At 35.0% G+C, this 57,671-nt stretch carries 45 protein-coding genes and 1 pseudogene (1 of these 46 running past the window's edge); 25 read left to right on the top strand and 21 right to left on the bottom strand.

Going from position 1 to position 57,671, the window contains the following annotated elements:
* From xylA to IE051_RS17695, 3 genes are all read right to left on the bottom strand, one after another.
* Nucleotides 1–471: the start of a xylose isomerase gene (xylA, locus tag IE051_RS17705; protein WP_189362755.1), read on the bottom strand. It extends 846 nt beyond the left edge of the window; the window shows 471 of its 1,317 coding nt (coding positions 1–471); it begins with the start codon at nt 469–471; its stop codon lies beyond the left edge, outside the window.
* Nucleotides 472–623: 152 nt separating this feature from the next.
* Nucleotides 624–2,108, bottom strand: coding sequence for a xylulokinase (locus IE051_RS17700; protein ID WP_189362754.1), 1,485 nt, complete (start codon nt 2,106–2,108; stop codon nt 624–626).
* Between the two features lie 2 nt (nt 2,109–2,110).
* On the bottom strand, nt 2,111–3,112 hold the full coding sequence (locus tag IE051_RS17695) for a GntR family transcriptional regulator (protein WP_189362753.1): 1,002 nt from the start codon (nt 3,110–3,112) through the stop codon (nt 2,111–2,113).
* Between the two features lie 903 nt (nt 3,113–4,015).
* Between IE051_RS17695 and IE051_RS17690 the strand changes: the two genes are divergently transcribed.
* The 25 genes and pseudogenes from IE051_RS17690 to IE051_RS17575 all read left to right on the top strand — a co-directional run bounded on the left by IE051_RS17690 (nt 4,016) and on the right by IE051_RS17575 (nt 30,298).
* Nucleotides 4,016–5,002, top strand: coding sequence for an oxidoreductase family protein (locus IE051_RS17690; RefSeq protein ID WP_189362752.1), 987 nt, complete (start codon nt 4,016–4,018; stop codon nt 5,000–5,002).
* Nucleotides 4,999–5,892 (top strand): 3'(2'),5'-bisphosphate nucleotidase CysQ family protein, encoded by an 894-nt coding sequence (locus IE051_RS17685; RefSeq protein ID WP_189362751.1) that lies wholly within the window; start codon nt 4,999–5,001, stop codon nt 5,890–5,892. Before IE051_RS17690 ends, IE051_RS17685 begins: the two co-directional genes overlap by 4 nt.
* Nucleotides 5,893–7,524: 1,632 nt before the next feature.
* On the top strand, nt 7,525–8,571 hold the full coding sequence (gene rfbB / locus IE051_RS17680) for a dTDP-glucose 4,6-dehydratase (RefSeq protein ID WP_189362750.1): 1,047 nt from the start codon (nt 7,525–7,527) through the stop codon (nt 8,569–8,571).
* 2 nt (nt 8,572–8,573) lie between these two features.
* A complete protein-coding gene (gene rfbA, locus IE051_RS17675; protein ID WP_189362749.1) occupies nt 8,574–9,464 on the top strand; it encodes a glucose-1-phosphate thymidylyltransferase RfbA in 891 nt (296 codons plus the stop codon).
* Nucleotides 9,454–10,026 (top strand): dTDP-4-dehydrorhamnose 3,5-epimerase, encoded by a 573-nt coding sequence (rfbC, locus tag IE051_RS17670; protein ID WP_189362748.1) that lies wholly within the window; start codon nt 9,454–9,456, stop codon nt 10,024–10,026. The genes rfbA and rfbC overlap by 11 nt, the downstream gene beginning before the upstream one ends.
* A gap of 109 nt (nt 10,027–10,135) precedes the next feature.
* Entirely contained in the window at nt 10,136–11,002 is an 867-nt protein-coding gene (rfbD, locus tag IE051_RS17665; protein ID WP_189362747.1) for a dTDP-4-dehydrorhamnose reductase, read from the top strand.
* Nucleotides 11,003–11,267: 265 nt separating this feature from the next.
* A pseudogene (locus IE051_RS17660) lies at nt 11,268–12,548 on the top strand (nucleotide sugar dehydrogenase).
* 196 nt (nt 12,549–12,744) lie between these two features.
* Nucleotides 12,745–12,963, top strand: a complete 219-nt coding sequence (locus tag IE051_RS17655; protein WP_189362746.1) for a sugar nucleotide-binding protein — start codon at nt 12,745–12,747, stop codon at nt 12,961–12,963.
* A gap of 304 nt (nt 12,964–13,267) precedes the next feature.
* On the top strand, nt 13,268–14,254 hold the full coding sequence (locus IE051_RS17650) for a polysaccharide deacetylase family protein (protein ID WP_189362745.1): 987 nt from the start codon (nt 13,268–13,270) through the stop codon (nt 14,252–14,254).
* A gap of 50 nt (nt 14,255–14,304) precedes the next feature.
* Entirely contained in the window at nt 14,305–14,784 is a 480-nt protein-coding gene (locus IE051_RS18645) for an acyltransferase (RefSeq protein ID WP_229796865.1), read from the top strand.
* Entirely contained in the window at nt 14,781–15,374 is a 594-nt protein-coding gene (locus IE051_RS17640; RefSeq protein ID WP_189362744.1) for an acyltransferase, read from the top strand. Before IE051_RS18645 ends, IE051_RS17640 begins: the two co-directional genes overlap by 4 nt.
* Complete coding sequence (locus IE051_RS17635; protein WP_189362743.1) at nt 15,371–16,816, top strand: lipopolysaccharide biosynthesis protein; 1,446 nt, start codon at nt 15,371–15,373, stop codon at nt 16,814–16,816. Before IE051_RS17640 ends, IE051_RS17635 begins: the two co-directional genes overlap by 4 nt.
* 3 nt (nt 16,817–16,819) lie before the next feature.
* On the top strand, nt 16,820–18,187 hold the full coding sequence (locus tag IE051_RS17630) for a hypothetical protein (RefSeq protein WP_189362742.1): 1,368 nt from the start codon (nt 16,820–16,822) through the stop codon (nt 18,185–18,187).
* Between the two features lie 59 nt (nt 18,188–18,246).
* Nucleotides 18,247–19,335, top strand: coding sequence for a glycosyltransferase (locus IE051_RS17625; RefSeq protein WP_189362741.1), 1,089 nt, complete (start codon nt 18,247–18,249; stop codon nt 19,333–19,335).
* Nucleotides 19,332–19,904, top strand: coding sequence for an acyltransferase (locus IE051_RS17620; protein WP_189362740.1), 573 nt, complete (start codon nt 19,332–19,334; stop codon nt 19,902–19,904). The genes IE051_RS17625 and IE051_RS17620 overlap by 4 nt, the downstream gene beginning before the upstream one ends.
* Before the next feature lie 44 nt (nt 19,905–19,948).
* Nucleotides 19,949–21,094, top strand: a complete 1,146-nt coding sequence (locus IE051_RS17615) for a glycosyltransferase (RefSeq protein WP_189362739.1) — start codon at nt 19,949–19,951, stop codon at nt 21,092–21,094.
* A 125-nt stretch (nt 21,095–21,219) separates the two neighbouring features.
* The gene (locus IE051_RS18695) at nt 21,220–21,348 is read left to right on the top strand and encodes a hypothetical protein (protein ID WP_262891398.1); all 129 of its coding nucleotides are present in this window, start codon (nt 21,220–21,222) and stop codon (nt 21,346–21,348) included.
* 158 nt (nt 21,349–21,506) lie between these two features.
* Complete coding sequence (locus tag IE051_RS17610; protein ID WP_189362738.1) at nt 21,507–22,298, top strand: FkbM family methyltransferase; 792 nt, start codon at nt 21,507–21,509, stop codon at nt 22,296–22,298.
* A gap of 15 nt (nt 22,299–22,313) precedes the next feature.
* A complete protein-coding gene (locus IE051_RS17605) occupies nt 22,314–22,865 on the top strand; it encodes an LbetaH domain-containing protein (protein ID WP_189362737.1) in 552 nt (183 codons plus the stop codon).
* Nucleotides 22,855–23,688 carry a glycosyltransferase family 2 protein gene (locus tag IE051_RS17600; RefSeq protein ID WP_189362736.1) on the top strand — a complete coding sequence of 278 codons (834 nt, stop codon included), beginning with the start codon at nt 22,855–22,857 and terminating at the stop codon, nt 23,686–23,688. The genes IE051_RS17605 and IE051_RS17600 overlap by 11 nt, the downstream gene beginning before the upstream one ends.
* Nucleotides 23,689–23,699: 11 nt before the next feature.
* A complete protein-coding gene (locus IE051_RS17595) occupies nt 23,700–24,440 on the top strand; it encodes a glycosyltransferase family 2 protein (RefSeq protein ID WP_189362735.1) in 741 nt (246 codons plus the stop codon).
* 395 nt (nt 24,441–24,835) lie between these two features.
* The gene (locus IE051_RS17590) at nt 24,836–25,936 is read left to right on the top strand and encodes an MraY family glycosyltransferase (RefSeq protein WP_189362734.1); all 1,101 of its coding nucleotides are present in this window, start codon (nt 24,836–24,838) and stop codon (nt 25,934–25,936) included.
* Between the two features lie 13 nt (nt 25,937–25,949).
* Nucleotides 25,950–26,717, top strand: coding sequence for a polysaccharide biosynthesis/export family protein (locus tag IE051_RS17585; RefSeq protein WP_189362733.1), 768 nt, complete (start codon nt 25,950–25,952; stop codon nt 26,715–26,717).
* A gap of 6 nt (nt 26,718–26,723) precedes the next feature.
* The gene (locus tag IE051_RS17580; protein WP_189362732.1) at nt 26,724–29,096 is read left to right on the top strand and encodes a GumC family protein; all 2,373 of its coding nucleotides are present in this window, start codon (nt 26,724–26,726) and stop codon (nt 29,094–29,096) included.
* Between the two features lie 266 nt (nt 29,097–29,362).
* Nucleotides 29,363–30,298 carry a UDP-glucuronic acid decarboxylase family protein gene (locus IE051_RS17575; protein ID WP_189362731.1) on the top strand — a complete coding sequence of 312 codons (936 nt, stop codon included), beginning with the start codon at nt 29,363–29,365 and terminating at the stop codon, nt 30,296–30,298.
* A 355-nt stretch (nt 30,299–30,653) separates the two neighbouring features.
* On the opposite strand, the gene IE051_RS17570 is transcribed toward IE051_RS17575, so the two are convergent.
* The 18 genes from IE051_RS17570 to IE051_RS17485 form a co-directional block, all read right to left on the bottom strand.
* On the bottom strand, nt 30,654–31,418 hold the full coding sequence (locus tag IE051_RS17570; RefSeq protein ID WP_189362730.1) for an SDR family NAD(P)-dependent oxidoreductase: 765 nt from the start codon (nt 31,416–31,418) through the stop codon (nt 30,654–30,656).
* Nucleotides 31,419–31,543: 125 nt separating this feature from the next.
* A complete protein-coding gene (locus IE051_RS17565; protein ID WP_189362729.1) occupies nt 31,544–32,830 on the bottom strand; it encodes an MFS transporter in 1,287 nt (428 codons plus the stop codon).
* A gap of 108 nt (nt 32,831–32,938) precedes the next feature.
* Nucleotides 32,939–33,655: a FadR/GntR family transcriptional regulator gene (locus tag IE051_RS17560; protein ID WP_189362728.1), complete on the bottom strand. Its 717-nt coding sequence runs from the start codon at nt 33,653–33,655 to the stop codon at nt 32,939–32,941.
* A gap of 156 nt (nt 33,656–33,811) precedes the next feature.
* Entirely contained in the window at nt 33,812–34,738 is a 927-nt protein-coding gene (locus tag IE051_RS17555) for a polysaccharide lyase family 7 protein (RefSeq protein WP_189362727.1), read from the bottom strand.
* A 38-nt stretch (nt 34,739–34,776) separates the two neighbouring features.
* The gene (locus IE051_RS18740) at nt 34,777–36,258 is read right to left on the bottom strand and encodes a PKD domain-containing protein (RefSeq protein ID WP_308427741.1); all 1,482 of its coding nucleotides are present in this window, start codon (nt 36,256–36,258) and stop codon (nt 34,777–34,779) included.
* A 27-nt stretch (nt 36,259–36,285) separates the two neighbouring features.
* On the bottom strand, nt 36,286–37,467 hold the full coding sequence (locus IE051_RS17545; protein ID WP_229796864.1) for a PKD domain-containing protein: 1,182 nt from the start codon (nt 37,465–37,467) through the stop codon (nt 36,286–36,288).
* 13 nt (nt 37,468–37,480) lie between these two features.
* Complete coding sequence (locus tag IE051_RS17540; protein ID WP_189362726.1) at nt 37,481–39,037, bottom strand: RagB/SusD family nutrient uptake outer membrane protein; 1,557 nt, start codon at nt 39,035–39,037, stop codon at nt 37,481–37,483.
* Between the two features lie 6 nt (nt 39,038–39,043).
* Complete coding sequence (locus IE051_RS17535; protein ID WP_189362725.1) at nt 39,044–42,274, bottom strand: SusC/RagA family TonB-linked outer membrane protein; 3,231 nt, start codon at nt 42,272–42,274, stop codon at nt 39,044–39,046.
* Between the two features lie 435 nt (nt 42,275–42,709).
* Nucleotides 42,710–43,084 carry a cupin domain-containing protein gene (locus IE051_RS17530; RefSeq protein WP_189362724.1) on the bottom strand — a complete coding sequence of 125 codons (375 nt, stop codon included), beginning with the start codon at nt 43,082–43,084 and terminating at the stop codon, nt 42,710–42,712.
* Between the two features lie 10 nt (nt 43,085–43,094).
* Nucleotides 43,095–45,368, bottom strand: coding sequence for an alginate lyase family protein (locus IE051_RS17525; RefSeq protein ID WP_189362723.1), 2,274 nt, complete (start codon nt 45,366–45,368; stop codon nt 43,095–43,097).
* A 276-nt stretch (nt 45,369–45,644) separates the two neighbouring features.
* Entirely contained in the window at nt 45,645–46,700 is a 1,056-nt protein-coding gene (locus IE051_RS17520) for a T9SS type A sorting domain-containing protein (protein WP_189362722.1), read from the bottom strand.
* 11 nt (nt 46,701–46,711) lie between these two features.
* The gene (locus IE051_RS17515) at nt 46,712–47,755 is read right to left on the bottom strand and encodes a polysaccharide lyase family 7 protein (protein WP_189362721.1); all 1,044 of its coding nucleotides are present in this window, start codon (nt 47,753–47,755) and stop codon (nt 46,712–46,714) included.
* A gap of 69 nt (nt 47,756–47,824) precedes the next feature.
* The gene (locus IE051_RS17510; RefSeq protein ID WP_189362720.1) at nt 47,825–48,823 is read right to left on the bottom strand and encodes a sugar kinase; all 999 of its coding nucleotides are present in this window, start codon (nt 48,821–48,823) and stop codon (nt 47,825–47,827) included.
* Nucleotides 48,824–48,828: 5 nt separating this feature from the next.
* Nucleotides 48,829–51,135, bottom strand: coding sequence for a chondroitinase-B domain-containing protein (locus tag IE051_RS17505; protein ID WP_189362719.1), 2,307 nt, complete (start codon nt 51,133–51,135; stop codon nt 48,829–48,831).
* A gap of 98 nt (nt 51,136–51,233) precedes the next feature.
* Nucleotides 51,234–52,154 (bottom strand): T9SS type A sorting domain-containing protein, encoded by a 921-nt coding sequence (locus IE051_RS17500; protein ID WP_189362718.1) that lies wholly within the window; start codon nt 52,152–52,154, stop codon nt 51,234–51,236.
* A 530-nt stretch (nt 52,155–52,684) separates the two neighbouring features.
* Nucleotides 52,685–54,061 carry a histidine--tRNA ligase gene (gene hisS, locus IE051_RS17495; protein ID WP_189362717.1) on the bottom strand — a complete coding sequence of 459 codons (1,377 nt, stop codon included), beginning with the start codon at nt 54,059–54,061 and terminating at the stop codon, nt 52,685–52,687.
* A gap of 15 nt (nt 54,062–54,076) precedes the next feature.
* Entirely contained in the window at nt 54,077–54,544 is a 468-nt protein-coding gene (locus tag IE051_RS17490) for a DUF6495 family protein (RefSeq protein ID WP_189362716.1), read from the bottom strand.
* Nucleotides 54,545–54,658: 114 nt separating this feature from the next.
* Nucleotides 54,659–57,671: TonB-dependent receptor (locus tag IE051_RS17485; protein WP_189362715.1), on the bottom strand; the 3,013-nt coding region annotated here is incomplete at its 5' end.

Here is a 57,671-nt window from a genome sequence, read left to right as displayed (position 1 = left end):
AGACGCACCATTCATATAGCGCGGATTTGAAAAACAGTTGGCTGTTCCCCATAATAATTTCGTTCCATTCTCCGCTTGTTTCGCTTTAATATAATCGGTAATCGTAGCTAAACGTTGTTCTGATTCTGCGAAGGTTGCACCCTCTTGAATTAAATCGAAATCATGAAAACAGTAATAATCAAAGCCCATTTTTGAAATGAATTCAAAAGCCGCATCGGCTTTATCTTTAGCTGCTTGAATAGGGTCTGATGCTTGATCCCATGGAAAGTTTTGAGTACCTGGTCCAAACGGATCAGAACCTTGTCCGCAGAAGGTATGCCAATACGCTATTGAAAACTTAAAATGTTCGCGCATGGTTTTTCCCGCCACAACTTGGTCTGGGTTGTAGTATTTAAAGGCTAATGGGTTATCTGATTCTTTGCCTTCAAATTTGATTTTTTCAATGCCTTTAAAATATTCTGTATTTGCCATAATAAAATGTGTTTATTCGTTTTATCGTTTATTTGTTTACTTCTTTTTAATGTTGTTTGCGTTAGGGATTGCCGTGGAAATCCTTTTTGTGGGGTACGACCAAAAAGATTGGAGCATAAAGCCCGACCCTTGTGGTAACGCCCAAATCATTATTACTTAGTTTCTAATATGAGTTCTAATTCTTTTTTCCAATTATTATAGGCGTCCAGATAAGGCTGCTTATCTTTAAAAGGCATGAAGGTCATCACATGATCATTATCCATAATCACTTTCCCAAAACCTTCAAAATCACCTTGATGTAATTTTGCTGCTCTAGCTGCACCAATGGCACCTGTAGTATTATAAATTTCTATCTCTTGTTCTATTAATGTAGCGACTGTATTCGCAAATATTTCGGAACGGAAAAGGTTATCATTCCCGGCACGAATCACACTTGGTTTAATACCGTCAGAAGTCATAATCTCCATCCCGTACACAAAAGAAAAGGCAATACCTTCAAGGGCTGCTCTACATACATGGGCTTTGTTGTGATTGTTTAAATTAACGTTGACCAATCTTGTGCCAATTTCTTTATTGTTTAACATGCGTTCAGCCCCATTACCAAAGGGCAACATACAAACCCCATCAGACCCTATTGGTATTTCTGAAGCTAAGGTATTCATGTCTTCATAAGAACTAACATCTAGGTTATTTAGCAACCAACGGTATTGGATACCTGCTCCATTGATATTCAGTAGTTTGCCAATTCTAGGTTCTGATTTTTCGTAATTTACGTGCGCAAAATTATTAACACGCGTGCTTTCTTTCCCTGAAAGATTATCGGTTACGGCATACATCACCCCTGATGTACCACCTGTTGCTGCCACTTCTCCGGGATTAAAGACATTTAAAGACAAGGCATTATTAGGCTGATCCCCTGCTCTATAGAAAATAGGCGTTCCTGCAGCAATACCGCTGTCTTCTTCACCCTTTTCATCTACTAAAGATTGCACACCAAAAGTATCCACAATCTCGGGAACCAATGCTTGATCTAAACCATAATGTTCTAAAAGAAAATTGGCGACAGTATCATTCTTAAAATCCCAGAATATACCCTCAGACAATCCTGAAATGGTAGTATTCATGGTATTCGTAAATTTATAAGCAATAAAATCACCAGGTAACATAAACTTATGAATTTGTTTATAGAGCTCGGGTTCATTGTCTTTAACCCACTTTAATTTTGAAGCCGTAAAATTTGCTGGAGAGTTTAATAAACTTGAAGCACAGAGGTCTTCCCCTAACTCAGCAAAAGCCTTATGACCAATATCTACAGCTCTACTATCGCACCATATAATACTTTTACGTAGAGGTTCTCCTGCTTTGTCTAAAACGACAAGGCCGTGCATTTGATAAGCAATACCAATACCTTTAATTTGTGTTCTGCTTACATTGTATTCCTTTTTTAAACGCGCAATAGCCGCACAAATATGTGCCCACCAATCGTTTGGGTTTTGTTCTGCCCATCCATTCTTTTGAGCAAACATGCCCATTTCTTCTTTGGGCTCTTGTACAACACCTAAGCTTTTCCCTGATTCTATATCCACCAACGCGGCTTTTATAGAAGAACTTCCAATGTCTAATCCTAAATAATACATACTTATAATGATTCTCTTAATGTTAATTTGGTTGGTACATAATGCTGCATGGGCTTGTCTTCTGTTACAAATGCTGCAGCCTTAGTCCCTAATTCTTGAAAATCTGTTGAAATGACAGAAATTCCTTTGTAGATAAATTTTTTCATGGGCGTTTCATTGTAGGACAGAAATCCCACATCAACACCCGGCTCTAAACCACAATCTCTACATTGCTCCAAAAACACCCCTAACATCCTGTCGCTAGTACTTAAATACCCAACATTCTTTTCAACTTGAAAGGCTTTGGGATCTGTTAAAATCTCATAATCAAATTGAAAGTCCGCACAATATTTTTCAAAATAAACGATGGTTTCTTTGGAGTGAAACGTGTAGGTAGGATAAAGAAATATGAGTTTTTCATACTTTCTAAAAGCCATTTCTGCACCCTTTAAAGCGTCATAAAAAGCCTTGCCAAAATCCTGAAACACAAAGTTGTTTTGGCTATTCGAATAAATGCTCCAATCTACAAGAAGCAATTTATCGTTATCGATATCGGCAATTACAGTAGGCACCTCTTTATGATCAAAGGTCATCACCACATACTTATAGTACTTGCCCTTACTATTGTTTAAGATCGTTTTAAAGTTGTCAATATTATAATGGTGAAACTGCACATCGGTAATAAAATTATCCGGCAAATTATTTACAAAAGAATGGTACACCACTTCTTTATATGCCTTAAACGTATCTAATACCAACAATACTTTCTTGGTATCATTAGCCACATAATAACCTTTATTAGGTACCGACTCTATAACCCCATTATCTTTTAAAACCGAATACGCTTTAAAAACCGTATCACGCGATAACTGATATCCTTTACAGATGGTATTGACAGATGGCAAAGCGTCGCCTTGCTGCAATACATTTTCACTGATGGCATCATTAATGGCATTAACCAATTGCTGATATTTTGGGGTATCACTTTTATGATTAATACCTAATATGACTTGCTTATCATCCATACTGTTCTGTTCCGGTATGCAAACGTATTAAATTTATTTTAAAGTCGACTGTTAAAATTGAATTTTATAATCTAAAAGATTACTTCAGTCGTGCCTCCCTCGTAATGACGTATGGTTTCGTCACTCCCAATACCAAGGAGCAGATACTTAGGTGAAATAAAACAGAAAATATTAATCTTACTTGTTGTTCCGACGAAGTCGGAATCAACGATTTTCAGAAATAAAGCGCCTATATCATGAAATATATTCCGAATTAGGATTGAATTTTATGGACACTTAAAACTTCAAAAGCCTGAAAGTATTGGCGATTGGTGCGTAGCAATTTCCTAATAAATCGTTTTGATTTTTTGTTTCGTTTTGCATCAAGGCAAAATGAAAAAGAAGCTGTTTTATAGCAGGTTGGTTTTTAAGCAGTTTAGCAGAGCACTTTAACATGAGAGGCCTAACCATTAACCAGATGACTTCAGTCGTGCTTTCCTCGTCATGACGTATGGTTTCGTCATTGCGAGGACAGTGAAGCAATCTCATGATACAATCGTCATAGCGAGGCACGACGCTATCTCACGAAAGGAGCTACCATTGATGAGATTACTTCGGTCGTGACTCCCTCGTAATGACGTATGGTTTCGTCATTACGAACGCAGTGAAGCAATCTCATGATACAATCGTCATAGCGAGGCACGACGCTATCTCATGAAACGAGTTACCATTGATGAGATTACTTCGGTCGTGACTCCCTCGTCATGGCGTAAGTATCGTGATGTAGATTACCACTCATCGGCATTACAAATCATTGCTATTATTCATTGAACTGCCATTCTAAATAATAATTAATATGCATTGCCAGTTGTGTATAAGCCCCTTAACTTTACAAACCAGAAAAAACCTGCGCTTAGAATTAAAATGGAAACCGATATTCAAAACATCATTTTAAAAACTACCCATGCCCAAGGGATTGTAAAGACTAAGGTCATACAAAGTCTTTGGAGTGGCTATGGTCAAATCATGAGGATTACCCTCACCGGTGCTCCATATGAAAGCGTTGTTGTGAAATACATTAAGCCACCGCTCGCTGCAAATCATCCCAGAGGTTGGAATACCAACACATCGCATCAACGTAAGTTAAAATCCTATCAAGTAGAACTGGCATTTTATAAAAGCTATAGCGGATTTTGTAACGCATCTTGTTATATACCCAGCTGTATCCATTTTGAAAGCATAGATACTGAAGCCATAATAATTTTAGAAGATTTGGACGCATCTGGCTTTTCTGAGCGAAAAACGAGCGTCACGGCTACAGACCTAAAATTATGCTTGTCTTGGCTCGCTCATTTTCATGCATGCTTTATGGGTAAACCGCCAAAAGATTTGTGGAAAACAGGCACCTATTGGCATTTAGAAACCCGACCTGATGAACTCGAGGCTTTAGAAGACTTACCGCTTAAAGATGCAGCTGCAGCCATTAATCAAAAATTAAACAGCTGCAAATACCAAACCTTTGTACATGGCGACGCCAAGCTCGCCAATTTCTGTTTCTCACCAAACGGCTTAAAAGTTGCCGCTGTAGATTTCCAGTATGTTGGTGGCGGTTGTGGCATGAAAGATGTTGCCTACTTTATAGGTAGTTGCTTGGATGAAGCAGCCTGCGAAACCCTAGAAACGGAGCTCTTAGATTTTTATTTCAACCAATTATCTATTGCCCTATCTAAAAAGAACACAAGCATGAATGCCAAAACCATTGAGCAAGAATGGCGGGCCATGTATCCTGTGGCATGGACTGATTTTCATAGGTTTATTAAGGGTTGGAGTCCGGGGCATTGGAAAATCAACAGTTATAGCGAAACCATAGCACAACACGTACTATTACAACTTAAAAATCATAAGCTTTGATATTAAACACGCATGACCTAGAAACCTTGTGTAGGTTAGCCATAAAAGCGGCTAAATCTGCGGGTGCCTTAATACGTGACTATAGCCAGAAATCCATTCGTGTTCACAATAAAAATGCAGGAAGCACAAAAGCCAGTCAAATAGTCACTGAAGTTGATTTTAAAAGTCAAGAACTCATATTAAATCTACTCCAACCTAGTATTACAAGGTATGATTTGGGATTACTTACAGAGGAACTGCCTGACACCAAAGACCGCCTACATAAAGACTATTTTTGGTGCATTGACCCACTGGATGGGACATTAGCTTTTACCGAATCTACCCCAGGCTATGCCGTTTCTATCGCCCTAGTTACCAAAAACGGCCAACCTCAATTAGGTGTTGTTTATGACCCTGTCACACAAACCCTATATCATGCCATTAAAAACAAAGGCGCGTACAAAAATGACAAAACTTGGCAACTTCCTGAACCTAAGCATGAGCGTCCGTTACAATTCTATTTTAATAGAAGTTTCAAAGCCTTAGACAGTTTTTCAAGTGTTTTAAAAGCACTAAAAAAAATAGCCATAAGTCTGTCTGCTCAGGGTATTAATACCAATACATCATCAGGGGCTGTGATGAACGCTTGTTATGCTCTAGAAAACACCCCCTCTTGCTATTTTGCTTTTCCTAAAAACACAGAAGGCGGCGGCAGCCTTTGGGACTATGCGGCAACGGCTTGTATTTATTTGGAACTTGGCGCATCTGTTTCCGACATTTATGGTGTTCCACTGGATTTGAATAACCAAGAATCTACCTTTATGCATCGTAAAGGCGTTTTATATGCCAGTCAGCATAGTCTTAGCAAAAAGATTCAAAAGCTATATCAGAAACTCAAGGCCCCACTCTAATTCTTTTGATGTAGTAAGCCCTATACTACAGGCCAAATATAGCCTATTTATATATTTTATATTTCACTTAAAGTACACTTAGGTTTGCATGGAGCAGGAAGTATTTTTAATAAATCCTCACAAAAAAGCAGGACAAATTTAGAAATTTGTGTAGGTTTTTCTTATAATTTATTAAATACTTAAAAAATAAAACTGATGTCATATTGCTTGGCTATTCTCTTCGCCATAAGACAAAATATTGCTATTTTTGTTACACCATCTGCTAGCGGGTTATATAGCAGATAGCATAAACCAAATATTTTAAGCCTGCACATTAGTTCCCCTAAGAATTAAAAAAGCTAAAAATAGAAGGTCATTATGAAAAAAAGTAAACTCGTATTATTAATTTTATTTGCCATTGTGATGTCTTGTATGTCATTAACCTTATTGGATACGGTGATGTGCCATTAAGAAGTCATAAAGGTAAAAGTGTGCCATGTATTGTGTGAGTCTCAGAATATACCGTTGACTTACAAGATAATTAATAGTAATCGGCATCAAGTGCACCACCATGCCGTAAGACAAACATGGATTTAAATTTTATGCAAAAAAAATCAAATTGTGTCATGTCAAACAATGGCATTTATGTCAGCCTATAGCATCATGAACACTGTCTACACTCGAAAAGGATTTCCTTTTTCACTTTTGGAGCGCATCCAGCTTCTTCGTATGCAGCTTTTGGTACGAAAAAGCGCGCATTTTCATAGAATGAAAAGTTTTATTGTAAAACCAAGAAGCAAAAAGAAAGTAGTATATTTGCTCAAAATTTTCAAGAATTCTAGTGGATATACGCAAGAATACGCTATTACATCAGTGGTCAAATAAAACGAACAAAAAACAAAGAAGCGTGCTTAATCTGTATCTTGTTCTACCCTGGTATACCGTGCTGAAAAACAGGCTGTTTTCATGGTTTTTCCATTTGATTTATCGGCTTTTGATGGTTCGATCAGTTGTTATTAAATACACTAAAAATCGTTTGGGCATACTACATGCCATATTAAAAGTACAATTGGAGCCTAAAGCACCTTTATTTATAAATATTAGCCCTGCTTTTATGAGCAAAATTAAAGCGGGTCAAAACGAAATAATAACAACAGAATCCAATGTTTATTAGATTCTGACTAGAAATTACTTTAAACAGCGCTTGCGGCTGATTGAAGTGATTTTTTTTTACCCTGTACTGAACCTTTTATGGGACTCAGGCGGCGGAGCCCTGTAAAGGCACCAACTAAATGGGTTAATCATGACAGGCAACTTAGGTTTGTGTATAAATTTTTGATTTTCGAGACAATGCGGTACTAATCTCAATGTTAATGGTAAGTTTGGTTTGGCCTCCCAGATCACCAATCAGCAGCAATACAGGTTAGGTTTGGTATACCTCAATTAATACATTATTTTTTTAGTATGAGCACCCTATTATGTGGCAAGTATTTTAAAAATTATAAGAAAATGATGAGTTCTTAACGAATTTAGAGAGTTTTAAAATATTTTAATAACAGGTTAAAGGAAATACAAAACGAGGGAAACCGCAATCAATACGCAGAATGGCTATAAAATTTGTATTTTACAACGGAAACTAGTTAGTTCAAATTTATGAAAAACATATTAATAACAGGAGGTGCAGGATTTATTGGCTCGCATGTTGTGCGCTTATTTGTCAATACCTATCCCCAATACCAAATTTATAATTTAGACGCCCTAACCTATGCCGGCAATTTAGAGAATCTAAAAGATATCGAGTCTAGGGAAAATTACACCTTTTTACATGGTGATATCACTGATGAATCTTATATAAATACCATATTTAAACAATATCAGTTTGATGGAGTGATTCATTTGGCTGCAGAGTCTCATGTAGACCGATCCATATCTGATCCCTTAGCCTTTGCCAAAACCAATATTTTGGGGACTATGATTTTGCTCAATGCTTTTAGAAGTCTTTGGCATAATCATTATGAAAACAAACGTTTCTATCACATCAGTACAGACGAAGTTTACGGTACACTAGGCGCCACGGGCTTATTTGAAGAAACCACGGCCTATGACCCTAACTCCCCATACTCGGCTTCTAAAGCCAGTTCAGATCATTTTGTAAGAGCCTATGGCGAAACCTACGGTTTACCTTATGTGATAAGCAATTGCTCTAATAATTATGGGCAGCATCAATTTCCTGAGAAACTAATTCCTTTGTTTATCAACAATATTTTAAATAAAAAAGCATTGCCCGTATATGGTGATGGCAATTATACACGAGATTGGTTGTATGTCATTGATCATGCTATAGCCATTGATTTGGTATTTCATAAAGGGCGGCCTTCTGAAACCTACAATATTGGTGGCTTTAATGAATGGAAAAACATCGATTTGGTAAAAGTCCTGTGTCAACAAATGGATGAAAAGTTAGGCCATGCTCCAGGTAGCAGTGCACAATTAATTACCTACGTCAAAGATCGTCCAGGCCATGATTTACGGTATGCTATAGATGCCTCTAAAATAAATACAGAACTGGGATGGCAGCCAAGTGTCACCTTTGAAGAAGGCTTGTCCATTGCTATTGATTGGTATTTAAGCCATACCGAATGGCTCGAAAATGTGACTTCCGGCAGCTACCAAAATTATTATAAATCCCAATATAAATAGAGATGAAAGGTATTGTATTAGCAGGAGGTTCAGGAACGAGGTTGTATCCCATCACAAAAGGGACGTCAAAACAACTCTTGCCTATTTATGATAAGCCCATGATATATTACCCTTTATCAGTATTGATGTTGGCAGGTATTAAGGAGATATTAATCATTTCAACACCTACCGACTTGCCTAATTTTGAACGCTTACTGGGTGATGGTAAAGAATTGGGCATTCAATTAGTTTATAAAGCCCAGCCCTCGCCAGATGGTTTGGCCCAGGCGTTTATTCTCGGTGAAGCATTTATTGGTGATGATGATGTCTGTTTAGTTCTGGGTGACAATATATTTTACGGTCATGGGTTTACAGATTTATTGGCCAAATCCATTCAAAATGTAAAACATGATGGCCATGCTACGGTTTTTGGTTATTACGTGAATGATCCCCAACGCTATGGTGTTGTTAACTTTGATAGCACAGGAAAGGCCTTGGACATTGAAGAAAAACCCTTAAAACCAAAAAGCCATTACGCGGTTGTAGGCCTTTACTTCTACCCTAATTCGGTGGTAGACATTGCCAAAAACATAAAACCTAGCCAACGTGGTGAATTAGAAATTACCACAGTCAATCAACACTATTTAAAAAAAGGGCTTCTCAAAGTAGAACAAATGGGCCGGGGTTATGCTTGGCTCGATACAGGTACTCATGATTCATTAATGGAGGCGTCCAATTATATCAGGACCATCGAAAATAGACAAGGGCTCAAAGTGGCCTGCTTGGAAGTCATCGCTTTCAAAATGGGCTATATTACCAAAGAGCAGCTCATTAGCCTGGCAGAGCCGCTCAAAAAAAATGCTTACGGGCAATATTTATTACAACGTGCAGAAGAAATAGATCATGAATTTTAAACGTTTAGACATACCCGAAGTTATTTTGTGTCAACCGCAAGTTTTTGGCGATGACCGTGGTTATTTTTCTGAAACTTTTAAACAGCAGGCCCTAGATGAGTTTTTAGGTTATAATATAAACTTTTGTCAAGACAATGAATCTAAATCTGGTTCTGGTGTTTTAAGAGGATTGCATTACCAGTTGCCACCATTTGCACAAACCAAATTAGTACGTGTTATTAAAGGCAGGGTCCTAGATGTGGCCGTTGATATACGCAAAGGGTCACCAACATTTGGAAAACATGTGGCAATTGAATTATCTGAAACTAATAAAAAACAATTGCTAGTACCCAGGGGCTTTGCACATGGCTTTGTGGTGCTCAGTGAAGAAGCAATTTTTCTTTACAAAGTCGATAATAGATATAACCCCGAATATGATCGCGGCATCGCCTTTGACGATACAGCACTAGGCATTGATTGGAAAATTGACAAATCCCATGTACAACTATCTCCAAAAGATTTAAAACAACCATTATTTGAACAAGCTGAAGTTTTTGATTTTGGTACAGATCCATATAAATAATATCATCATTGCGAAGGAGGAACGACTGCGGTAAACTCTATCATTTAAAGTACAAAAAATACCCGGTCTCTAAGTTCAACCAAATGACTACAAACCACAATATTAATTCATGACCAACGTACTAATCACAGGTTCCAACGGCCAATTAGGATCAGAACTCAAGGCATTAGCATCCCACTATGCCCAGTACAATTTTATTTTTACCGATGTTTATGATTTAGATATTTGCAACCATGAAGCTGTGGCTGATTTTATTACAGAGAATCAAATACAGGTCATTATAAACTGTGCAGCCTATACCGCTGTAGACAAAGCTGAAACCCAAGAGGACATAGCCAATGCCATTAATCATTTAGCCGTTAAAAATTTTGCTCAACTGGCCAAAGTACATGGCATAACACTAATACATGTATCCACAGACTATGTGTTTGATGGGACAAACCATAAACCTTATATTGAAACCGATACCCCAAACCCACAAAGCGTTTATGGTAGGACCAAGCTGGCAGGAGAACAGGCCATACAACACATAAATCCAGCAAACACCCTAATTATAAGAACCTCATGGGTTTATTCCAGTTTTGGTAACAATTTTGTAAAAACCATGCTGCGCTTAGGTAAAGAACGTGATGCATTAAGTGTTGTGGCCGACCAAGTTGGCACCCCAACCTATGCGGCCGATTTAGCTCAAGCCATTTTAACAATTTTACCGAACATCAATAATGAAGCGGTTAAAATATTGCACTACTCGAACAAAGGTGTGTGTAGTTGGTATGATTTTGCCAAGACTATTTTTGCTTTAGAAAATATGGTAGTAAAGGTAACCCCCATTGAAAGTAGCCAATACCCCACCCCAGCCAAAAGACCCTTTTATTCTGTACTTAATAATAAGGCAATAATTGAGACTTATGGCTTAAAAATACCCTATTGGAGAGATTCTTTATTGGATTGTTTAGTGAAGATAAGAACCTTTTGATTTATAGCACTTGATTTTCAAAACACAGGCGTCTTAATATGAATGTTACAGGTAAATTTAGCATATATAGTAACAGCACCGAGCAACAGTAATACAATATGGAGATGGAGTATTTACTATTAAAAAAAAGGAGAAAATACCGCCGCTGAGACCAATACATCTATGGATACCCCAAATTTGAATTCTCCATTAAAGGAAACGAAAGAAATGTAATTTACACTTCAAAAAACTAATACTATATAAGACTTAATAAAAAACACAAAAAGTGAGTCTAAAAGCAAAAATTGCGGTTATAGACCTAGGATCTATAGGCTTGCCACTAGCACGTTAGTTTGGCACAAAAAATGCCGTAGTTGGTTTTGATATTAATGAAGGTATAATTATTGAATTAATGTCAGGAATGGATAGCACATTAGAAGTTGATGACGCCACGCTACAAAGTGTTTTGGTTTCGAAAAACACGAATGCTAATGGTTTGTATTGCTCCAACAAATTAGAAGACCTTGAGCATTGCAATTATTTTATTATAACGGTTCTCACACCTGTAGATAAAAACAATCGACCCGTTTTAACACCTTTGGTGAAAGCGAGTGAAACGGTAGGCACTGTTTTAAAAGCAGCAGATATCGTAGTAAATGAATCCACGGTGTATCCCGGTGCTACCGAAGAGGAGTGTATTCCTGTATTCGAAAAAATTTCTGGATTTCAATATAACGCTGATTTTTATGCTGGCTATTCTCCTGAACGCATCAACCCTAGAGATAAGGAGCATACCGTAGAAAAAATTTTAAAAGTCACCGCTGGTTCTACGCCTGAAATTGGATTAAAAGTAGACGAACTCCATAAATCTGTTATCACAGCAGGAACTCATTTCGCTCCAAATATTAAAGTTGCCGAAGCATCAAAAGTCATCGAAAACTCACAACGCGATATTAATATTGCTTTTGTAAATGAATTAGCCAAAATATTTAATTTGATGGTCATTGATACCCATGCGGTTTTGAAGGCAGCTGGAACCAAATGGAATTTTTCACCTTTTAAACCAAGTTTGGTAGGAGAACACTGTATTGGTGTGGACCCTTATTACTTAGCGCAAAAAGCTCAAGAAGTTGGTTATCATCCAGAAATAATTTTGGCTGGAAGACGCATGAATGATTCCATGGGTTCATATATTGCATCACAAGTTGTAAAATTAATGTTGGCCAACGATTTTAAAATAAAAGGCGCCAATGTTTTGATGATGGGGATTACATTTAAAGAAAATTGCCCAGATGTACGTAACACGAAAGTTGTAGATGTTGTGCGCGAATTAGAGACCTATGGGATAAGGGTTACTATTTACGATCCTTTAGCATCACCTGAAGGAGTACAACACGAATACAAATTACAAACGGTACGAACCCAACCTAAAGTCCGATTTGATGCCTTAGTTTTGGGTGTCGCTCATCATGAATTTATGTCTATGGATTTAAATACGCTAAAAGTTCCTAATGGCATTGTATACGATGTAAAAGGAGTTTTTGAAAATGCAGAAGATACTTTATAAAACTTATGGCATTTTCTAGCACTTTAGTAATTTGAACTATAACTATACAAACTTAGAAGCTGTAAAAAAATCATGTTCTTTAATAACAACCATGCATGAAATTGATCTCAGAAATAAAGAATTCATGTTTCAAATTCAATTCTAAATATTGTCGCAGTCATTTCACCTTCGCGATGATTTCAAATTTAAAAAAATAATGACAAACCTATTAATTACTGGATTAAAGGACCAATGTGGATCTAAAATCAAGGCATTGGCATCCAACTATGCCCAGTACAACTTTATTTTTATGGAGGTAGACACCTTAGATATTCGCAATCATCAGTCCGAGGCTGATTTCATTGCCCTGAATAATATAAACGTCATTATTAGTTGTCCAGCCCAAACCAATGTAGATAAAGCTGAAACTCATTAAAAACAGCCAATATTCATCCCCTTCCAAATGCCCCTTTTATGCAGTTCTTAATAAAAAGTCAATTGTTACAATTATTGCGGAGCCCACTATTAGAGGGATTACTTATTGAATTGCTTGCTGAATATAAGAACAGTTTGCTTCATAACAAGAAGCTAATATTAATATTATATTTTTGTATAAAATTAAAGTATAAAAAACAGCATTAGTCACTAGAGTTATTGAGAAAGATGACACTTAGGAAAAAGAATTATTAATTATTTTGAGTAAGCGTTATATTCTAAATAGAAAATATAAAAAGTTATAAATGATAAAGAGTATACTTAAAAAAACATTTCTATTTTTTCGAGGAGATATTTTATTAAAAAAAACAAATAAAACTCCTAGAGTTATATTTTGGCATGGCGTAGATAATAATCCAGATCCACTAATTGAGGCTGAAAGTATTGATAAAAAAGCATTTATAAAGCAGTTAAACTATTTGGAAAAAAATTATTCTATTATCGGAATAGATGATTTCCATTTAAGGTATAAGAATAACAAATTCATTGGCGATGAAATTTTGCTTACATTTGATGATGGTTATAGGAATAACTTAACAGTATTAGCTCCCATTTTAAAAGAACGCAATATTCCTTATACGGTGTTTATTTCTACAAAAAACATATCTGAAGGAAAATTATTTCCAACATCAATACTAAGACTAGTAATTTATGGATCTTCAATAACTAACGTATCAATTCCTTTTTTAAATATCAACCTTTCCATTAATAAAAGTGATGACGAAAAGAAAAAGACATATGCCATAATAAATGAGTTTATTAAAGAATCTAGCTTAAAAGATGTTGAAATAATTTGCAGCCAGTTGATTAATAATATTCCTGAAAATGAATGGGATATGCTAGTAAATAAATATAACTCTGTAAAACCGCTTACTTGGGATGAAATCAGAGAAATTCAAAAAACGGGTTGTACCATTGGCTCGCATTGTATAGATCACATATGCTGTCATGACAATCAGAATAAGGAAGAAGTAAAAAATCAAATAGTAGAAAGTAAAAAAACAATTGAAAAGGAATTGCAAATAGATTGTAACTACTTTGCTTTTCCCAATGGTGATTACACGGATTATGCAAAAGAATGTGTTAGAGATGCCGGCTATAAAATGGGGTTTTCTACAAAGCGGGTTAGATTTAATTACCAAGATAATGAGCAATTAGCTATCCCACGTTTTAGTATGCCATTTAATTTTGATACGTTTAAAATTACATTAAATCTTTATCCAAAAAACTAATACTGAATAGTACTGTGTTTAGAAAAGTTTTAAAACTTCCTCGCTATTTATTGATTCAGACCAAATTGTACTTTCTTTGGTTGTTATTCAAAATAGCAAAGAATTGGGTTATCTTAAATAGAATTCACGTAAGTGTAAGACCTAATATATGGAAGCTTACTGGTTGTAATATTGGAAAAAATGTTAGTATTGGTTACGATGTCTATTATGATGTTACAAATGCTTCTTATATCACTATAGAAGAAGGGGCATGGATTACAAGTAGATGCCTAATTCTTTGTCATCAAAGAGATTTATCAAATTATTATGAAGGCTCCGATATTAATAAGATGGATTATATTAAACGTCCGGTACTAATTAAGAAAGGAGCACATATTGGTATGGGAAGCATAATTATGCCAGGGGTAATAATAGGTGAAGGTGCTATTATTGGAGCAGGATCTATTGTAACTAAGGATATTCCAGCTTGGACTATTGCGATTGGAAGCCCTGCTAGAGTTGTAAAAGTAATTAGAGAAAAGGTTACATGAATATATTGAGTCTATATCACAAAAGAATTTCTGTTTTTAATAGGTTAAGAGGTTTATTTTTTCAAATTTTTATTCAAGGAAAAGGGCACAATAATTTACAGTTATCCCGCAATGTAGAAATTTGGGGAACCCTACACCTCGGTAAAAACGTATATCTAGGTAGCAATGTTAAGATTTATAAAAAAAACACGATTTCTGATAATGTACACATAGGCGATAATGTTGAGTTGCGCTGCAATGGTGGAAATAGTATCCTAATTGGAAAAAATTGTACCATTAACCGGGGAAGTTTAATAATGGGCACCGTACAAATTGGCAATAACTGTCTCATTGCGCCATTATGCGTCATTGTAGGGTCAAATCACAATTTTAATGATGTTACAACTTTAATTAATGAACAAGGCATTTCTAGCAAAGGAATAAAAATAGGTGATAATGTATGGCTTGGTGCTCAAGTTACAGTTGTAGATGGAGTATGTATTGGAGATAATACAATTATCGGAGCAGGATCTGTAGTAACAAAAAACATTCCTGCAAACTCAATTGCCGTAGGTAATCCATGTAAAGTGATTAAATCTAGGCACGCATGAGTTTAAGGCTGAAAACTATTCAGGGTGTACTTTGGAATGGTTTAGAAATTTTTGGAGGTAAAATTGTTCAAATTTTAATAACAATAATTCTTGCCAGAATTTTAGCTCCAGAGGATTTTGGTATTATTGGCTTACTAGTTATTTTTACTGAACTCTCAAAGGTGATTTTAGATAGTGGTTTCTCCCAAGCCCTGATAAGAAAACAAGATGCAAATCAAAAAGATTTTACATCTGTTTTTTATTTTAATATCATTGTAGGGGTTATTTTATATATCTTTTTGTATTTCTCAGCTCCTTTTATTAGTGAATTTTATAATTTTCCAGAGCTCAAAAAAATATCTAGAGTCATATTTTTTACAATTTTTATAAATTCATTTGGTATCGTTCAAAATGCAAAAATAGTGCAGGCTGTTAATTTCAAAATTTTGGCGAGCAGAACTATTATTGCAAATATATTCTCTGGAGTCATTGCCATTTATCTTGCCTATATAGGTTTTGGTGTTTGGGCTTTAGTCTGGCAAATGGTTATTGCCTCATTCCTTCGTGTAACATTACTTTGGTATTTTTCCAAATGGTTACCCTCTTTTAATTTTGACTTTGAACCCGTGAAAAAGCTCTTTCCTTTTAGTCGTAATTTATTACTATCAGGTCTTTTTGATGTTATTGCTTCAAATATACAAACACTCCTGATTGGAAAGTTTTATACCAAAACAGATTTAGGCTATTATAGCCAAGCTAAATTATTAGCCGGTATCCCTTCCCAAACTTTAACTCAAGTCATTAGAAATGTAACCTACCCTACCTTATCAATTTTACAAGATCAACAGGCACAGTTAAAAGAAGCCTATAGAAAAGTTATTAAAATTGCTGTTTTTGCCGTTTTTCCCGTGATGCTAGGTTTGATGGCCACAGGAAAGAATTTAATCCCTCTTGTTTTAGGTGAAAAGTGGATACCGGCTATACCCTACTTCATGGTTTTATGTGCAGCTGGCGCAATTTTTCCATTGTATTCAATAAATCAAAATATTTTTTTGGTAAAAGGAAAAAGTAAATTATACTTAAATGTAAGTATATCAAAACGATTAATAACTCTAACAGCAATTTTTATTACACTTCAAATAAGTGTCTTAGCAATGGTATTAGGCCATCTTGTAGCTACTATTATAAACACTTTGATAACAATGCATTTTTCAGGTAAAATTATAAGTTATTCTTTAAAAGAACAGATTAATGATGTGTTAGGTGTCATCTTAATTTCTATGGTTATGGCAGGAGTTATGTTTTATTTAGACGATGTGTTTAGCTCATACTCGAACATAATAATGCTAATAATCCAAACCATTTTAGGAACAATTGTTTTTTTTATAGTGGCATTTTTATTTCGCCTCTCTATGCTATCTGATATTAAGGATATTATGAGAAACCTTTTTAATAATAAGTAAATTATGAATCAAGGTCTAGTCTCTATTTATATACTTTGTCTGACTCTCTATTTTTTAATTGTTGTACAGGATTTTGACACAGCAATAATTTTTGGTGTTGGTTGTTTTTTTATTTTTATATCAGGTATTCTAACATTAAGAAAGACTGATGGCAAAAGAAAATCAGTTGAAATTTATACTGCTGGATTCATTTTGTCCTCCTTTTTTATTTTTTTAAATTATCTCCACTTTTATGATTTTTCAACCTCAAATTTAAGTCTAGGAAAAGATGCCCTCTTATATCATGAACTAGCTTCTGAAATTAGTAATACTCAAAGCTTAGAAAATATAAGTATTAACTTTATAGGATATCCTTTATTATTGGCAATTCTATACTTTTTATTTGGTGAAAATTTCATCTTAGGATTATTACTTAATTTATGGATGTTTTCGTTGTCTTTAATTTATATCCGTAAGCTAGCTATTCTGGTTTTTTATCGAAATTATAAAAAAGAAAAACTTGCAAATTATGCTATGCTACTTTTTTTGCTTGTTCCTTATATTGTTAGAAATAGCACTCTCTTAATAAAGGATTCTCTTATTGTATTTTCGTTCTTATTAATTTTTGTGAAAATCATCCAATTCAAATATTTTGATTTTAATAAATATGATTTTTTGAAAATTATTATAGGGTTTCTATTAATAGGTTTTCTTCGTGCTCCATATCTTTTTTTAATACCTATTATATTTCTTACCATAGTTGGAGTATCCAATTTTAAAAATATAATTCTGATTAGTATTTCTCTTGTTATTACTGGAGCGATATTAATTATTTCATTTCAATATAGTACTCATGAATTAAATACAGAAACTCTAACAGAAAACTATGTTCTTAGAGACGGGAATGCTAAAAATGAAGGCAGTTCAACAGTGTATAGCCTAATTGGTGGAGACTATAAAAACAAAGGAATAACGGAAAAGTTAAAATTATTACCAATTACTACTGCTATGCAAGTGCTACTGCCATTTCCTTTTACAGCTTCGAGCGAAACGGAAACCCCGCCAATATACATTTATTCAGTGAAAATGAATTTCATATGGTATTTTGTTTTTATTCTGATTGTCTTTTATTTCGTTTTTTTAAGAAAAAAACACAAAAATAAATTACTAAATAAAACAATGGTTTTAGGCGCCATATTCTATTTAATACCCGCATTTACAGAAGGAGGTATTACTCCCAGATATGCTACACCGTTTATTCCAATTATGTTGGTGGGAGCATCATACTCCTTATTTATGATAAGATCTTTCAGTTTGTATTCTAAAAAATTATCGTTTCTCATAATACCTCCAGTTCTTACTATTTTACTTTTTTTACTTCTAAAAGGTTGAATGATTTAAAATGTTTATTTTTAAAAATTCAATTGTTACTAATGATTTAAATATTCTCAATGAATATATTATTTATAAATAATGCTGGTTTTTTGCGTGATAATGGTTCAGTTTTTATGACAAGAACTACGGGGGTATTTGCTAATCAGGTAGAAAAACAATTAAACCAAAAAATTAATTTTTTTCAATTTGTAGAAGATGGTCAAGTTTCTTCAGGGATTAATGATTATCAAATTAATAATGATCAAATCAAAACTGTTTTCTTTCGAAAAGGCAATAAAAAGATGTTTTCTTACATCTCAGTATTTTTAAAAATACTTTTTTTTAAGCATGAGGCTAAACTCACGTATATATTCTTCCCGGGAAATGTCTCCACCTTATTTGCTTGGAAATGCTTTTTATTTAATAAACCTTATGGATTATATATAAGAGGCGAGTATAATAAAGCTTTATCTAAACCACTGATAAGAAAAGCAAAGTTTGTTAATACTGTCGGCTTGGTATTTAAAAAAGACATCGATAAAATTAATTCAAATTGTCACCTAATAAAACCTATGGTTTTATATGATTTTACTAAACCACTGTCACATACGTTTCTAAAAAAAAGAAAAGAGATTTTATTTGTTGGTAGAATTGAAACGGATAAAGGAATTTGGGAAATACTTGAAGCAGCAAAAACCTTAATTAAGGTGTTGCCAGATTATCAAATTAGATTAATAGGTTCAGGTAATGATGCCTCTAAAGTAGAGGATTTCATAAAACAAAATAATTTAAATAATGTGATATTACATGGTCCAGTCTATGACCCTATAAAACTAAAGGTTTTTTATTTAAACGCCACCCTATTTTTATTTCCTTCATATCATGAAGGGTTTCCTAGGGTTATTTATGAAGCATTATATTTTAAGCTTCCCGTAATAACGACATTTGTTGGCAACATTTCGGGCATAATGGAAAATAAAATTAATTGTCTTAAAATTGAAACTAAATCTGCCCAATCAATTGTTAAGCAAGTTGAAAGGCTAGCAAACGATAAATCATTACAACAAGAGTTAATAAAAAATGGCGATTTAACATTACATCAAATTTTTAATTCTGATATAAAGTCACATAGTGAATTATTTACATCTCAATTTTTAAGTTTATGAAAAAACTTTGGAACGGTAAATTAACGGGGATCATTGGCGCCCTCTTTATTTTATTTGATATAATCTATAACCGTATTTTTAATTACTTATTTTTCATAATTCATAAAGGAAACCTGAATACAGTTGGTAAAGGCACTTTATTTTATAGAAATTTGATTTATCGTTTCCCGAAGACGATAAATTTAGGAGAAAATTGTATAATCAATCGCAATGTAACTTTCGGTACAGAATTAGAGGATGCCAAACTTAAAATAGGGAACAATGTTTCAATAAGCACTGATGTTTCTATTGACTATACTGGGAATCTAGAAATTTCAAACCATGTTACCATTTCTAAATGTGTTAGCATTTTTACTCATGATCATGGACTAGATCCAAGAAGCATGCCTCAGCGAAAACCTTTAACTATTGGTGAAAATGTATGGATAGGAAGCCATGCTGTGATTCTTCACAATGTAGACTTCATTGGGGATAATTCAATAATTGCCGCTGGATCAATAGTAACTAAAAATATAGAATCGAAAAGCATTGTTGGAGGTAATCCTGCTAAATTTATTAAAGCTATATAAGAATAGATTAATTTACACGGACAAGCCAAAGAAAATTAGTTTCAATGAAAATTTCCCACATCATATCGTCGATTGATAATGCCTCAGGTGGTCCATCAAGAAGTGTTACGCATACTATCCAGGCCATCCTAAAACAAGAGGATACTTTAAAAATTGATTTGAACACCTTAATTAGTGAAAACCCAATAATCAAAAAATTTGATTCTAAAAATGGTCAACTCAATTTTCACAACCAAGAGCTTCTAGGTTTTTCCAAAACATTGCAACAAGAATTAAATAATATCAATACTGATATTTTTCATGGTCATGGATTGTGGCAGTATCCCGTGCATCAAATGGCTCAAATTGCAAGGCAAAGGAATATCCCATATATCATTACCCCAAGAGGTATGCTTGATGTCTGGTCCATTAAGCATAAAGGCTTTAAAAAAAAGTTAGCTTTGAAACTATTTCAAGATAAGGACTTAAGGAAGGCCACTATTATTCATGCAACGTCAAAACAAGAAGCTTTAAACATTAGATCTTTGGGTTATAAAAATCCTGTTGCCATAATTCCAAATGGCATTCCCTTAAAAAAACTCGAGTTTACAAAAAAAACTATTTCTAATGAAAAAAAAATGCTATTTCTATCAAGAATAGTTAAAAACAAAGGCGTAGAAGAATTAATCGAGGCGTGGAGTATGCTCAACGATGAAGTGACAAAGCACTGGACATTAGAAATTGTTGGAAATGGTCAAGATATTTATATTAAAAAATTAAGAAACATTATAAAATTAAAAAAACTACAGCATCAAATTGTTATAAGTGAGCCCATTTTTGGGGCGGAAAAAATGAAAAAATTCCAAGAAGCCAATTTGTTTGTACTCCCTTCATACTCTGAGAATTTTGGTATTGTAGTCGCAGAAGCATTAGCCTGCGGTGCACCTGTTATTACTACCAAAGGAACTCCATGGGAAGAATTAAACTCACATCAAGCTGGTTGGTGGATTGAAATTGGTGTTGAACCATTAAAAAAAACACTAGAAACAGCGATGCAAACCAATGAATCTGAATTGATATCTATGGGGGTAAATGGCAGAAAACTGATTGAAAACAAATATAGTATGGAGACCGTGGCAAAGCAGATGCTAGCATTATATCAGTGGATCCTGGCCAAAAACAATAAACCTGATTTTATTGATATAATATGAACAAAGTAGACCTATCAAATTATCAAAATCCATTAAATTAGCAAGTTTGATTATAGAACATAATATGGACTATTTTTGCGCGTCCTTTACCAAGGCGAACAGGAAATGCTTGGAAACTATATTTATTGCGTCTATTTGACGCTCAAATTCATAATACCGCTGTGGAGTATTCTTCAGTAAACGTCTATATGCCCTGGCATGTAGAAATGCAGGAATATGCCTGTTTGGCTCCAGAGGTAGATACAAACCAATGAATCTGAATTGATTACTATGGGGAAAAATAGTAGAAAACTGATTGAAAATAAATACAGTATGAAAGCTGTTGCAAAAGATATGATTACCTTATATAAACGTATTTTAAAGGAAGGTGAAAAACCAAAATTTGTTTCAATTTAAATATATACCGCTAAAAATGATAAAAACATTTCTACATAATATAATATTAAAACTTACCAAAATATTTTACGGTAGTAGAATTGTAAGTAAACCATATATAAATGATAACACGAGATTGTTTTATGAAATTTCACAGCATTTGAACTTTCTTTTTCAAGGAAAAATTAAATACGAAAATAACCTTCAACAGAAAATTAAAGGCTTTATAAATAGAGGGGATGTTGTCTTTGATATTGGAGGTAATATTGGACAATATGCCTTGATGTTTAGCGAATTAGTTGGAAATAAGGGGAAAGTATTTTCTTTTGAACCCGATTATAAAAATTTTAGTTTTTTACAATTCAATACTAATATTAATAAAAAGAAGAATTTATTTTGTCTAAATAACGGTATAGGTGCTGAAGAAGGTATCTTAGAATTTTACCGAGACAGCGAAACAGGTGGCAGAATGGGGTCTTTTAAAAGAGAGTTTGTTAAAAAAAGATATAAAGGATTTAAAGAACAAGTTGAAATAATTAAATGTGACTCACTGATTAATAAATACGGGATACCAAATTTTGTAAAAATAGATGTTGAGGGTTTTGAATATGAAGTACTAAAAGGTTTAAAAAGTGTATTAAAAGAAACGATATTTTTTATTGAAGTACGTGAAGAAACAAAAGAAAAAGTATTTCAGTATTTCAAACATAAGAATTACACATGCTACTGGATTGACTTTGAAAATAAATTGATAAAAAAAAACCAAGAAATACCAGGTTTTGCTAATTTAATTTTTTTTCCACCAAACAAAACAATAGAGTTTAATTAAATTTATCAAATTGATTTGAACAAAATAGACTTATCAAATTATAAAAATAGAATAAGCCGCGAAAACCAATTGAAACGCCTGGTTTGGAATATAATTTGGGCCATTTTTGCGCGCCCTCTGCCAAGGCGTTTAGGAAATGCTTGGAAATTATTTTTATTACGTTTATTTGGAGCTCAAATGCATAATACGTCTGTAGTATACTCAACAGCAAGGGTTTATATGCCTTGGCACTTAGAAATGCATGAATATTCATGTCTGGCTCCAGAAGTAGACTGCTATAATGTTGATAAAATTACCATAGGCGCACATGCTACCGTATCTCAAAAAACATTTTTATGTGCGGCATCTCATGATATTAGCAAAAAGGACTATCCGCTAATTACAGCGCCTATTGTTATAAAAAACCAAGCATGGATTGGTGCAGGCGCCTTTATTGGCATGGGAGTAACTATAGGAGAAGGTGCCGTGGTTGGCGCGACGACCTCAGTTTACAAAAATGTAGATCCTTGGACGATTGTTGGCGGAAACCCTGCTAAATTTATAAAAAAAAGAAATATTGAATACTAATACTAAAATACCCATAACTGTCATCGTTTCAGTGAAAAACGAGGAATTAAATCTACCCTACTGTTTAGAAAAATTACACCCTTTTTCAGAAGTCATTGTTGTAGATTCTCAAAGTACGGATAGAACACCAACCATTGTAAAGGAATTTGATTTTAAGTTGGTTGACTTTAGGTGGAATGGCCAGTTTCCTAAAAAAAGAAATTGGGCATTACAAAATGTTAATATAAAGCATAACTGGGTTTTATTCTTAGATGCTGATGAATTTGTCACTGAATCGTTTCTAGATGAAATACAAGACACTATTAACAGCACGAAACACTCTGGTTTTTGGATATTTTATAACAATTATTTTTTAGGAAAGGAACAAAAATATGGTCTTAAAATGAGAAAGCTAGCGCTTTTTAAAAAAGATGCAGGGTTGTTTGAAAAAATAGAAGAAGATTCTTGGAGTCATTTAGATATGGAAGTTCATGAACATCCTGAGATTTCCGGTTCTGTTGGAAACATAAAAAACACTATTATTCACAAGGATTTTAAAAGTCTAGAACATTATATATCAAGGCATAATGCGTATTCAACTTGGGAAGCTAAGCGTTATATGTTTAACAAGGTAAATGGCTTTAGCAATTTAACTTTTAGACAAAAGCTTAAATACAATCTTTTGTCTTCGGGAATGTTGCCTTTAATTTATTTTATTGGAACTTTTATTTTTAAACTGGGTATTTTAGATGGCATGTCAGGTTACTATTTTGCTAAATACAAAGCCCATTATTTTTTTCAAATTCAAACCAAAATTAAAGAATTAAACAAAATCAAATTATAATGTCTACTTTGATGAAAATATCTATTATTACGGCGACTTATAATAGTTTAAAAACATTGCCGGATGTGCTTCAATCCATCATGTCACAAAAGTATGACCCTATTGAATGGATAGTAATTGATGGGGGTTCAACAGACGGTACAATTGATTTTATAAAACAGCATCAGGATAAAATTTCTCGCTGGGTTTCAGAAGATGATGCTGGTATTTATGATGCATTAAATAAAGGTATTCGTTATGCAACTGGGGATGTTATTGGTTTTCTGCATTCCGATGACATTTTTGCATCTTATAATGTTTTTAATGCTATGTCCTCAATTTTTAAGAATACAAAGGTTGATGGCGTTTATGGGGATTTACAGTATATCAACCAAAGTAATACCAAAATTATTCGGCATTGGGAAAGTTGTGACTTTCAACCAAAATTATTGAAACAGGGTTGGATGCCACCACATCCGACGTTGTTTCTAAGAAAGTCTGTCTATCAGAAATATGGCCATTTCGATTTATCCTATAGTATTGCCGCTGATTATGATTTCATGCTCAGAATATTAAAAGATGAAACTTTAACTTTTGTTTATTTACCAGAAGTTATAACGAAAATGCGATTTGGAGGAGCAAGTAATAAAAGTATCAAAAACATTATTCAAAAAACAAAAGAAGATTATAGAGCAATCACCTCAAATAAGGTTGGTAATATGTTTTCCATTTTCAGAAAAAACACATCAAAAATTAAACAGTTTTTTAATTAACCAAGTGTTTTCAGAGTTAAATAATCATTTTTAAGCAGGCTTTCCATAGTCTAATTTTAATTTTATGAAGTACTTCTTGGCCTAAATCACCAACTTGCTCAGCATCATGGGGCGCTAAATATTAAACTACAGCATCATTTTGGTAATTCTAACTACCTATCAGATAAGCAATATCGGAAAGAATAAAAACTTAACACCGGCATACATGCACGTTCTTTTGTCCTTTTTCATTTCGGGGCCTAATTGCACATACTCAAAACAAACCTAATATGGCCATAGAAAGCTAATATTGGTCGTGTAACGAATATCCCAATAAAGCTTGATGAAATACCCCTTGAATAAATTCAAAAAATTCTATATTTGCAGCAAAATCGAACAAACTGTTATTACAATTTATGTCAGAAGCCATACTTTCTAATTTACCATTCGTTTCATTATTAATCGTTGTTTGTTCCTTTTCTTTGGTATACTATTTAATTCCCAAGATTATTTTCATGGTAAATCACCATGATTTAAACGAAATTCCAGGGGAACGCAGTGCCCACGTTAAAGCCACACCCACTATGGGTGGATTGGCCTTTTTTGTGGTCTTGATGGTCAATATGTTTTTATTAAAGCATATGGACTTAGAACAGATGGGCCTGAACCTGACGGCGGCGCTAACCCTTATTTTTGTCATTGGTCTCAAGGATGATTTGGCAGTGTCTACCCCGAGGGCGCGGCTATTGATTGAGATTTTAGCACTATTTATCATACTAATGCACCCCACCTACCATAGCACCTCATTTGACGGATTTTTAGGCTTCAAGCAGGTCCCTACATGGCTTTTAGATGGCATCCATATTATTATTGCCCTCACCATCATTAATGCGTATAATCTTATTGATGGGGTGGACGGTTTAGCTTCTGCCTTGGGCATTAGCATGTTTAGCATGTTGGGTTTTGTGTTTTTCTCTATGGGGCTGAACTTTTATTGGCTCCTCTGTTTAGGCCTAATTTTTATGCTCCTCGCTTTTATGCGATATAATTTTTCGCACTGGCAAAAGATTTTTATGGGAGACACGGGGTCCTTAATTATTGGCTTTTGCATTGCCGTTCTGAGTTTAAAATTTTTAACTATAGAAACGACCGCTTTTTCTGAATTTAGGTTTAAAATTGAAAACAGACTATTTATCATTGCGGCTATTGTGGTGGTGCCTCTTTTTGATATGTTACGGGTTATTGGGATACGACTACTTAACCGTCAAAGCCCCTTTATAGCGGATAGAAACCACATTCATCATGTTTTACTCGATTTGGGATGGGCACATTATAAAATAGCCTTACTTTTAGGGGTCTTAAATTATAGCCTAGCCATTGGTATCATTTTCTTATCGGTCCACTTCAATTCTTTTCAAATGACCCTTGCTTTGCTGGTAATATTAGTGTTATTTTTTATGATCTTTCATCGCTTGAAATTGCGAAGCCTTAAAAAGCATGAACTCAAAACCTTATAAATTTTCTATTCACATGAAAACCAAACGCATAGCACTCTTTACCCTAATTGGTGTTTTATTATTGATAAGCAACTGTGCTTCATCAAAAAAAATAGAATACTTCCAGGAGGTGGAAGGGCAGGTAATAAGCGATAGTATCTCCGCCTTTGCTGCGCAAATTAAAACTGGTGATTTATTGTATATTAACGTAACAGCAACCAATGCGGAAGCGGCTATACCCTTCAATTTATATGAAACGCCGATACTTAGTAATGCTGTGGCTAATGCAAGGCCAATAGCTTACCTAGTGGATGATGATGGGCGTATAAATTTTCCTGTTTTAGGAAAATTAGACATCGCGGGCTTAACCACAAAACAATTAACTAAAGTGTTGGAAGACCATCTTATCGAATATATTACTGATCCGACTATAAATATTAGATTTGCGAATTTTAGAGTGTCCGTTTTGGGTGAGGTAAAAACCCCGGGGGCTTACCCCGTGTCTAACGAGCGTCTCTCTGTGATTGAAGCCATTAGTTTAGCCGGTGATTTAACCATTTATGGTAAACGGGAAAGCGTCCTGCTTATAAGAATAGAAAACGGCAAAAAGGAGTTTATCACTTTAGACTTAACGAATAAGAAAGTATTTGATTCCCCTTATTATAATTTAAAGCAGAATGATGTGATCTATGTCCCGCCCAATAAAACGCGTGTTAACTCCTCAGCGATTGGTCCAAATACAGGGGTTATCATATCGTCCATATCGTTACTGATAGCCTTAATGGCCATCATCATAAAATAAATGAAAATGCAGCAAAACGAAAAACCCTCCGATTTTATATTTGTTGAAGAAGAGAGCACCAATATTAGGCACGAGATTGAAAAATACTTACACTACTGGAAATGGTTTGCCTTGGCCTTAGTTATAGCGGTTCTTGGTGCTTATATTAAGTTACGGTATACTCCAAACACCTATGAGGTCTCCACCACCATATTAATTGATGACGACTCCAGTGGGGGATTGTCTTCGCAATTGGCAGTATTAGAAGATTTAGGAGCTCTGAGTGGGAGTACAAAAAACATTGAAAATGAGATGGGCATCCTTAAGTCTCGAAGTTTAATGTCGCGTGTTGTGCGCAAACTAGAACTTAATGTGTCGTATTTTTTAGAAGGACATGTACGCCACGGCGAAGTGTATAAAGAAGAGCTTCCTTTTAAAACCGCTTTTTTCATAAAAGACTCGACCTTTTTTAAACGGGATTCCACTTTTACCCTACAAATACTTTCAGATACTCATTATAAATTAACGGATTTTGAGGGTAAATTCAGTAGCACCCATGCTTTTGGTAAAAATGTGCACACTCAATATGGAGAAATCACCATTACTCCAAAGGATATAACACCCAATGATATAAATGCCACATACTTTGTAAATACAGCGCCTTTAAAAGCGGTTGCTGAAGCCTACAGAAATAACCTTAAGGTCGAGCTATTATCTGACTGGGCCAGTATTTTAGTATTGAAATTAAAGGGCCCTATCAAACTTAAAGCAGAAGCTATTTTAAACGAATTGGTTCGACAATACAATAAGGATGGCGTAGAATATAAAAGTTTAGTAGGTAATAATACGGACGTCTTTATAAACGAACGTTTGGCTCTGATAGAAACGGAATTGGAAAAAGTAGATAAGAGCGCCGAAACGTTTAAAACCAAAAATAAGTTGAGTGATATGCCTGCTGAGGCCAAGTTAATTTTAACAACCAACTCTCAGTTAGAAAAACAAATCATTGATTTAAACACCCAATTAAAATTGGTGGACTACGTCATGGCACATATGGATGTGAGTGCAAACGCCTTAATTCCAGAGAATTTAGGCATTAACTCTGGAGAAGTCAATACCAACAGTACTCGCTATAATGAAATTCTTTTAGAGCGCAGCCGCATTGCCAATAGTTCAGGGAAAAATAACCCCGTTTTAAATAATCTAGACGCGCAATTGGGGCAGATACGTGCGAGTATTGCTCAAGGCTTGACCAATTTAAAATCACGACTAGTTATTGCCCTAGAAGAAGCTCAATCACAGGAGCAAAAAATAAATGCCAGAATTACCTCAGCACCTAAAAAAGAACGGGAATATAGAGACATACAACGCCAACAGCAAATTATAGAAACCCTCTACCTGTTTTTATTGCAAAAACGCGAAGAGAATGCCATTTCTTTAGCGGTCACGGTACCTAATGCAAAGCTTATTGATACGGCCGATGGCAGTGATGTAGCCATAAGCCCATCACGAAAAAGGTTTTATGTCATCGCCATAATTTTGGGGTTTGTCATACCGTTTATGATTCTATATCTGATGTTTTTGCTCGATAATAAGATACATAATCCTAAAGAATTAGAGGCCGTTGTGAAAGCCCCTTTTATAGGTGATATACCTAAAACAATACATGAAAACAGAATACTGGTAAAAGAAGATAGGGGAGCTTTGGCTGAAGCCTTTAGAGTCTTACGTACCACTATGAATTTTATGCTGGGTCATACCATAAATAATCCCTCAAAAACAGTTTATATTACCTCGACGGTTCCTGGGGAAGGCAAAACCTTTGTGGCTATTAATCTGGCCACCGTATTAGCTATGTCTAATAAGAAAGTCCTCCTTATTGGTGCCGATATACGCAAGCCCAAAGTAGCTGAATATTTAAATATGCCTTCTGCAAAAATAGGACTGACAATGTTTTTAAACGATACAAGCATCGAAATTCCTGATATTATTGAGCGTGCTAGTTCAGGGGGGTTTGATGTGATTCAGTCAGGAATAGTCCCTCCAAATCCTTCAGAATTACTCATGAATGGCCGCTTTGATACGATTTTAGACTATGGCAAGGCCCATTACGACTATGTGATTGTAGACACCGCACCGGTGAACATGGTAACGGATACGGTGCAAATAGCCTCCAAAGCAGATATGTTTTTATACATAGTACGCGCCAATTATTTAGATAAGCGCCTGCTAGAGATTCCAAAAAAACTATATAACGAAAATCGTTTACCCAATATGGCTATGGTCATGAATGATACCGATAGCAAAAAAGGTTATGGTTATGGTTATGGTTATGGTTATGGTTATGGTTATGGTGAGCAGCAAGCAAAACGCTCTTGGCTTAACCCATTTAAGCGTTAGTTGATTATTGAATAATCGAAATATAAAAAAATAACATTAAGTTTGTTTTTTTGTACGGTATATAGAAAATGTATTGTGAAATTTGAAGTTGCTTAAGCTAAACGTTTGTTTCCATTTATCTGAATTTCAGTAGCGCGTTCTTAAAATGTAAATGCTGAACAAAAAATTTAGATAAAATGTCGTCATCCTAGATTTTTTGGTTCGCATTTTTATCAATGAAAAAAATAAACAGGCTATTGCCTTATAAATAAAAAAAAAGTTTACAAATGAAAAGAATATTAGTGACTGGAGGCGCAGGTTTTGTAGGCTCCCATTTATGTGAACGCCTACTAAAAGAAGGCAATGAAGTTATTTGTTTAGATAATTTTTTTACGGGGTCTAAAAAAAACATTGTCCACCTAATGGACAATCCCTATTTTGAGTTGGTACGGCATGATGTGACCCACCCCTATTTTGCCGAGGTTGATGAAATTTATAATCTGGCTTGTCCCGCCTCCCCTGTACACTATCAGCACAACCCAATAAAGACCATTAAAACCTCAGTTTTAGGGGCTGTGAATATGCTAGGACTAGCCAAACGTATAGGTGCCAAAATATTACAGGCCAGTACTAGTGAAGTTTATGGTGACCCTAAGGTACACCCGCAAACAGAAGACTACTGGGGGCATGTAAATCCCATTGGTATTCGCTCCTGTTATGATGAAGGCAAGCGCTGTGCGGAGACCTTATTTATGGATTATCATATCTCTAATAATGTGGCCATAAAAATAATCCGCATTTTTAATACCTATGGGCCTAATATGAACCCTAACGATGGTCGCGTGGTCTCCAATTTCATCATGCAAGCCTTACGTGGTGAAGACATTACTATTTTTGGTGATGGCTTACAAACCCGATCGTTTCAATATGTAGATGACTTAGTGGAAGGTATGATTCGCATGATGAACTCTAAACCAGATTTTTTAGGTCCGGTGAACCTCGGGAATCCTAATGAATTTACCATGTTAGAATTGGCTGAATCCATTATTAAATTAACGGGTTCAAGTTCTAAATTAAAATTTATGCCACTTCCTCAGGATGATCCCAAGCAGCGTCAACCCGATATTAGTTTAGCCAAAGCCCAATTGAATGGCTGGCAACCCAACATTCAACTGGAAGCAGGTCTAGTAAAAACCATTGCCTATTTTAAGATGCACTTATAAGCTATTGGCTGATTGGAATAATAGTACTTATTTGTAGGAGATTGCTTCACTGCGTTCTCAATGACGATTAAATTCCTGGGGTGCTTCTCTATATATACAATGACGAACACGTCATGACGAGGGAGGCACGACTGAAGTCATCTGACTAATTGCAGTTACTTTCATGAGATTGCTTCACTGCGTTCGCAATGACGGGTAAATTATAAGGTTGTATATCTGCGTTCGCAATAACAAACATCAAACCGCGATAAAAACAAATAAAAAAAGCCTTTCCAAAATAAATTGGAAAGGCTTTTTTGGTACTTCGCTGTAAACTATAAAAACGTGTTCAACTTACTTAGAAGTCCTTTATTTATTAGATACCTAAACCTTGACCACCTGTTACTTGAATGGTTTCAGCAGTAAGGAAAGACGCATCATCACTTGCTAAAAATGACACTACAGAAGCTACATTTTCAGGTTGTCCTAAACGTCCCAATAGAATATTGTTTTTCCAAGATGCAAAAACTTCAGGTTTTGTTGATTTGATTTGTTTATGGAAATCAGTATCAATAGTTCCTGGAGATACTGCATTTACACGAATACCATATTCAGCTAAATCTTTAGCTAAAGCTCTTGTAATGGCGTGAACGGCAGCTTTTGATGTACCATACACCCCTGCTCCAGGTCCTCCTGCATTCCAACCTGCAATAGAGGTATAGTTAATAATTGATGCATTTTCACCTTTCTTAAGGAATGGTATAGCTGCTCTAGATGCAAAAAATGTAGAATCTAAATTTAATGCCATAACGAATCTGTAAAATTCAGTAGTCATTTCTTCAAATCTAGATCTTCCGCCTAAACCTCCTGCGTTATTTACTAAAAGGTCAATCTTACCATATTTTTCACCAATTTTATTGATGTTAGAAGTTACAGCCTCTTCATTAGTTACATCAAAACCATAATATTCTGCTGTGATACCTTCTGCAGTTAGCTCTGCTACACGCTGTGCACCGGCTTCATCTTCTATACCGTTTAAAACAACAGTATAACCATCTGTTCCTAATCTTTTAGCTACTTGAAAACCAATTCCACCTGTTGCGCCAGTAATAACTGCAACTTTTCCATTTGAATTACTCATATTTGACAATTTTAATTTTAATATTAATACTAATTTTATATTTGTGTTAGATGGGTTTCTTATTTAGAGAGTTTTTATTAATAATCAACCCATCTCATCACTTTTCAGTGAAACACCTTTTAATTTTATTCTACAGATTTAATATTCTTTGCAAAGAAATAAATAGCTCCAACACCTAGAGGTACAAATACCGCAATGGCGATAAATATAGGCGTGTATGAAAATTTCTTAACAATTATTGGCACTAAAAAGTTCATCACGATTACTGAGAACACGCCAATCATACCTCCTAATCCTGCTAATGATCCTACAGATTTTCCACTGAAAAAGTCACTTGGAAGGGTTTGCACATTACTAATAGCAAATTGGAATCCAAAAAGAACGACAAAAACAATAGCAACAAATTTCTCAGCCGTATCCCCCATTAATACCGTAGCAATAAGACCAATTAACATGATAATTCCACCAATAAAAATAGTAGTCTTTCTGCCTTTATTTATAGAGTTTGTCTTTGCAATAATTTTTCCGGACACATAACCTCCTGCAATACTACCTATGGCAGCACCCACATATGGTACCCATAAAAACATACCAACTTCCTTCACGTTGAATCCGTACACATCAAATAAGTATATTGGCATCCAACCTACAAACAACCACCAAATAGGTTCTAAAAAGAATCGTCCGATAACCACAGCCCAAGATTCTTTAAACGATAGAATTTCCTTTAATGTTTTTCCTTTAGTCTCCTCCGTAGCATCTTGATCAGCTTTACTTTGACCTTCAAGGATGTACTTTTGTTCTTCTTCCGTAATCCAAGGGTGCTTCTTTGGTCCTGCTTTGTTAATTAATAACCATGGAATAATCCATAAAACACCAAAGGTACCAATGACCATAAAGGTAACGCGCCATCCAAAAGCCACAAATAAAGCAGCAATAAGTGGAGGTGCGACTACTGAGCCTATAGAGGCTCCAGCATTAAATAAACCTTGTGCAATAGCACGTTCCGTAATAGGAAACCATTCGGCATTACTTTTTACCCCTCCAGGCCAGTTTCCAGCCTCAGAAAGTCCTAATGTACTTCTAAAAAATCCTATAGATAATAAACCTGATACCGTGGAGTGCATAAAAGAAGATATACCCCAAACACCAATACTAATCACATAACCTATTCTTGTCCCTACTTTATCAAAAAGTTTACCAGAAAAAAGTTGTCCTAAAGCATAGGCCACCATAAAAATGTTCAATATTAATGCGTAATCATCTTTAGTTAATTGTAATGAATGCGCAATAGTGCCTTCCTTATCAATACCGCCCCACATAATACCGAGCGCACTTCTATCAATGTAATTTATAACTGTGGCCAAAAATATTAGCCCAATTATTGCCCATCTTAATCCTTTTATTTTCATATTTAGTTTATTTGTTATTAAGTCTCTTTTAAATTTATCTATTCAAACATATTTTAATACTAAAAATATAAATCATCCTGAGATTGCCTTACATATAACAGGTTTGCTCTATTTTAATACGTTATCCTCACTATAACAGTACTGATATAATACACTAAAGTGTTCTTTCATTTTACGTTTGGCCAACTTAGGGTCCCTTTGCTTTATAGCCTCATAAATTTGCAAGTGTTCATCCACTCTTAAATGATCTAAAGCTGAATTACAGACATGATATTCCTCAAAATCTATAATGATTTGTGGCGTTATAGTTAACATGAAACGATTCACCGTACTATTACCACTGGCTTTAGCAATGGCTAAATGAAATAACAAGTCTTCCTGAACAGCATCTTGCCCAGAAGATACTTTCTTTTCATAAGCATCTGATGCTTCTTTTATCAATATTAAATCCTCTTCAGTACGTCTTAAAGCAGCTAATCTTACGGTTTTTAATTCTAATAATATTCTAGTCTCAACTAGAGATTTAAATTCAGGAGATTCCAACCTTAAAATATCGTTAATCATGCCATTCATGGCGATGACCCCAATATTAGCAACAAAGGTTCCACTTTGTGGTATGGATTTTAATATACCATAAAATTCTAGTTTCTGAATGGCGTCTCTAACATTACTTCTGGTGACACCAAATTTCTCAGACAACATGCGCTCAGAAGGTAACTTATCACCTGGTTCTAGATTTTTAAAATTAATCAGTTCCTTAATTTTTTTTATAATAGAATTCTGCAATTCTTGATTATCACTTACTATTAAGGTTCCTAATTTCATAAACTTATCTATCGCTTTATTACTAAAAAAATTTAAAAATTTATACTTGTGCTTTACACATTTTAACTCTTAAGCTAAGTTTGGTTTGTTTATTCGTTTTTAATTCATACGGTCATAAAACAACACCTAAACACAACTTTCACATTGGCGTTATACCTAGTGACTCACCTCTAATTTATAATACCTTATTTTAGAGTAAGCCCCTTCATCTCTTGACTGAAAATAATTTCCCGCTTTAAAATAGTTTTCAAACACACCCCATTTCTTCATATGAATACTCTCATAAACCTTGTATTCATTTCCGTTCAAAATAATAACCATTTTACCATCTGACACTTGTACCTCTAGTGTAAACTTTCTAAACCCAACCTCTTGCGTGAAGTTAAAGCCCTCGTCATCGTCCCAAGCATCTTCGTGCAGCAGCTCTTCATAACTCGCACTTGGATTTTTTAACACCTTAGTTTTAACGCGCACTTTCCCTTTATCCCAATAAATCTTTAAAATGGGTGGTGCATTATTATCATCTTCACCTATAAGATCACGCTGTTCATTGGTTAACCGTCCATGAATTTGCATGATAATCGTTCTATGATATTTGCCTTCAGAATCTCTAGTCGTTTCATCCATTGCAAGCGTTCCCTTCAAGTTTCCACCTTGCTTAAAGGTCCAATTCACATTATTTTCTCCGGGAACCATTTGCTCTCGCAACTCAGATCTTGAATATTTAGTATTCCTAGTTGTTGAGCTTGTTGGCATAGCATGAAACACTATAGCTCCCCGAGTTGAATCGATATACATATAAGGTTTAGCTACGTCATTACTAGCAAAATCTAATATCTCTGGTGGACTAATTTCATAAGGCTTTCCCTTCTCATTAGTTACCGGTAATGTCACTTTCCAGTGGCTTAGATCAATATCAGGCAGCTTATATTTCTTCTTTTTTTTCTTCTTATTTTTCTTCTTTTTAGTCTCAACTTTGGCATCCGAATCCGTAACGCTGCTGTTCTGACCTTGAACAGTAGCGTTAACAGATAGAATGGCTATTAAAACTAGACTTAATATTTCTTTACGGAAGTATTCCATGTTTACTTTAATTACTAATTAACCCTGAGGTTATTATGTTAAAATCCAGGTGTAATTATATCAATATTATCAATAAATACCTCATTACTACTATCCACTGCCTTTAGTGCTCTCACATAAATAATAGCGATATTGGCTGTAGCCTCAAAGGTTACTTTAGTTGTAGTAAAGGTATCATTAGAGCTTGACGATTTTGAAGCATTAAAATCATTTGTAATGTCAAAATATGCATCCGCGTGATCAAGAATACCTTCTTCAGTAGTTATTGCCTTATTTAAAATAAATATTTCTGTATTTATACCTTCAACCTCTGAACGTGTATCAATAGTAAACGTATACTCCACTCCGGGCTCTACAGCAACTTGCTGATACAGACGACGACAACTGTTACTCAGTTTTACGCCTCTTCCACCACCAGCATTTGGTCCAAATTTATTACCATCACTTGTAGACCCTGGTTGCTCATTAGTACAATAGGTCGCATCGATATAAGCATTTAATTCTGGATTATTCCAAATAGCTCTATACGGGCTATCAATTTCTCCTAAGTTATCATCAATTACCGTACTGTTTGGCGTCATATCAAAGGCATCAGCGTTATCACCGGTAGTTTTTGTATGATCGTTACATGTACTATTTTGAACTATAACTTTAAATGTAGGCTCAACCCCACCAACTGGCACAGGCTTCGTCACACTTTTAGAAACTCCCGCATCATTTGTGGTCGTTAAAGTAACATTATAGGTACCTATAGCCGCATAGGTATGCGACGGACTAACTTCGGTAGACGTATTACCATCCCCAAAATCCCAACTATGTGATACTGCCAATATAGAAGCATCCGTAAAATTCGCTGTTAAACCATCTGTATCGAAGGTAAAATCAGGCACGGTAGACAAGATTAATCCTTCAATATTTTTAGAAACAGAAACAGGAACCCCTAAGTAATTAATGGCTGTTAAAGTGGCCACTACGGTTTCTGCTGTTTTGTATATATGTGTAGGGCTATAACTAGGATCCTCAACCGTATTCTCCTCGGCATTCCAGGCTAAAACTTCACCATCACCAAAATCCCAAACTAAGGAACTAATACCTGAACTTAAATTTTCAAAAGCCACTTCGGTATCAATAGACGTAAAGTTAAAATCTACAAGTATAGGTGATACTTCTGTTGAATCTTTGGCAGTTAAACCATCAGAACTTACGGTTTCCAGTTTTACTTTATACAAGCCTCCCGCAGCATACTTATAATTAGGGTTTGCTTCTGTTGATGTATTTCCATCTCCAAAATCCCATAAGTAAGACACAGCATCTGTAGAATAACTTCTAAACACAATTTCTAAATTATCATCAGCACTTGTACTGGTAGTAAATAATGTATTAGGTTGTATATTATTTATATTTCCGGTTGGCGGTACAAACGGTTCATAACCGTCATCATAGCATGCTACTAACCCTGAAAACAAGAATAACAGCGCGAAGGTACCTGGATGCAATTTTTTTATTAATTTATAAATCATAATATTAAAATTTAAAATTTCTTTTTATTATTTAACCACGATATCAAATGCGTCTAATCTACTTTCAACACCAGAATTAGTCAATAAAATGATAACTGTTTCTTCTTCTCCAGCTTCAAACGTTAATGCGTGCTTTTTGAAAACATTATCGACACGTCCTATGTTATCATCTGTTCTAGAGGCTATAATATTCTCCTCTAATTTGGCTTCCTCCTTACTATTTGCATTGATATTTATGATAGAAACTGTTAGGTCACCATAGCTATCCTCTTCAAACGCACTAAAATAAGACAACACATAAGTAGCTCCTGGAGTTACTTCAATTTCTTGATAACCCGTTCTACTTCCATCTGCAGGAAATTTAGCCGCCTGTCTACCATCAGGTAAATTAGGTGCATTCTCAGGATCATTATCTGTATTAATTTGGAATACAGATCCCCAACGACTGCTACTAGGTGCTCTCCAAGAATCTCTACCATCACCAGTACCATCAAACAAACTATTATCTTCAAAGCTAGGTTCTCCAATTTCAGGAATTGCTATGGTAGGTACTGCTTGATTCACTGTAATAATTTTTTCAACATCGTCAAACTTACCAAGGTTATCGGTTACTTTTAAGGCTACCGTATATTGTCCTGGCTCTGGAAAAGAAAAGATGAGTTCTTGATCTTCTAATGTGGCAGGTGGTAAATCAGCAATTTGCTGTTCTAAGTCTGCAACATTTTGCAAGGTTTCTTCCGTCAATGCAGCTTTCGCAGCTTCTAATTCAACTTCTAATTCTGCTATTTGCGCTTCTAAAACAGCCTTTTTTGCAGGATCAGTTTCACAAGGCAATTTAAATTCCAGTTTGGCAATTTGTTCTTCAATAGCCACTACAGAAGCCAACTCCACTTCAATAGCCTGCTCTAATGCTGGTAAATCTTTATTAATTAAAACAACACCATCAGCAGGCGTAATGGTCCAATCATAATAAATACCATTAACCCCTAAATTTGAGCCTGCTTGGAAATTAATATCATATTTAGCCCATAATTCCACATCATTACAATCAAACTCTGAAGTGCTTACGTCAGTAGTACTGTAAAACGGTGTCGGCCCAGTAAAATCAGGTAAATCACCAACTTCTGGTAAATCTCTATCAGTACAAGATGATAGAGAAATGACCATCCCTAAAACTATATATTTTATATTAAATAAATATTTTTTCATAATTATAAGATTTTTAATATCCATCATTTTGATCATAAAAATTAGGTAAATTGTCTATTTCTCTTTGCGGGAAAGGCAAGTATTTCTTTTCATTGGTATAAAACAAACTATTTTCTCTCGAAAACTCTGTTAACACCTTATCTGCTTCACCAAATCTTATTAAATCATATAAACGTTGATTTTCATACAAAAACTCAACTCTACGTTCATCTAATAATACTTGCTTCGTTAAATTAACAACATCCTCAAGTCCAGCTCTTGCTCTAACTTGATTGAAAGCAGCTATAGCTCTTGCGTCCGTTGTACTTTCACCACCAGCCAAAATAGCTTCTGCATATAACAATAATACATCTGCATATCTTAAAACTACCCAGTCATTATCACCAATTTCACCATCAGTTGGGAATCTAGTATTAAATACATCAATTGTAGGGTCTGAAAGATAAGCAGTATACTCATTAGGGTTTAATGAAGCATAAAAACGTACAGGCTGTAACTCTGGTGTCATAACGTCCAATAAATCTGTAGTCGCTATATTCACACCATTAGATGGTCCTTGTAAGGTCATGGCGAAACTATGAGATTCTGAATCTGTTTCTATTTGATCATCTAATCCACTATCACTTGTTACATAATTATCACTGCTTACTAAATCATAAGCCATAGAAAAAATAACTTCCTTGTTACGTTCTAAACCTGGTTCATTTGACCAAGATCCATCAGGAACGCCATCATCCCCTAATGAACCCGAAAAACTATTACCTAATACATGACCATAATCAAGTACTAAATTATAAAAATGTTCAGGGTCTGTTAGGCCATCCGTGCGCTCAGTATATATCAAGTCGAAACCAAAAGCGTCATGATTTTCAACCACAGATGCCAATAGTAACTCCGCTTCTTGATAATTAGGATTAGGTTGACTTAAATACGCTTTTGCCGCCATACATAATGCCGCACCTTGAGACGGGCGATATCTATTAAGTTCTCGACCATCTAAATAAGCCACAGAAGTTCTAAAATCATTAATGATCTTTTCATAAACTTCAGCTTCTGGTAATTGTGGGTAATCTAATGCATCATCTTTAGTAACATCTAACACTTTATCAATGTATGGCACATTTTGATAGGCTCTTACTAAGTTAAAATGACATAATGCTCTCATAAAATACGCTTCACCGACAGTATACTGTTGGTTCTCAGGAGCCAAAAACCTATTAACTATAATGGTATTAGCATGTTTAATGGTGTGCATATTATTAGAATAAAATGTCGCCACATCACCATTGTTTGGATCTACATTGTACGCTGCAATTGCTGGGAAATTTCCGTTTTCTGAATTTGCTCTAGAATTATCAGATCGTAATTCAATAAGTAAAAACTCATTGGCAGGTACTTTCTGATAAGCATCTAAAACCCCATTTGATAACAATTGAAATCCATTATCTGTTTTCAGTAAGTTTTCTACTGAAAGCGCAGTTGGGTTCTGAAGATCAAGTTCTTCTTCGCAACTTGTAAAGAAAGCGATAACAGAAAAACATACTAGAATATTTATATATATCTTTTTCATAACTAATTAAAATTGAAAGTTAATACCTGCTGAAATTGTTCTAACTACAGGTCCATCTCCTCTTTGATAACCTGCTGTTAACGCAGTATTCGCATTACTTGATGTTTGACCAGCAGCTTCTGGATTAAAGCCTTCATACCCTGCAGCGGTAAAATAAAGTAAATTCTCAGCTGCCACATAAAATCTTAATCTCTGAATATTAATTTTAGATGTAAAATCTTCTGGTAATGAGTAACCAATAGTTAAATTTCTTAAGGCAACAAACGAGGCATCTTGTATATGAGCATCGGTAAATCTTCGATGTACAGTTAAATCTCTATCAGGGAAATTAGATACTTCATTTACCGCAGACTCGCTAGCATAATATAACTGATCTAAATCTGCCACCCTTACTTGCCCGCCATGAGAACCTTGTAATTGGAATGAAGCATCAAAATCATATAATTTGAAATCAGAATTGAATCCCCAGTTAAAATCGGGATATGGATTACCTAACTCCGTTCTATCTTCTCCATCAATGATTCCATCATTATTTAAATCTTTTACATAAACATCAGCATAATCATTATTAAACCTGTTAAATGGATTCTCTACCCATTCTAGAGGAATTTCTTTCTCATAGACCCAACCGTAGAAGGAAGTTATAGGCTGCCCTACTCGTGCTATAAATTCGGTTGGTCTTGTGTCCTGATCAATTCTAGAAATAATTTGTTCATTTTTACCTAAACTTTTTACCTCATTTCTATTTAAAGAAAACTGACCTCCAGCGCGCCAACTAAATTTCTGACTCGTTATAAGCCTTGCACCTAATTCAATTTCTACACCTTGATTTTGAACTTCTCCAAGGTTTTGCAACCAATTATCTGCACCATAGGTACCAGGTATAGGCGCAAAAAGAATTAAGTCCTCACTCGTTCTTGTATAGTAATCTATAGAAAGGTTTATAAGACCACGACCGAAGGTAATATCTACACCAGGGTTAAATTCTACTAGCTTTTCCCAACCAAGATCTTGATTAGCCAAGGTAGTTCCTTTTACTCCTGGGGCTCCAAAATAACCTACTGTACTATATGTTTCCTGAAATCTATAAAGTGATTCGTAGATGTTGTTAGATATCTGATTTGAACCAGAGATACCATAACTGGCTCTTAGTTTTAGAAAGGATATAACATCACTCTCTGATAAGAAATCCTCATTTGACATAACCCAACCAACAGAAGCTGCTGGGAAAAAACCAAATCTACTGTTTGCCCCAAATCGCGTACTACCATCAGAACGTGCCGATAATTGTACTAAATATTTTTCTTTGAAATTATAATCAATTCTTCCAAAATAAGACACTAACTTCTCCGTTCCATTATCTGTATAGGTTGTCCCATTATCTGCTAGCGCAATATTATTTGTAAAATCATTAGTATACCCTACAGCCTCCGACTCCTGTCTGAAATAATCCCAGTGCGTATACTCAAATCCAAATACACTATTAAAACTATGGTCTCCAAAACTTCTGTTATACTTTAAAAGCGATTCAAAAGTATATTGATTAGTCTCATCTCTTCTCTCCAATCTAAAAGACTCCTGATCTCTATTTTCCTGACCATATAAATAATCAGCCTCATTGTTCTTATTCTCTCTATAAACGGCAGCCATACCTTGTCTAAAACTAAGCCCCTTGGCTAATTTAAAATCAATGTAAGCAGATGCATTTAAATTAATTTGCTTCTTTGTTCTAGAGCGTTCTAGATAGTGCACTAAAGGATGTACGTTTTTAGTAGTAGACAGTGTTAACCCTCCAGATGTATTTCCGCTAGCAATTGGAATGCCAGTAACTGGATCCCTTCTAATATTTCTGGGATTAGCAGGGTCTTGAGTAAAAGTATGATCAAAAGCTCTTGAGAACCCATAACTACCAACACCTAAGTTTTCAAACAATTTACCAGCATCAGTAGACACCCCAACATCTGTTGAAAAGGGTGTAACATAATTCATATGATCTTCGTTTAGATATAAAGGCACATGTCCATATTGTCTAATTGGATCCGTAAACCTTGTAGGCAATCTATTTTGATCATTATAATTTGCTCTTAAACTTGCACCAAACTTAATTTTCTCACTTTTCGATTTACTATCAACCTTTATCCTTGCATTATATTTCTTAAAATTGTCCTTTATAGCAATCCCTTCATCTTCAAGATACCCTAAAGAGGCTGTAAAGTTTGTTAAATCAGAACCTCCTCTTGCTGCAAATGAGTGACTTGTAATATTTCCACCAGGGAAAATTTGATCTTGTAAATTATTTTCACCACCTCCTAAAGACGCTATAAAATCCATAGCCTCAAGCTCTGCATAAGCAACATCATATCTTCCAGTAATTCGGTCATAATTTTGACTGTCCGGAGATATAGCATTCACTTGACCTTCTAAACCGTCCAATCTAGCACGTTCTTGAGCTATAGAGGTATTAAAGTTTTTATTATTAGAAGAATACTTGCGCCCGGTAAATGTATTATACGAAAATTGCGTTTTACCAGAAATACCTTTCTTTAGTGTAACTAAAATTACCCCATTCGCACCACGAGAACCGTATATGGCCACAGAAGAAGCATCTTTTAAAACACTCATTGACTCAATATTATTATTGTCAATTGAAGCTAAAATATCAGGATCTGTTCCCAAAACGACACCATCAACAACAATTAATGGTGCAGATGAACCTGTAATTGAACCAGGTCCCCTCATCGTTATTTTAGGATCACCACCTGCCTCTGAAGACACGACTTGAATTCTTAAACCAGCAACTTTTCCTTGAAGTGCGTCCTCCACACGCGATACTGGACGATTATCAAGTTCCTTACCAGCCACTTTTGTTAAAGCACTTGTAATATTTTTCTCTTTTTGATCACCATAACCAATAACTACAACTTCATCAAGGGTTTGCAAATCATCAACTAAAGCAATATTTGCTGATGCCTGACCAGAGTATATTAAAGTCTGTGTTACAAAACCAAGGTAGGAGAATTGAACAACATCATTTTCTTTTACTTTTATTTGGTACATCCCATCAAAATCTGTGGTAGTTCCGTTTGTTGTTCCCACGACAATAACATTGACTCCCGGAATAGGAATACCGTCGGCCGCGGCGGAAACAGTCCCTTCTAAAACTGTCCCATTTTGAGCAAATAATGCAACATTGAAGAACAATATTGTTATTAGCGTTAACTTAATTTTTAAATTCATAATTAGTTTTTTATGTTTTCAATTGTAAAGTTTAATTAGCACTTAAGCTTACTAAATAGTTTAATAAAATTGTAAGTATTCTAATTGACCATACAAAAACATAACCTCCTTATAAACTCCTATCATTTATAAGCCTGTATGTTTTTATAAAGTATTTGGTATTGGACGTTACTTCAATCCTGTAGGAAGCAACTAATAGAAAGTCAAAAAAAAGGATAGGCATGCACCTGTCCTCTTCTTCTATTTTCTCATAATAATATAGTGTGTTTTAAAGTATTATACATTTGGTTTAGTTTTTATTGGTTTCCCAAACTGGTAAACCAGTTTGGTTTTCCAAATATATATTAATTTTTTGTTAAAACCAATTAATTATGCACTTTAAAACTTGGACCTTTTAAAATCTTTACGAATTCGTTTTGGTACAGATTTTTCTAACTACTTCTTATCACTAAAATAGGATGGCCCTTCACCGGTTAAGAAATCTTCTCTCACTGGACTAAATGTATCAATCAACTCCCCTTCTTCTAAACAAACAGCACTATGCAATAAATTAGGTTCAATATACACACCATCTCCTGCCTCAACAATTTGCTTTACACCATCAATTTCAAACTCAAATTTACCTGCAACACAGTAAGTCGCTTGCGTATGAAAATGTTGATGCGGAGCACCTAATGCTCCTTTATCAAACTTAACTCTTACCATCATGATTTGGTTATCATAACCTAAAAACTTTCTAGATACACCGCCTCCTAGAACTTCCCATTCCATGTCTTTTGTAATGATGTACTTTTCACTTAATCTTTTCATAATTTCTAATTTATTTGTTATTAGTTAATATATAAGGACCTTTCCAGGTATACACGTTATTGTTAATTGTTAATTTATGTGTAGCTTCATTGTCATTATTTTCATTTGAAATAATAAAGACTTTTGATTTATTGTTATTTGTATCTACCTGAATAGCCGTGTATTCATTAGAATTGTAAATAACTTCAATTTGCTTAATATGACTGTAAGCATTTACAGCCAATTCTGAAACTGGGCTATAGGTACCATGAGATTCTATAGTTGACACATACAAAGCATCCTTTGTATTCTTTTTTCTCAAAATTAGAGTTTGCTCAGGACGCAGGTTAAAGTCCGGATCATTGGCTCCTATTCTTCCAAAAATCACTTCGTCCTTATTAACCGTGACTGCTGTGTAGGTGTAAAATTTATTATTTCGCAACCAATTTAGCTTAATATTCCCATCACTCACCGTAGCTGTAGCCTCTTTATATAAATGTTCGTAGCCATCAGATTTCCCTAATACCTCCGGTGCTGGTAATTTTTTATACTCAAAATCAGCCTGCATAATATGTCCTAAAAAATAAAAAGGTAAATCGTATTGATTCGACGTATCAGACGACACTCTCATAATATCCAATACATAAGGGTTATCATAATCTTCATCACGAATGGTTACCATAGTTCTATGAAGTTTGGTGCCAGGATAGGCATTCTCATCTTTAGCACTAGCCACTTGAACACTATCTTGAGCCACACTAAACACATATTTATTGGCATGATACTTACTACCAATATCATATTTTCCTTTAAATTGAGAGGCTTCATTTTGCACAATAGTATTGTGCGCAATACTCTGTCGGGCCCAAGTTTTATTCTCTTTTAAATAATTACCACCACCTTTTTGTTCTATATTCACAAAACGACCCATACCATAATCTTGCACTACCTCATTACCATCTTCAAACAAGGCAAATGATAATTTATCATAGTGACCATGACTTAAGCCGTGTGCTGTATATTTAAATACCAATTCTAAACCACCACTACGCAGAATGCCAACCGCGCCTTCATCACCATTAGCGCCGTCTGATAATTCAATCGATTTTTTAACAAACGGTTTTGCCTTGCCTGCTTCAATTCCAAGTGCGACAGATAAACCAGCATCATCTAAAGTTACTTCTTGTTGCATTTTTGCAATACTTAATAGTCCCGGGTCGTTTCCACCAAAATGATAGCCTATATCTACGGTTGCTATTAAAGATGAATTGAACACCGACATGCCTTTTTGTGAATCGTTTAGTAAAAAGAATTCTCCATCAATATCAGATAAGTTTAATAAGGCATTCACACTTTTTAAAAGAACCCCTTCTTTATACTCAAATACTTTAAGTTCTGGCTTTTTATTTTCAAGGGCCTGTGCGAATATTAAAAATGGATAAGAGGCATATCGCTGATAATAAGGCCCCTCTGTAAAATAACCGTCTGGAGAAAAAGGTTCGTTTACATTAGCAAAAAAGCCAATTTTTTGACCTTCTTTACGAATATACCCGCCATCATTATCCTTTTCACTAGGATCAAAATTAACATCTTTAACCCCATTAAGCGCACGATCTAAAAGGACATCATCATCCATGGCCAAGGCTATCATACCTACAGCTACATTACCCCATGTGGCATGATTGTGAACACGGTTAAAAAACTGCGGGCTGTCTTTAGAGATATGATCAGCAAATGGTCTAAATAAATCGTTTTCTAAAGTATTGCGTTCATCTTCTGATAAATAATTATAAATACAATCATAAGCCTGACTTGTATAAACCAGCCAATTAGAATCATTTAAACATTGCCAAAATAATTTACCTCGAGCATAGGATCTTGGTTTTGGATGAATAGGCCATTTTAGATATTCTTTGGCATATTCAAACAACATGTCCTTAACAAATTTGGCGTATTTTTCATCTTGAAGAATTTGATATAACACACCTGCTTTTTGCATTAACACATAATTCTTTTTATGCGTTTCATGCGTGTATCCTCCAGAATAGTCTTTTGGAAGCGGCACATCAAAACCATTTTGAATCTCAGCATCAACTTCCACTTTGGTTGCTGCTAATGTTTTATCAAAAATGGGGATACGTCCTAAATTAGCCCTAATTTCTTTGACACCTTGTTTTGTTAAAATTAAACTTGGGTGCCCTGAGTTATCCTGTTCTTGCGCCATATTAGCTTTTGACGCCTCTTTATTACAAGAAAACAAAAATAAACTAATTAATAAAATCAGTATTCTAGATTGAAATGCCATTAGTTGTCTTATAAGTTTAGTTATGAACTGGTTTTAAATTCTGCATCAATTCCACATGTCAACAGATTTTATATAATTTTCAAAGCCCTTTTTACCACAAAATGAACCCTACTGCAAAACCATACTCAACTGGTTTACCAGTTTGGTTTACCAAATATATGTTTAATTATTCAGTAAACAAAAAAACCAAGACTTTTTAACACTAAATCCACTTAGCTTGCCATATAATCAAAAGCCATCCACCAATTACGCTTAGCTATAAGTGCATTCAATATCTTAGGGCATAACCACTAATTTGGATTGATTTATGGTCTGTCCAGAAAGCCTAATGATATAGGTACCTTTGCTTAATGAAGATATATCGAGAATAGATTCACGTTCATTTATTTTTTTCATCCAAACTTGTTTCCCATCCAAGGTATAAATCCGAATTAAAACTGCGCCTTCTGGAACATCTTTTAGGGTTAAATTCCTTTTAGTTCCCTCTGATATAATATAAAATGTTCTTTTAGCTGATTCCCTTCCTACCGATAATGTTTCTACCTCTTCCACGCTAAAATTTGCAAACAAAACCTGTTCATCCCTGAGATCCTGTGGATTATTCAAGCTTCTATAAATGCCCCACTTTGGTCGAACAAATTCCGCATCTTGGCGCCAATGCACCAAATCATCATTTGAATATTCAAACAATACAGCACCATCACTAATCCGTTTTATTTCAATCGCATAGGCACCTGATGTTCCATATTCTATGACTTCAGAGACTTCTAGCCAAGTACCTATAAATGGATCTAGATCCGTTCTTTTTAATGTAATTTGTGAATCAATTTCGGCATAACGCAATTCTAAGCGATCTGGACTTCCCTTACGCGTGGTTAGCGTGTACATAGGCATACCATCAAAAGGACCTCCTACAGATTTTAATTGATGCAGGTGTGTAAAATTCGGTGAAGATTGAAACCCATCTGCTAATTTAAATTTCCATTTATAAATTACTTGTTCCCCTACAACTCCCAATAAATTATCTGGTGATCGAGAATACGATTTTATTTCGTTACGTTGTCTATCAAAATTACGACATCTATCATTATCGGGTGTAACATGCATATAGAAGCGAAATACATTAGTGTTCAATTCAGCATCAAATAATTCATCAATATGATCACCAAAATCGACATGTCCGCAATCTGGGACTTCAATGGGATTATACCCCGGAGCTAACACCGATGTAATCAGTTCATAGGTGTTCCCAGGTCCGTCTGCATCTAATCGTACTTGGCCATATATTTCAAGCGTTAAAAACAATATAATCACAGCGTTCAAATACTTCATCTCCTTCTGAATTATTTTAATTGAAAAGCTTTCAAATCCGGGCTTGTCCCAGCTTCCAAAGAAGCCGCTTTAAACCATACCTCGGCATAACTTCCGTGTTCATATTGCTTTTCTATATCGCCCTTATAAGTTTGCGATTTCGTAGATTTTCCGTTAGCTTGATTATAGGCGCCTTGCTTAAAAAATTGCATTTCACCGGCATAAGCAGTATCGCGCTCAATACCGTCCCTTTGCTTAGTCGCATAAATATCGAGTACTTGTTTTGGCGTGTTTTCTTTCGTTGCAAAATCGGATTGTATTAAGCTCTTTCTAAAGGTTTTGGTCTTATGGCCTGGACTAGAAAACGTTAAATACATAATACCTTCATATACATTAACCTCATAACGAAACGTTTCACCTAAAGCAATACCATCCTCTGGTTCATCTGGATATGCATTGGAATTGGAACCTAAAACCGCCCAATCCGTCCCCCAAACAGCTGTTGAAAAATCCCAACGACCGGCATTAGACCCTGCGGTATTTATTTCATAATTCCAAAACACAGAACCTTTTTTGTGACCAGGATACTTTTTATAAAATATTTTTAAAGGTTCATTCTCATGGCCTTCATCACTATGTATTTGCCCAACAACAACCGAGAACGATGATGGCACTCTAGCATCGCCCGTTGTTGAAACATGTTGCACCTTTAACGTTGCGGTTAGCTTGCCACCTACTTCGGGTGTCCAACGTTTTTTTTCTCCTAATTCGCTTCTTGTATTGCTAGATGTCTTTGAGGTGATTCCTGAATTTGGTGTTTTATAAACTACCCAATCCACATCATCTTCATGTGCTGTATAAAAAAAATTGTCTTTTTGAAAACTACTTAAACTATCCGAACGCGTGCCATCTCCCAACAGAATGGTCCATTTTTCCATAAAGTTAATAACCTCATTAGGATATAATTTAGCAACATCATCTGCATTCTTAGTTCTATTAACACAACTGGTAGTTAGCCCTAAAAGCGCAATGCCTAATATAGTAATCACTAATGAAGTTAAAAGTTTAGAATTCATAATGACATAATGATTTGGATTTTAAACATTATCCTGATAGCAACTATACTTAAGCGTATATATCCATTCCTACCGCTTAATTTCACCGGAATCACCTTCCATTAAACTAAGCACATTTTCAAGAGAAACGGTATTTACATCACCAGGAACCGTATGTTTTAATGCACATGCAGCAGAAGCAAAATCTAAAGCCTGCTTATCTTTATAATGCAATAAGCCATATATTAATCCTGCAGCAAAAGCATCTCCAGTACCCACACGATCTATAATATGAGTAATGTTAAGCATATCTGTTTTAATATACTTTTCACCATTCCATAATTTACCTTGGATTTGGTGATGAGAAGCACTCATGATTCTTCTTGTTTTTTTCACCACCTTTTTAATACCTGGAAAATTGCTAATTAATATTTTTGCCAAATCCTGAAAACCGTCTTCTGGACTACCAAAATCAAACATTTCTCGTATCCCTCTACTACTGGTTATTACAACATCCGTATTTTTCACCATATCCGGAATCACCTGTCGCATCGTTTTACCATATTTCCACATATTATTTCGTGAATTGACATCGCCTGAAACAGTTACACCCAGTCTATTCGCCGTTTTAATTGCATCTAGGCAGCACTGAGCCGCGCCTTCTGAAATTGCCGGTGTAATTCCTGTCCAATGAAACCAATCTGCATCTTTAAGTATTTCTTCCCAATTCACCATTTCAGGCTGTATTAAGGAGAACGCCGAGCCTTCGCGTTCATAAATCACCTCACTTGGTCTATGAACAGCCCCTTTCTCAAGGAAATACTTGCCCATCATATCATCGCCATACACAACATAATCTGTATTGAGCCAATGCCTGCGTAAAAATTGTGTGGCCGCTTTTCCAAGCGCATTGTCTGGAAAACGAGTCACATGAGTTGCCTCCATTCCCAAATAAGCACATGATATACCAACATTAGCTTCTCCACCTCCATAAACGAGTTCGAATGATGAAGCCTGAGAAAATTTTTCATATCCCGGAGGAGACAAACGCATCATTACCTCTCCAAAAGTGACAACTTTTTTATTCATAATTTCTAGTACATTAATTTTAATTTCAAATTTTGCTCTGTTTTTATTTGCCCAGAATTCGTAATACTATTCTCTGACGCATTGTTGTTTTTCGCACCCCATAAAATGGCTACAAAATCTACATTATTGTCTTTAAAGGTATTATTAGAAATAGTCACATTTACAATACCGCGATGATTTAATAGCATACGGCCTTTTTCATTCGCCCCGCAGTTAGTAAATATAGAATTCAACACCAAAAGATTCCCTCCAATTGTAGATTCATCATAACCACCTCTATAATAGTCTATAACATTACTTTTTACAGCATTAAAGCTACAGTTATTAACGGTTAAATATTCTGTGTTATAATCCCCTCTATCATTTGTTTCTTCTGATAATTCAAGTCCATTTTCACAATTTGAAATGCTGGTATTCGTAAAAGTAATTTCTTCTGCAAATGATTGCTTATACACCTTTAATGCATAATTAAAATGACTGATTTCTGAATCACTAACTTCTAAACCAAAATGATTAAACATATTTTCTTTCAAGCTAGCAAATGCGAATTGTGTATTTGTTCCCTTTAATTTAATGTTCTTAAGTTTAAGTTTACCATATGGATGTAAGGCAAAAGCAGGTGTATTTGCTGGACCATTATATACTATCTCCGTCTTTCCTTTAGATTGAATAACTATAGGTTTGCTTATAATTAAAGACTCTGAAACCGCAAAGACACCATCCTTTAATTCTATAATGTCGTTATTTTCTGCGGCCTTTAATTTTGAAACCAACTCTGCCTCATTGGTCACACTATGTGTTGTTGGTTCTTTAACTTCAACCACATTAGAATACCAATTTGCACCATATTTAGTTTTATCTAGGAGGTCTAAATCGATGGTCTCTGAGTTTAAAAATGCACCTATTTGATTCGACTTACTTCTTGGATTTCCTAAAATATCTTTTGTAATGGTTTCAAAATCAAACCCACTATAAATTTCAACATCTTCGAAACCCAATAAAGGCACACTAAGATCTTCACCAATACTAGTTAAGCTTAGGGTTTTTGAATCCAACCCATCACGCTTTGCAAATAAAACATCATTATTATCGATTATATTACTTGCAAAAGTAACACCATCAGCTTTATCGTGTTCAATAATAGGATTGGGATCACCAACCTCATTATATATAACATTATTAACTACTTCGGTTCTTAAGGGTCTTGCGGAACGTATTTCTGATTTAGGTAATACATCTGCTTGATCAATATTTGTACCTACACCAAATTGCCATGGCGCATTAGAATTTACATAGGTGTTATACGCCACTACAACATCAGTCACTTGATTATATCTGTTTAAAGGTGACTTAGGAATACCATTCATTATGGCCAATGGACTTCTAAAATTTTTCCCCTTTAAATTATAAAAGAGATTATTGGTAATCCAGTGCCCCGTGTTAACGATTCTAATCCCTCCAAAATTTTCATTTTCACCATCTCCAATAAAGTAGTTACCGTCAATCAAACAATAATTACCATGACGCGTTACAACCGAGCCTTCACTCTTGTAAAACACGTTGTTCTTAATAATATTAAAATTTGTTTTACTTGAAATAATTTCTACCTCGCCATTACAAGCTTCAAATAAGTTGTTTGCAATTGTAGTATTACTTGGAGACATGGATGTAAAACTACTTCCTAACTGAATGGTTTCTCCTCGTGCACCACCTTTTCTAGGTCTTGGTCCAAAGTGATTGTTAATAATCTGATGGTAATTCCTAATGCTTTGATTTCCCTTAAGGTCAACACGTACGGTTGGTCCGCCATTGGTCTTTCCGGCAAGATAACAATGACTTAATGTATTGTTCTTTCCATAAAATTGAACCCAAAGATTATCGTCATCGCGATTCAGGTTATTAAAATCTAAAATAACACAATTGGAAACTGAACAATGATTTGCCACTTCTTTCTCACTCGTTCTAAAAGCTATAACATTGCTTTTAGGGGAATGCCCATTTCTAAAGAATAAACCTTCTACTTCTAAATATTCACCGCTAAGTTCAAGACTTGAAACACCTTCTATAAAAACGCCACCTTCAGTTTCTGCTTTTAACACAATTGGCCAATCTTCGGTTCCCTTGGCGCTAAATTTAATTTCAACATCCCTCCACACCCCATTAGCTAAAACAATTTCATCACCAGGTTGCGCATTTGCAATGGATTCGGAAAGTTCATTGGCATTAGCAACCTTAATTGCTTTACTAATTGGTGCTTTTTCACATCCAAAACTTAAAAACAATACACTTAAAAAAAACACAACTTTTTTCATGACATTCTATTTTGTTCCTGAATAATTAATTCATAGTTTATATAAAAAGAAAAAGCCTTTTACGAATAAAAGACTTTTTCAAAATAAAACTAAATCAACTATTCTTTAATTATCTTTTTCGTTACTGCGCCTTGATCTGAGTTTATTTTCAAGAAATAAACACCTTTTGCCAGTTCAGAAATATTTAAACGGTCGTTTTCCAACTCTAATCCCGCTAAAACTTGTTTTCCTAACACACTATATACAGATATAGATGTGATATCAATGTTGTTTGATGCAATGGTAATAATATCATTTGCAGGGTTAGGATATATTTTGAATTTTGAAGCCAAAACGTCTTCTGTTGATAAAGAAGACTCATTGGTTAAAACCATAAAATCAAGTCTTACTGATTCATCTCCATTTATAAAATCATATCCTTTTGGACTTCCTCCAACTCCAGGATCTGCTCCTCCAATTCCACGTGCAAAAAGAACTATACTTGTTTCATCTCCAGTATTGAACGTAAAGTCACCAGGATAATACTCGTCATCAGCAGTTCCTGTTACAGCTATCGCGGAAATATTGTTTGCAGCTTCTGTTATTTGAGCTAACGAAGTATAACCATACCCTTTAGAAGGCGCATCTGCAGTTCCTTTATATTCAGGCGTATACCCATCAACATAGGCAGATCCTTTCAAAACACGCATCTCTAATATACTTGTAGTAGAAGTCTCTCCTTCAATCTGATAGCTATAAGTTACTTTATATTCAGTATTGGGTAAAACGGCAATTTCCTGATAAATAATATCATCGTTATTCTTATCGAATTTCACAGCATCATTTGACCCTGTTCCATCAATATCTGTAGAGGTTCCACCTTGATCACCTATATCTGTATTTCTCCAACCAGAACAAGCACAATCACTACCTGAGCTTTTTGGTATTCTATTAAATTGATCATTTAGAACAGTTGGCTGAACTTGAGCATATCCTAAAGCAGATACACATAGTAATAATAAAAGTAATTTTGTTTTCATAATGTAATAGTTTATTAAATGTATTAGTTAATATTTAACTGGTAAAAAAATGTTTTTTGGAAAACCAAATTGGTTTACCAGTTTGGTTTTCCAAATATAGCGTATTATTTCGATAATACAAATGTTTTTTTTTAAAAAAAATTGAAAAACACCTATGGCGTTCTGAAATAATAACCCCAATATATTGCGCACGATTCTGTAGCTCTCGCTTTAAAAGGAATTCGATTAAAACGTAAAGTAAAGTTCTGGATTTTTTAAGGTTCAATTTTTAAAAAGTGAAAAATCATAAAAACATGATTTTACAAAATAAAAAAACGCACTATGGATAGATCATATTTAACTACTATAAAGCCTAGAAACTATAATTTAGAGCATTTTTATCTCTAAATATTTAAACAATTGTCATATGCCAAAACACAAAAAAAATGCCGTTACAGCTCGGTATACCCGATTTAACGACATTAAACATATTTAATTGTTGAGTATACTTGGTACTCAAATTTTATAACCTTATGAACTTAAAACAGTTTTTAAGATGTTTTTACGGCAGAACACAAGGCTTCCAAAGACAGCTTATCCTGCTCTCCAGTCCTCATATTTTTTAGTGTATAGGTATTGGTCTCTATTTCTTGATCACCCACTAAAACAACAAATGGAATGGAACGCTTATTGGCATGATTCATTTGCTTTTTCATTTTGGAGGCATCTGGGTATAATTCAGCATGAATACCTTGAGCACGTAAAACTTTAATAGCTTTTAAACTAAACAACGCTTCTTTGTCACCAAAGTTTATAAAAAGGACATCAATATGCTTCTTTACGGTTTCAGGAAATAAGTTGAGTTCTTCTAAAACCAAATAAATGCGGTCTAAACCAAAACTAATACCTACCCCACTAACATCTTTCATTCCGAAGATACCGGTTAGGTCATCATAACGTCCCCCACCGCCTATGGAACCCATTTTAACAGTTTCTGGAGCTGATACTTCAAAAATGGCCCCCGTGTAATAATTTAAACCTCTTGCCAACGTCACATCTAGCTGGAGATTTGCAGTAGACAGACCTAATTCTGAAATGGCAGCATTAATAAAGGTTAACTCCTCAATTCCTTTTTGCCCTTCTACTGACGATGATAAAATTCCCTTTAAACCTTCAATTTGAGACTTAAAGTCACCCGATAAGGTAAATAAAGGCTGCAGCTTAGTAATTCCTTCCTCAGAAATACCTTTAGACAGCATTTCTTCTTTGACTTTCTCCTCACCTATTTTATCAAGCTTATCCAACGCAACTGTAAAATCAATGAGTTTATCAGAGGCACCAATAACTTCAGCAATGCCCGAAAGAATTTTTCTATTATTAATTTTTATGGTTACACCATCTAATTTTAAAGCTGAAAAAACAGCATCGTATAATTGAATAAATTCTACTTCCTGCCATAATGATTTGCTTCCAACCACATCGGCATCACATTGATAAAACTCTCTAAAACGTCCTTTTTGAGGTCTATCGGCCCTCCAAACAGGTTGTATTTGATAACGCTTAAACGGGAATTCAATTTCATTTTGATGTTGTACCACATAGCGAGCAAACGGAACCGTTAAATCATATCTTAAGGCTTTTTCTGAAATAGACGGCGTCAAGGCAACAGAGTCCTTATTATTATAGGCTTCGGGATTTGATTTTGAAAGAAAATCTCCAGAATTTAAAATCTTAAAAATTAAACGGTCGCCCTCATCACCATACTTCCCCATTAAAGTAGCTGAGTTTTCAAAACTTGGTGTTTCAATAGACTGAAATCCAAACGTTTCAAAAGCACCACGAATGGTATTAAAAATATAGTTTCGCTTCGCAACTTGATCTGGATTAAAATCTCGCGTTCCTTTTGGGATACTTGGTTTTTGAGCCATTTATTACTTCTTAATCTAGTTAATTAAATTATTAAAATATTGATACAAATCGCCTTTGGTAATAACTGCGCCCTGTTCAATCATTTTAAACTTATCTAGGTTTTTATCATCAGAATAGTCCTTGTCTGCCTGTAAAAATTCAACATTGTCATCCATTAGATTATCACGAAGCCAAGCATAGCCTTCAGGAGTTGTAATATCCTTATCATTTTTTAAGTTAATGACTATAGCATGCATTTTATCATCACCTAACTGAAAGAGATACATGTGTTGCGCAGAAATATGTTCCAGGTATTCAGCCTTATTTAACACACCTTCCCAAATTAAATCACTAAACACATCAAGCTCGGTTTCTGCCAATTCAGGCTTATTAACTTTCAGATTGGCCCACTCCTCTGCATTCACAGATTGTGTGGCTAGAAAGTTTATAAATTCTTGGTGTAATTCTTCAAACTGTTCTTTTGTAAGTCTTGAATATTTCATGTTATCTGCTTAATCTTTCTTATTGAAAGAAATTAGATTCTTTTAATTGGTTTTAGCATAACAAAATGCGCCCCTAAATAGGAGCGCAAATTTAAGAATATATATGATATTTTGTTAGAAAATATAACGTAAACCAATTTGAGCCTGCCATCTGGAAGCCAAACTAGAATCATAGCCAAAAGTTGTGGTTTGATTTTGATTGAATGAGTATGTTGGTACGCCAGCATCATCCACAGTAACACCTATAGGCTGTACATTGTTTGGCTGCTGAATAACCCCCCAATCTGAGTTTAACAAATTACCCAAGTTCAAAACATCTAAACTAAATTGAATGGTATTGGTTTTGGTTTCAGACACTTTCAACCTAAAATCTTGTAAAACCTTAAGATCCCATCTACTTCTCCAAGGTGCTATAGCGCCGTAGCGCTCTGCATATTGTCCTCTTCTACCTTTAAGATAGTCATCTTGATTAATATAAGCGTCTAGCGCAGCGGCATCACCGGCGTTACTAAATTGCATTTGACCAATCTCACCTGATGTTGGAATATAAATTAAATCATTAAGACCAGAACCATCACCATTTATGTCACCTCCGTATGTATAATTAAAGCGTCCGCCTTTAGCATATTCAAAAAAGGTAGAAATGGTAGTTGACCATTTATCATTTCCGTAGTCCCATTTTTTACTAGCTACACCAATTACTCTATGATTATCGCCATACTTGGAATAAGCAAGCACGTCATCATTCACATTCCCTAAAGCAGGGTTAAAAGCAAACGCATCGCCTGTGATTTCAGCTTCTATAGAATTAACATCTTTAGAATTTAAGTAACTATAAGCTAACATGGTATAAAATCCATTCTTGAATGTTTTCTGTCCTTTTAAAGAAGCATTCCAAATACGCCCCTTATCTGAATTCGTAAAAACATAGGCGTTGTTTATAATATCTGATTCCAAATAAACAGGTCTATTATCAACACCTTGCAACGTTCCTGAAGGCGGCAATAAGCCCCAGTTTTGCACATGAGCACCATTGATGTCTTTTGTGTAAGCTACATCACCCGTTAAAATTAGTCCATTTTCAAATTTATAGTCAGAACCTATATTAGTTCGCCATACTTGAGGGAATTTATAATCAGGATCTACGGCCTGATAGAAAAACACTTCTGGGTTAGCAACTTGATTTCCTAACCATACAAATGGGAATCGCCCGGTAAACACACCTGTTCCACCGCGAAATTGGAAAGTCTTGTCTCCTTTAACATCATAATTAAAACCAACTCTTGGGGATACTAACCAATCATTACTTGGCATTTGTGTGTTATCAAGAAAAACGGTTTCCCCTGTGTTTGGATTTACATATGGGATATCTGGCACATAACAACATGCTCTATCTATAACTTCTTGTGCTTTTTGAGCCGTATCAAAAAACAAAGGTTTATCAAAACGTAATCCAGCTGTTAACTTAAACTTTTCAGAAACGTTCCATTCATCTTGAAAATAAAAGGCAAGCTGTCCCACATTAGTTTCAGCAAGGGCCCAAGAGTCATTTGCATTATTCGTGTTGAACGTGTTTTCTGCTGCGGTAATGGCATCGGCGATTAAGCCATTCCCAATAGCCGTCTGGAAGTCTGCAAGTGAGGCGAAAGCACCAAAAGCACCAACATAGCCACGATCATCACCAAAACCATAAGCCCCTAAATTAAAGGAATTATCAAACTCAAATTTTTCAAAAGACATACCCACAGTAAATGTATGGTCGCCTTTAAAAAAGTTTAGATTGTCTGTAAACTGAAAAACCTTTTGATCGAGTTTATTATGAATAGAAAAAGGTTCATGACCGGCTATTATATAATTTGATCCGCCTTCTTGAATAGTTATGGCCGGAGCTGGCGTAGACAATGGATTTCTAAAATCATCAAAATGCGTATATCCAACTTGCAATTTATTGGTAGATTCTTCGGAAATGGTTGAATTTAATTCTAATTGCACCGATTGAATATTATTATTGATTTCATAACCTGAGTTTTGAAACTGTAATGTTGTGGCATTTGGCCCTCTAAACCCTAAGGCTGTTGGATGCGCAGGTTTTTCTTTTGATGCATTTAAGAAATTATAAATAATAGCTAAACGATTATTATCATTTATGTTCCAGTCTAACTTCATAATACCCTTGGTAGAGTTTGATGCATAGGTAAAGCCTTCATAAGCTCCGGTATTATATCCTAGCGTACCTAGGGCACTTTGTACGGCCATTAAATCGGTTTCCGTTACTCGAGATTCATTAATAGCTCCAGAACCCGTGTTTGGCACCCAGCCATTGGTACCTAAATCATCACGCTCATCTTTTTCAAAATTCACAAAAAAGAATAATTTATTCTTTACTAAAGGACCACCAACACTAACACCGTATTGCGATTGATTTAAGTCGGGGCGCGTTACATCTTCCCCTTTAATTTTCTTTCCGGTCATACTTTCATTTCTATAAAAACCATAAACCGTTCCATGAAAATCATTTGATCCACTTTTTGTCACTGCATTTACTGAAGCTCCGGTAAATCCAGATTGCGTTACATCATAAGGCGCTATAGAGACCTGAATTTGATCAATAGCATCAATTGAAATGGGTTGTGAAGAGGTTTGTCCTCCAGGCGTGGCGGCATCCAAACCAAAAGGGTTATTAAAAATAGCCCCATCCAGTGAAAAGTTATTGAATTGATCATTTCGTCCACCAAATGAATTTCCGCTCGCCGTTGGTTCTAACCTTGTAAAATCAGACGCTGATCTTGAAATCGTAGGTAAACGCTTGAGCTCACGTCTTCCAACACTGGTTTCCGCTCCTGTCCTATCACTACTAAAGGTGCCAGTTCCACCAGTACCTTGTATGACTACAGTTTCTAGCTGTTCGCTATCTTCTGCCATAATAACATCAATGTTTTGGGTGTTACCAAGGCTTAAAAAAACATCATTTAAGGTTTGATCCTTATACCCTACAAAACTAATAGTAATAGTATATGGTCCACCTACCCTTAAGTTTAACAAATTAAAACGGCCGTCAAAATTTGAAGCCGCACCATACTTTGTGCCTGTAGGCGTATGAATAGCAAGCACATTAGCACCAGGCAAC

Source organism: Algibacter mikhailovii, from assembly GCF_014651495.1.
In the GTDB taxonomy this organism is placed as follows: domain Bacteria; phylum Bacteroidota; class Bacteroidia; order Flavobacteriales; family Flavobacteriaceae; genus Algibacter_E; species Algibacter_E mikhailovii.
This window is presented reverse-complemented; position numbering and strand designations above follow the sequence as displayed.

Excerpts from the sequence above, each read along its gene's own strand:
- IE051_RS17700 (WP_189362754.1), bottom strand. The coding sequence starts at position 2,108 with ATGTATTATTTAGGATTAGACATTGGAAGTTCTTCTATAAAAGCCGCG.
- IE051_RS17695 (WP_189362753.1), bottom strand. The coding sequence starts at position 3,112 with ATGGATGATAAGCAAGTCATATTAGGTATTAATCATAAAAGTGATACC.
- IE051_RS17690 (WP_189362752.1), top strand. The coding sequence starts at position 4,016 with ATGGAAACCGATATTCAAAACATCATTTTAAAAACTACCCATGCCCAA.
- rfbB (WP_189362750.1), top strand. The coding sequence starts at position 7,525 with ATGAAAAACATATTAATAACAGGAGGTGCAGGATTTATTGGCTCGCAT.
- rfbA (WP_189362749.1), top strand. The coding sequence starts at position 8,574 with ATGAAAGGTATTGTATTAGCAGGAGGTTCAGGAACGAGGTTGTATCCC.
- rfbC (WP_189362748.1), top strand. The coding sequence starts at position 9,454 with ATGAATTTTAAACGTTTAGACATACCCGAAGTTATTTTGTGTCAACCG.
- rfbD (WP_189362747.1), top strand. The coding sequence starts at position 10,136 with ATGACCAACGTACTAATCACAGGTTCCAACGGCCAATTAGGATCAGAA.
- IE051_RS17655 (WP_189362746.1), top strand. The coding sequence starts at position 12,745 with ATGACAAACCTATTAATTACTGGATTAAAGGACCAATGTGGATCTAAA.
- IE051_RS17650 (WP_189362745.1), top strand. The coding sequence starts at position 13,268 with ATGATAAAGAGTATACTTAAAAAAACATTTCTATTTTTTCGAGGAGAT.
- IE051_RS17640 (WP_189362744.1), top strand. The coding sequence starts at position 14,781 with ATGAATATATTGAGTCTATATCACAAAAGAATTTCTGTTTTTAATAGG.
- IE051_RS17635 (WP_189362743.1), top strand. The coding sequence starts at position 15,371 with ATGAGTTTAAGGCTGAAAACTATTCAGGGTGTACTTTGGAATGGTTTA.
- IE051_RS17630 (WP_189362742.1), top strand. The coding sequence starts at position 16,820 with ATGAATCAAGGTCTAGTCTCTATTTATATACTTTGTCTGACTCTCTAT.
- IE051_RS17625 (WP_189362741.1), top strand. The coding sequence starts at position 18,247 with ATGAATATATTATTTATAAATAATGCTGGTTTTTTGCGTGATAATGGT.
- IE051_RS17620 (WP_189362740.1), top strand. The coding sequence starts at position 19,332 with ATGAAAAAACTTTGGAACGGTAAATTAACGGGGATCATTGGCGCCCTC.
- IE051_RS17615 (WP_189362739.1), top strand. The coding sequence starts at position 19,949 with ATGAAAATTTCCCACATCATATCGTCGATTGATAATGCCTCAGGTGGT.
- IE051_RS17610 (WP_189362738.1), top strand. The coding sequence starts at position 21,507 with ATGATAAAAACATTTCTACATAATATAATATTAAAACTTACCAAAATA.
- IE051_RS17595 (WP_189362735.1), top strand. The coding sequence starts at position 23,700 with ATGAAAATATCTATTATTACGGCGACTTATAATAGTTTAAAAACATTG.
- IE051_RS17590 (WP_189362734.1), top strand. The coding sequence starts at position 24,836 with ATGTCAGAAGCCATACTTTCTAATTTACCATTCGTTTCATTATTAATC.
- IE051_RS17585 (WP_189362733.1), top strand. The coding sequence starts at position 25,950 with ATGAAAACCAAACGCATAGCACTCTTTACCCTAATTGGTGTTTTATTA.
- IE051_RS17580 (WP_189362732.1), top strand. The coding sequence starts at position 26,724 with ATGCAGCAAAACGAAAAACCCTCCGATTTTATATTTGTTGAAGAAGAG.
- IE051_RS17575 (WP_189362731.1), top strand. The coding sequence starts at position 29,363 with ATGAAAAGAATATTAGTGACTGGAGGCGCAGGTTTTGTAGGCTCCCAT.
- IE051_RS17570 (WP_189362730.1), bottom strand. The coding sequence starts at position 31,418 with ATGAGTAATTCAAATGGAAAAGTTGCAGTTATTACTGGCGCAACAGGT.
- IE051_RS17565 (WP_189362729.1), bottom strand. The coding sequence starts at position 32,830 with ATGAAAATAAAAGGATTAAGATGGGCAATAATTGGGCTAATATTTTTG.
- IE051_RS17560 (WP_189362728.1), bottom strand. The coding sequence starts at position 33,655 with ATGAAATTAGGAACCTTAATAGTAAGTGATAATCAAGAATTGCAGAAT.
- IE051_RS17555 (WP_189362727.1), bottom strand. The coding sequence starts at position 34,738 with ATGGAATACTTCCGTAAAGAAATATTAAGTCTAGTTTTAATAGCCATT.
- IE051_RS18740 (WP_308427741.1), bottom strand. The coding sequence starts at position 36,258 with ATGATTTATAAATTAATAAAAAAATTGCATCCAGGTACCTTCGCGCTG.
- IE051_RS17545 (WP_229796864.1), bottom strand. The coding sequence starts at position 37,467 with ATGAAAAAATATTTATTTAATATAAAATATATAGTTTTAGGGATGGTC.
- IE051_RS17540 (WP_189362726.1), bottom strand. The coding sequence starts at position 39,037 with ATGAAAAAGATATATATAAATATTCTAGTATGTTTTTCTGTTATCGCT.
- IE051_RS17535 (WP_189362725.1), bottom strand. The coding sequence starts at position 42,274 with ATGAATTTAAAAATTAAGTTAACGCTAATAACAATATTGTTCTTCAAT.
- IE051_RS17530 (WP_189362724.1), bottom strand. The coding sequence starts at position 43,084 with ATGAAAAGATTAAGTGAAAAGTACATCATTACAAAAGACATGGAATGG.
- IE051_RS17525 (WP_189362723.1), bottom strand. The coding sequence starts at position 45,368 with ATGGCATTTCAATCTAGAATACTGATTTTATTAATTAGTTTATTTTTG.
- IE051_RS17520 (WP_189362722.1), bottom strand. The coding sequence starts at position 46,700 with ATGAAGTATTTGAACGCTGTGATTATATTGTTTTTAACGCTTGAAATA.
- IE051_RS17515 (WP_189362721.1), bottom strand. The coding sequence starts at position 47,755 with ATGAATTCTAAACTTTTAACTTCATTAGTGATTACTATATTAGGCATT.
- IE051_RS17510 (WP_189362720.1), bottom strand. The coding sequence starts at position 48,823 with ATGAATAAAAAAGTTGTCACTTTTGGAGAGGTAATGATGCGTTTGTCT.
- IE051_RS17505 (WP_189362719.1), bottom strand. The coding sequence starts at position 51,135 with ATGAAAAAAGTTGTGTTTTTTTTAAGTGTATTGTTTTTAAGTTTTGGA.
- IE051_RS17500 (WP_189362718.1), bottom strand. The coding sequence starts at position 52,154 with ATGAAAACAAAATTACTTTTATTATTACTATGTGTATCTGCTTTAGGA.
- hisS (WP_189362717.1), bottom strand. The coding sequence starts at position 54,061 with ATGGCTCAAAAACCAAGTATCCCAAAAGGAACGCGAGATTTTAATCCA.
- IE051_RS17490 (WP_189362716.1), bottom strand. The coding sequence starts at position 54,544 with ATGAAATATTCAAGACTTACAAAAGAACAGTTTGAAGAATTACACCAA.